The 46,461-nt window shown below is 71.9% G+C and carries 37 protein-coding genes, 4 tRNA genes and 1 pseudogene; 27 read left to right on the top strand and 15 right to left on the bottom strand.

The genetic code is table 11. From position 1 onward, the window contains the following. The first annotated feature begins 191 nt into the window (after positions 1 to 191). Together IXW69_RS06645 and IXW69_RS06640 are read left to right on the top strand one after the other, a co-directional pair. Entirely contained in the window at positions 192 to 3,110 is a 2,919-nt protein-coding gene (locus IXW69_RS06645) for an ExeM/NucH family extracellular endonuclease (protein ID WP_194785576.1), read from the top strand. Between the two features lie 209 nt (positions 3,111 to 3,319). Beyond that, positions 3,320 to 4,249 (top strand): type IV toxin-antitoxin system AbiEi family antitoxin domain-containing protein, encoded by a 930-nt coding sequence (locus IXW69_RS06640; RefSeq protein ID WP_194785575.1) that lies wholly within the window; start codon positions 3,320 to 3,322, stop codon positions 4,247 to 4,249. 166 nt (positions 4,250 to 4,415) lie between these two features. Here the strand turns inward: IXW69_RS06640 and IXW69_RS06635 are convergent, their stop codons facing one another. Both IXW69_RS06635 and IXW69_RS06630 read right to left on the bottom strand, forming a co-directional pair. Next, a complete protein-coding gene (locus IXW69_RS06635) occupies positions 4,416 to 6,152 on the bottom strand; it encodes an ABC transporter ATP-binding protein (RefSeq protein WP_194785574.1) in 1,737 nt (578 codons plus the stop codon). After that, positions 6,152 to 8,110 carry an ABC transporter ATP-binding protein gene (locus tag IXW69_RS06630; RefSeq protein WP_194785573.1) on the bottom strand — a complete coding sequence of 653 codons (1,959 nt, stop codon included), beginning with the start codon at positions 8,108 to 8,110 and terminating at the stop codon, positions 6,152 to 6,154. Before IXW69_RS06630 ends, IXW69_RS06635 begins: the two co-directional genes overlap by 1 nt. Before the next feature lie 266 nt (positions 8,111 to 8,376). Between IXW69_RS06630 and IXW69_RS06625 the strand changes: the two genes are divergently transcribed. Beyond that, positions 8,377 to 10,059, top strand: a complete 1,683-nt coding sequence (locus IXW69_RS06625; RefSeq protein ID WP_194785572.1) for a variant leucine-rich repeat-containing protein — start codon at positions 8,377 to 8,379, stop codon at positions 10,057 to 10,059. Between the two features lie 190 nt (positions 10,060 to 10,249). On the opposite strand, the gene IXW69_RS06620 is transcribed toward IXW69_RS06625, so the two are convergent. Both IXW69_RS06620 and IXW69_RS06615 read right to left on the bottom strand, forming a co-directional pair. Next, a complete protein-coding gene (locus tag IXW69_RS06620) occupies positions 10,250 to 11,527 on the bottom strand; it encodes a glycoside hydrolase family 3 protein (RefSeq protein WP_194785571.1) in 1,278 nt (425 codons plus the stop codon). Between the two features lie 107 nt (positions 11,528 to 11,634). Next, positions 11,635 to 12,024 (bottom strand): metallopeptidase family protein, encoded by a 390-nt coding sequence (locus tag IXW69_RS06615; protein ID WP_194785570.1) that lies wholly within the window; start codon positions 12,022 to 12,024, stop codon positions 11,635 to 11,637. 138 nt (positions 12,025 to 12,162) lie between these two features. Between IXW69_RS06615 and IXW69_RS06610 the strand changes: the two genes are divergently transcribed. The 3 genes from IXW69_RS06610 to IXW69_RS06600 all read left to right on the top strand — a co-directional run bounded on the left by IXW69_RS06610 (position 12,163) and on the right by IXW69_RS06600 (position 12,485). Next, positions 12,163 to 12,235 (top strand) — tRNA-Glu (locus tag IXW69_RS06610). Between the two features lie 54 nt (positions 12,236 to 12,289). Continuing rightward, positions 12,290 to 12,363 (top strand) — tRNA-Asp (locus IXW69_RS06605). Between the two features lie 49 nt (positions 12,364 to 12,412). Then, positions 12,413 to 12,485 (top strand) — tRNA-Phe (locus IXW69_RS06600). Positions 12,486 to 12,562: 77 nt separating this feature from the next. Here IXW69_RS06600 and IXW69_RS11610 read toward each other — a convergent pair. The 7 genes and pseudogenes from IXW69_RS11610 to IXW69_RS06570 all read right to left on the bottom strand — a co-directional run bounded on the left by IXW69_RS11610 (position 12,563) and on the right by IXW69_RS06570 (position 19,344). Continuing rightward, positions 12,563 to 12,790, bottom strand: a complete 228-nt coding sequence (locus tag IXW69_RS11610; RefSeq protein ID WP_228524968.1) for a hypothetical protein — start codon at positions 12,788 to 12,790, stop codon at positions 12,563 to 12,565. A gap of 30 nt (positions 12,791 to 12,820) precedes the next feature. Next, positions 12,821 to 13,315, bottom strand: a pseudogene (locus IXW69_RS12190) (4Fe-4S dicluster domain-containing protein); the annotation flags it as partial. A gap of 287 nt (positions 13,316 to 13,602) precedes the next feature. Next, entirely contained in the window at positions 13,603 to 14,265 is a 663-nt protein-coding gene (locus tag IXW69_RS06590; RefSeq protein WP_194785568.1) for a hypothetical protein, read from the bottom strand. Beyond that, positions 14,262 to 15,002 (bottom strand): TorD/DmsD family molecular chaperone, encoded by a 741-nt coding sequence (locus IXW69_RS06585; RefSeq protein WP_194785567.1) that lies wholly within the window; start codon positions 15,000 to 15,002, stop codon positions 14,262 to 14,264. The genes IXW69_RS06590 and IXW69_RS06585 overlap by 4 nt, the downstream gene beginning before the upstream one ends. Before the next feature lie 72 nt (positions 15,003 to 15,074). Further along, a complete protein-coding gene (locus IXW69_RS06580) occupies positions 15,075 to 16,088 on the bottom strand; it encodes a dimethyl sulfoxide reductase anchor subunit family protein (RefSeq protein ID WP_194785566.1) in 1,014 nt (337 codons plus the stop codon). Continuing rightward, entirely contained in the window at positions 16,088 to 16,747 is a 660-nt protein-coding gene (locus IXW69_RS06575; RefSeq protein ID WP_194785565.1) for a DMSO/selenate family reductase complex B subunit, read from the bottom strand. The genes IXW69_RS06580 and IXW69_RS06575 overlap by 1 nt, the downstream gene beginning before the upstream one ends. A gap of 14 nt (positions 16,748 to 16,761) precedes the next feature. Then, entirely contained in the window at positions 16,762 to 19,344 is a 2,583-nt protein-coding gene (locus tag IXW69_RS06570) for a DMSO/selenate family reductase complex A subunit (RefSeq protein WP_194785564.1), read from the bottom strand. A 289-nt stretch (positions 19,345 to 19,633) separates the two neighbouring features. On the opposite strand from IXW69_RS06570, the gene IXW69_RS06565 reads away from it, so the two are divergent. The 7 genes from IXW69_RS06565 to IXW69_RS06535 all read left to right on the top strand — a co-directional run bounded on the left by IXW69_RS06565 (position 19,634) and on the right by IXW69_RS06535 (position 26,234). Then, on the top strand, positions 19,634 to 20,344 hold the full coding sequence (locus tag IXW69_RS06565; RefSeq protein WP_194785563.1) for a TetR/AcrR family transcriptional regulator: 711 nt from the start codon (positions 19,634 to 19,636) through the stop codon (positions 20,342 to 20,344). A gap of 71 nt (positions 20,345 to 20,415) precedes the next feature. Next, positions 20,416 to 20,685 carry a DUF6457 domain-containing protein gene (locus tag IXW69_RS06560; RefSeq protein ID WP_323745213.1) on the top strand — a complete coding sequence of 90 codons (270 nt, stop codon included), beginning with the start codon at positions 20,416 to 20,418 and terminating at the stop codon, positions 20,683 to 20,685. Between the two features lie 81 nt (positions 20,686 to 20,766). Next, on the top strand, positions 20,767 to 22,632 hold the full coding sequence (locus tag IXW69_RS06555; protein ID WP_228524967.1) for a mechanosensitive ion channel family protein: 1,866 nt from the start codon (positions 20,767 to 20,769) through the stop codon (positions 22,630 to 22,632). 72 nt (positions 22,633 to 22,704) lie between these two features. Further along, positions 22,705 to 23,154 carry a peptide-methionine (R)-S-oxide reductase MsrB gene (gene msrB, locus IXW69_RS06550; RefSeq protein ID WP_407646539.1) on the top strand — a complete coding sequence of 150 codons (450 nt, stop codon included), beginning with the start codon at positions 22,705 to 22,707 and terminating at the stop codon, positions 23,152 to 23,154. A 1-nt stretch (position 23,155) separates the two neighbouring features. Next, positions 23,156 to 24,166 carry an endonuclease/exonuclease/phosphatase family protein gene (locus tag IXW69_RS06545; RefSeq protein WP_194785561.1) on the top strand — a complete coding sequence of 337 codons (1,011 nt, stop codon included), beginning with the start codon at positions 23,156 to 23,158 and terminating at the stop codon, positions 24,164 to 24,166. 33 nt (positions 24,167 to 24,199) lie between these two features. Continuing rightward, on the top strand, positions 24,200 to 25,306 hold the full coding sequence (locus IXW69_RS06540) for an AEC family transporter (protein WP_194785560.1): 1,107 nt from the start codon (positions 24,200 to 24,202) through the stop codon (positions 25,304 to 25,306). 61 nt (positions 25,307 to 25,367) lie between these two features. Then, entirely contained in the window at positions 25,368 to 26,234 is an 867-nt protein-coding gene (locus IXW69_RS06535) for an EamA family transporter (RefSeq protein WP_194785559.1), read from the top strand. 87 nt (positions 26,235 to 26,321) lie between these two features. Here IXW69_RS06535 and IXW69_RS06530 read toward each other — a convergent pair whose 3' ends face one another. Further along, complete coding sequence (locus IXW69_RS06530; RefSeq protein ID WP_194785558.1) at positions 26,322 to 27,719, bottom strand: GntP family permease; 1,398 nt, start codon at positions 27,717 to 27,719, stop codon at positions 26,322 to 26,324. 30 nt (positions 27,720 to 27,749) lie between these two features. Further along, entirely contained in the window at positions 27,750 to 28,283 is a 534-nt protein-coding gene (locus IXW69_RS06525) for a gluconokinase (protein WP_194785557.1), read from the bottom strand. A 143-nt stretch (positions 28,284 to 28,426) separates the two neighbouring features. Between IXW69_RS06525 and IXW69_RS06520 the strand changes: the two genes are divergently transcribed. From IXW69_RS06520 to IXW69_RS06505, 4 genes are all read left to right on the top strand, one after another. Next, entirely contained in the window at positions 28,427 to 29,140 is a 714-nt protein-coding gene (locus IXW69_RS06520; protein ID WP_194785556.1) for a FadR/GntR family transcriptional regulator, read from the top strand. Between the two features lie 127 nt (positions 29,141 to 29,267). Next, positions 29,268 to 30,053, top strand: coding sequence for a DUF4352 domain-containing protein (locus IXW69_RS06515; RefSeq protein WP_194785555.1), 786 nt, complete (start codon positions 29,268 to 29,270; stop codon positions 30,051 to 30,053). 309 nt (positions 30,054 to 30,362) lie between these two features. Beyond that, complete coding sequence (locus tag IXW69_RS12025) at positions 30,363 to 31,862, top strand: DEAD/DEAH box helicase (RefSeq protein ID WP_323745212.1); 1,500 nt, start codon at positions 30,363 to 30,365, stop codon at positions 31,860 to 31,862. Positions 31,863 to 32,139: 277 nt separating this feature from the next. Next, entirely contained in the window at positions 32,140 to 32,400 is a 261-nt protein-coding gene (locus IXW69_RS06505; protein WP_194785553.1) for a GlsB/YeaQ/YmgE family stress response membrane protein, read from the top strand. An 80-nt stretch (positions 32,401 to 32,480) separates the two neighbouring features. On the opposite strand, the gene IXW69_RS06500 is transcribed toward IXW69_RS06505, so the two are convergent. Continuing rightward, a tRNA-Lys gene (locus IXW69_RS06500) sits at positions 32,481 to 32,554 on the bottom strand. A 100-nt stretch (positions 32,555 to 32,654) separates the two neighbouring features. Beyond that, positions 32,655 to 33,710 carry a helix-turn-helix domain-containing protein gene (locus IXW69_RS06495; protein WP_194785552.1) on the bottom strand — a complete coding sequence of 352 codons (1,056 nt, stop codon included), beginning with the start codon at positions 33,708 to 33,710 and terminating at the stop codon, positions 32,655 to 32,657. Between the two features lie 90 nt (positions 33,711 to 33,800). On the opposite strand from IXW69_RS06495, the gene larE reads away from it, so the two are divergent. From larE to pstS, 10 genes are all read left to right on the top strand, one after another. Then, a complete protein-coding gene (gene larE / locus IXW69_RS06490; RefSeq protein WP_323745211.1) occupies positions 33,801 to 34,682 on the top strand; it encodes an ATP-dependent sacrificial sulfur transferase LarE in 882 nt (293 codons plus the stop codon). Next, positions 34,675 to 35,367, top strand: a complete 693-nt coding sequence (gene larB, locus IXW69_RS06485; RefSeq protein ID WP_194785551.1) for a nickel pincer cofactor biosynthesis protein LarB — start codon at positions 34,675 to 34,677, stop codon at positions 35,365 to 35,367. Before larE ends, larB begins: the two co-directional genes overlap by 8 nt. Before the next feature lie 82 nt (positions 35,368 to 35,449). After that, complete coding sequence (larA, locus tag IXW69_RS06480; protein ID WP_194785550.1) at positions 35,450 to 36,724, top strand: nickel-dependent lactate racemase; 1,275 nt, start codon at positions 35,450 to 35,452, stop codon at positions 36,722 to 36,724. A gap of 37 nt (positions 36,725 to 36,761) precedes the next feature. Further along, complete coding sequence (gene larD, locus IXW69_RS06475; protein WP_194785549.1) at positions 36,762 to 37,487, top strand: D/L-lactic acid transporter LarD; 726 nt, start codon at positions 36,762 to 36,764, stop codon at positions 37,485 to 37,487. A 120-nt stretch (positions 37,488 to 37,607) separates the two neighbouring features. Next, the gene (gene larC, locus IXW69_RS06470; protein WP_194785548.1) at positions 37,608 to 39,140 is read left to right on the top strand and encodes a nickel pincer cofactor biosynthesis protein LarC; all 1,533 of its coding nucleotides are present in this window, start codon (positions 37,608 to 37,610) and stop codon (positions 39,138 to 39,140) included. Beyond that, positions 39,137 to 40,108, top strand: a complete 972-nt coding sequence (locus IXW69_RS06465) for a HoxN/HupN/NixA family nickel/cobalt transporter (protein WP_194785547.1) — start codon at positions 39,137 to 39,139, stop codon at positions 40,106 to 40,108. The genes larC and IXW69_RS06465 overlap by 4 nt, the downstream gene beginning before the upstream one ends. Positions 40,109 to 40,376: 268 nt before the next feature. Continuing rightward, the gene (locus tag IXW69_RS06460; RefSeq protein ID WP_194785546.1) at positions 40,377 to 41,054 is read left to right on the top strand and encodes a hypothetical protein; all 678 of its coding nucleotides are present in this window, start codon (positions 40,377 to 40,379) and stop codon (positions 41,052 to 41,054) included. Between the two features lie 192 nt (positions 41,055 to 41,246). Next, positions 41,247 to 43,820 carry an RNA degradosome polyphosphate kinase gene (locus IXW69_RS06455; RefSeq protein WP_194785545.1) on the top strand — a complete coding sequence of 858 codons (2,574 nt, stop codon included), beginning with the start codon at positions 41,247 to 41,249 and terminating at the stop codon, positions 43,818 to 43,820. Between the two features lie 7 nt (positions 43,821 to 43,827). Beyond that, positions 43,828 to 44,877, top strand: a complete 1,050-nt coding sequence (locus tag IXW69_RS06450; RefSeq protein ID WP_194785544.1) for an NUDIX hydrolase — start codon at positions 43,828 to 43,830, stop codon at positions 44,875 to 44,877. A gap of 379 nt (positions 44,878 to 45,256) precedes the next feature. Further along, entirely contained in the window at positions 45,257 to 46,360 is a 1,104-nt protein-coding gene (gene pstS, locus IXW69_RS06445) for a phosphate ABC transporter substrate-binding protein PstS (RefSeq protein WP_194785543.1), read from the top strand. The last annotated feature ends 101 nt before the right edge of the window (positions 46,361 to 46,461 follow it).

The following is a 46,461-nucleotide window of genomic DNA, read 5'->3' as shown; positions in this document are numbered from 1 at the left end:
CATCGCCCTGGCCCACCGCCGCATCCTCACCCTGCACGCCATGATCCGAGACGGCGCCCTCTACGACCCCCAACCAACCCACCAGCTACCCGCTGCCGCTTGACCAACAACATAGGGGCACCCCCCCGCCCGCACAGCGGTCCACCCGACCGCCCCAGTGCACCGGTCGCGCTCGTCCCACCAGGAGAGACATGTCCCGTCACGTCCCAGGCGGCCGCGCGACCGCCGCCCTCTCGCTCACCGGAGCCCTCGCGCTGGCCCTCACCGGGCTCGCCGCCCCGGCGCCGGCCCACGCCGCCACCGACGGCTCCGGCCTCGTCATCTCCGAGGCCTACACGCGCGGAGGCTCCACCGGCGCCTCCTACCAGCAGAAGTTCGTCGAGATCCTCAACCCGACCGGCTCCGCCGTCAGCCTCGAGGGCCTGTCCCTCCAGTACGTGTCCGCCCCCGGCGGCGCGGCCTCGGCGACCTGCGCCCTCACCGGCACCGTCGAGGCCGGCGGGACCTTCCTCGTCATCGGCGGCTCCAACGGCTCGAACGGCGCGGCGCTCACGGGCGACGAGGCCTGCGCCGCCGTCAACCCGGCCGCCGCCTCCGGCACCCTCGCCATCGTCCGCGGCACCACCGCCCGCACCTTCCCGAGCGGCACCTCCACGGCGGACGCGGACGTCGTCGACCTCCTCGGCTGGGGGAGCGCCGCCTCCTACGAGGGCACCGCCGCCCAGGCCGCCGGCAGCACCGCGGAGTCCCTCCAGCGCGCCGCCTCCGGCACGGACACCGACGACAACGCCGCCGACTTCACGGCGGGCGCCCCGACGCCGACCGGCTCCGGGACCACTCCGAACCCCGAGCCCACGGCCGAGCCGAGCACGTCGCCGACGGCCGAGCCGACCGCTGAGCCGACTTCCGTTCCGACCGCGACCCCGACGGCGAGCACCGTCTCGATCGCCGACATCCAGGGCACCGGCGACTCCACAGCTCTGGCCGGGCAGACCGTCACCACCCGGGGCGTCGTCACCGCCGTCTACGCCACCGGCGGCTTCTCCGGCTACTACATCCAGACCCCCGGCAGCGGCACCGCCAAGAAGCCCGGCGACGCCTCCGACGGCCTCTTCGTCTACGACGGCGACGGCGCGGCCTCCCTCGCCGTCGGCGACTGCCTCGACGTCACCGGCACCGCCGGCGAGTACAACGGGCTCACCCAGCTGTCCAAGGTGAGCGCCCGCACCGCCGTCGCCGACTGCGCCCCCGCCACCCCCGTCGAGATCAGCGAGAGCTCCTGGATCCCGACCGACGCGGACAAGGAGCCCTACGAGGGCATGCTCCTGCGCCTCACCGGCAGCTGGACCGTCACCGACAACTACTCGACGAACCAGTACGGCCAGCTCGGCCTCGCCGTCGGCGACGAGCCCCTCTACAACGCGACCGACGTCGTCGCCCCCGGCGCCGAGGCCACCGCCTACGAGGCCTCCAACGCCGCCAAGGAGATCAACCTCGACGACGGCTCCTCCTGGAACTACACGTCCAGCAAGACCGCCCAGGCCCAGCCGCTGCCCTACCTCGTCGCCGACGACCCGGTCCGCGCCGGCGCCGCCGTCACCTTCACCAAGGACGTCGTCCTCGACTACCGCTTCGGCTGGAACCTCCAGCCCCAGGCCCAGGTCAACGGCACCACGAACTCGCCCGTCACCTGGGAGAACACGCGCACCGCGGCCCCGCAGGTCGGCGACACCGCGTCGGTCGCCTCCTTCAACGTCCTCAACTACTTCACCGACCTGGGCCAGGACGAGACCGGCTGCTCGGCGTACGAGGACAAGGACGGCAACCCCGTGACCGCCAAGTCCTGCGAGGTGCGCGGCGCCTACACGCCCATCGCCTTCGAGCACCAGCAGGCCAAGATCGTCGCGGCCATCAACGAGCTCGACGCCAGCGTCGTCGGCCTCGAGGAGATCGAGAACTCCGCCAAGTTCGGCCACGACCGCGACGCCTCCCTCGCCCAGCTCGTCGACGCGCTCAACGCCGCCGCCGGCGAGACCAAGTGGACCTACGTCCCCTCCCCTACCACGCGCCCCGCGCTCGCCGACGAGGACGTCATCCGCAACGCCTTCATCTACCAGCCGGCCCTCGTGACGACCGTCGGCGAGTCCTCGATCCTCGACGACGCCGCCTTCAACGGCACCGCGCGCCAGCCGCTCGCCCAGGCCTTCAAGGCCGTCGGGGCCGACGACTCGCAGCACTTCGTCGTCATCACGAACCACTTCAAGTCGAAGGGCTCCGTGCTCTCCGGTGAGGGCAACGCCGACTCCGGCGACGGCCAGGGCGCCAACAACGCCCAGCGCGTCCTCCAGGCCAAGGCCCTCACCGCCTTCGCCGCGCAGTGGTCCGACCTGCCGACCGTCATCCTCGGCGACTTCAACTCCTACTCGAAGGAGGACCCGATCACGACGATCGAGTCCGCCGGGTACCGCCTCATCGACGCCGTCGTCGCCGAGCAGGGCGGCAGCGTCGGCAAGTCCTACCAGTTCGACGGCCGCATCGGCTCCCTCGACCACGTCCTCCTCAATGACAAGGCCGCGGCCCTCGTGACCGGCGGCAAGGTCTGGGACGTCAACGCGGACGAGTCCATCGCCTTCGAGTACTCGCGCGAGAACGACAACGTGACGCAGCTCTGGGCGGGGAACCCGTACCGTGCCAGCGACCACGACCCGGTCAAGGTGGGGCTGAGGCTCGCGACCGAGCCCGTCATGCCCGCTGACGTCGCGGCCGCCGCGGCCTCCGGCAAGGGCGAGGTGCTCCAGGGCGACTGGGACGGCGACGGCGTCGTCACCTACGCGCTGCGCTCCGGGGACACGGTCACGTTCTACGCGGAGAACGCTGAGGACTCGGCCGTGTGGGCGCGGGTGACGCTCGGCAAGGTCAACCACGAGGTCTTCGTGGGCGACTGGGACGGCGACGGCGCCGACGAGCTGGCGCTGCGCAAGGGCGCCAACGTCTTCTACCAGCGATCGGCCGACTCCCCCGCGATGACGAGGGGCCGGGTCAACGCCTCGCTCGCCTACAAGGTGGAGCGCCAGTCCGACGGGCGCGACGCCCTCGCCCCGGTGGATTGAGGTCCTCCCGGGGTTTGGACCACCTTCCTGAGTGCGGACCACCTGAGCCAATGGCTTGGGTGGTCCGCACTCGGCTTGGTGGTCCAAACCTCGCTTGATGGTCCGCTCTGGAGACAGTCCGGGCTCCACAGGCGCCGCCGTGTGGGGCGTACGTCGGGCTGTCCAGAGGCACACCGCCGCCATGGCGTCCGTCCCATCAGCCTGTAGGTGTGCGAACCCCACCAGCTCCGATCCTGCTCACACGCGAGCTCGCCGCCGCGGGAGAGCGCCCCGACCTGCTCTCGCGCAGAGCCGCTAGGGGCGAGCTCGTCCGACTGTGCCGCGGCGCCTACGCGCGCACGGAAGACCTTCGTCTACTCACGTCAGGGCAGCGTCATCTCCTCTCGGTGCTCGCCGTCACGCTGACGGGCATGCTCGGCGACGGCGCCGTGCTCGCCAGGGAGTCCGCTGCCCTGCTCCACGGGATCCCGCTCATCGGGCCGATCCCCGAGCGTGTCCAGCTGGTTCGTCCAGGTCGTAGTGGCGGTCGGAGCACGCACGGAGTCCGGACCCTCCGTGCCCCGGAGGACTACGAGACGACCCGCCTCGACGGTGTCCTGGTGTCCACCCCTGCCCAGACCCTCATCGACCTCGGACGACGACGGTCCCTGTCCTCGACCCTCGCGGGGCTCGACGCCGTCCTGCGTGCCGGGACCGTGCATCGCGAGAAGCTGACCGAGCTGGCGCAGTCCCACCCGTCCGCGCACGGCAACGCCCGCCTGCGGTACGCGATCGATCTCGCGGACCCGTTGGCGGAGTCGCCTGGTGAGAGCCTGTCGCGGGCGGTCATGGTGCAGCGCCGCCTCCCGCTGCCGAGCCTGCAGGTCGAGGTGCATGACCGGACAGATCGACTCCTCGGCCGCGTCGACTTCATGTGGCCCGAGCTCGGTGTCATCGGTGAGTTCGACGGCGCCATCAAGTACACGCGTGCGCTGACTGGTCGCTCGGTGGACCAGATCGTGCTCGAGGAGCGCCGTCGGGAGCACGCGATCGAACGCGCTACCGGGATGAGAGTGACTCGGTGGACGTGGAAGGACGCCCTGGGGGAGGCGGGAATGCTGCGGGCCCTCGCCGACGTCGGCGTCCTCCCTCGCCGGTGAGCCGAGCGCCTTGCCAGCCCCAGTACTCGGGTGAGGCCGACGAAGCGGACCACCTGCGTGATTCCGGACCACCCCAGCCAATGGCTGACGAGGTCCGGAATCACGCAGGTGGTCCAAACCGCGTGCAGAGGCGTGAAGAGGGCTGGGAGGGAGGGACGGGCCGGGGCTACTCCTGGCTCCACGCCTCCCACAGGCTCGCGTACTCGCCGCCGAGGGCCACGAGCTCGTCGTGCGTCCCCAGCTCAACGATCCGGCCGTCCATGACGACGGCGACCCGGTCCGCGTCCTGCGCCGTGTACAGGCGGTGCGCCACCTCGATGACGGTGCGCCCCGCCAGCGCCGTCGACAGCGTCTGCTCGAGCGTGCGAGCCGCGTGCGGGTCCAGCAGCGAGGTCGCCTCGTCGAGGATGAGCGTGTGCGGGTCCAGCAGGACCAGCCGCGCGAGCGCCACCTCCTGTGCCTGCGCCGGGGAGAGCATGAGGTGCCCCGAGCCGACCATCGTGTCCATGCCCTCGGCCAGCTCGTCGACCCACGCGTTCGCGCCGATCGCCTCGATGGCGCCGCGGATCGTCACCTCATCTGCCTCAGGCCGCGCGAGGCGCACGTTGTCCGCGATCGTGCCGACGAAGACGTGGTGCTCCTGCGTCACGAGCGCCACGTGACGGCGCAGCTCCTCCTCGGTGAGGTCCGTGAGCGGCACGCCACCCACCGTCACCGAGCCCGACGTCGGAGGGTTGATGCCGGCGAGCATCCGCCCCAGCGTCGACTTCCCCGAGCCGGAGGGCCCGACGACGGCGAGCCGCTCGCCCGGGGTGAGCTCGAGGTCGATGCCGTGGAGCACCTCGACGCCCTCGCGGTACGCGAAGCGCACGTCGGACAGGACGACCTGCCGCCCGTCGGGGACGGCACCGGTCGGCGTGCGGTCGGAGGGGACCTCCTCGACGCCGAGGATGCGGGACAGGGAGGCCTGCGCCACCTGGACCTGGTCGATCCAGAACATGAGCTGGCCGATGGGCTTGCGCAGCTCCATCGCGTAGAGGGTGACGGTCGTGATCGCGCCGAGGCTCGCCCAGCCGTGCCCCGCGAGGAAGCCGCCCCACAGGAGGATGACGACGACGGGCGCGCGCCAGGCGACGTCCAGCACCATGAACAGGCGCACGCGCAGGCGGGCCGTGTACTGCTCGAGGCTCCACGCCTCCTTGACCGAGGCGTGGATGGAGTCCTCGCGGTGCCCGCCGATGCCGAGGGCGTCGACCGTCTCCGCGTGCTCGACCGTCTCGGAGACGACGCCGTTGAGGCGCGCGTAGGCGGCGGAGTTCGCGCGGTACGCGGGCACGGAGATCGGCAGGTACCAGCTCATCATCGCCCACACCGGCGGCAGCACGACGAGCAGCCCGAGGGCCAGGACCCAGTCTGAGAAGGCCGCCGCGACGATGGTGAAGACGATCGTCACCGTGCACACCATGATCTGCGGGATGCCGACGCGCACGAGGAACTCGATGCGGGAGACGTCGTTGGTCGTGCGCCCGACGAGGTCGCCCGTGCCAGCGGTCTCGACGGCGGAGAGCGGCAGGTGCACGACGCGGTTCATCATCCGCTCGCGCAGGTCCGCGAAGACGGACTCGCCGAGCGTGCGCGCGTACATCTGGGCGAAGCGGTTGATCGTCGCGCCGATGATCGTGACGACGACGATGACGAGGACGACGCGGTCCACGTAGCCGGCCGTCGCGCGACCCGTGGAGACGCGCGTGACGAGCTGACCGAGGAGCTGGGGCGCGACGAGCGGCGCGAGGACCGCGAGGATCTGGAGGACCAGGACCCACACGAAGCGCATCCGGTACGAGGCCATGATCCCGAAGGTCTTGCGCATCGCGACCTTGCCGGGGGCGAGAGGCAGTGCCATCAGCGGGCCACCTCCTCGGTGCCGTCGTCGACGACGTCGGCGGCGGAACCTGTGGGTGCAGGATCGCTGTCGTTCTGCGCGGTGCCCGCGCCCGTCGGCACCGGGGGTGCCTCCTCACTGGTGCTGTGCGCCGTGCCCGCACCCGGCTGCGCCTCCGGCGCAGCCTCGCCAAGAGCCCGGGCGACGACGGCCCGGTAGGCCAGCGCGTCGGGCTCCCCGGCGCGGGCGCGGTCCAGCAGGTCACGGTGCGTCGAGCGCACGCGCTCGCGGCCCTCGGCGTCGAGCAGCACGACCTCGTCGGCCACCTCGAGCACGAGCGGCGACTCCGTGACGAGCACCGTCGTCCGGCCGCGCCGTGCGTCGCGCACCCGGTGCGCCACCCTCGACTCCGTGTGGGAGTCGAGGGCGCTCGTGGGCTCGACGAGGACGAGCGTCGGCGCCTCGGTGAGCAGCGCACGGGCCAGCGACACGCGCTGCCGCTGACCGCCAGAGAGAGAACGCCCCTTCTCGGTGATCATCCCGGCGAGCCCGAGGTCGAGCGAGGAGAGCACGTCGTGGGCGTCGGCCACCTCGATGGCGGCGAGGAGGCGGTTGTCGCCGGGCAGGTGCTCGGCGGCCTCGCGCACGTTCTGGTCGACGGCGGCCACGCCGGAGCGCTCCTCCTCGGCCTCGACGAGGGCGTGGACCCCCACCGGTGTCGGCGCCGGGGCGCGCAGCGGGTCGAGGGCCTCGCGCAGCGTCCCGGTGAACAGCTGGGCCGTCGCCCCGGAGACGACGACGCTCGCGCGCACGTCCTCCAGCGGCATCCCGGTCAGTGGCCGGTTCGCGAGCGTGACGACGGGACCGGCGTCGTCGAAGCGGCCCAGGCGCGTGGCCAGGGCGGCGGAGACGTCCGGGTCCGCGGCGACGAGGGCGGTGAGGCGCCCCGGGGCGACGCGCAGCCCGGAGGCCTCGTCGACGAGCTCGCCCTCGAGGCGCTCGCCGTGCAGGGGGTTGAGGACGCGTCGCTCGTCGGGAGTGCCCGACTTCGGCGTCACCGTGAGCAGGCGGCGCAGGCGGCGCACGCCGACCGTGGCGCGCGTGTAGTCCTGCACCGAGTTGGAGAAGACCATGAGCGGCCAGGACAGGTAGGCGGTGTAGCCGTAGAAGGTGACGAGGTCGCCTGGCGTGATCGCCCCCGTGATCGCCATGCGCGCTGCGGCCCACACGACGACGGCGACGAACAGGCCGGGCAGCAGCACCTGGAGGCTCATGAGGACGGACTGGGTGCCGGCGACGACGACTCCACGACGCCGCAGCTCCTGCGAGGCGTCCCGGTAGCGCTGGGCGAAGACGTCCTCGCCGCCGATGCCGCGCAGGATGCGCAGGCCGGCGACGGTGTCCGTCGTGATGGTCGTGACCTCGGACTGGGCCGCGCGCTGGTGCGCCTGGCGCTTCTGCAGCGGCTTGATGACGAGGGTGATGATCCAGGAGACGATCGGCATGCCGACCAGCACGATGATGCCGAGCGTCACGGAGGTCCGCAGCATGAGGACGGCGACGATGATGAAGGAGATGACCGCGCCGGCCAGCGAGGAGAGGCGCTCGACGAAGTTGCCGACGTACTGGGCGTCGGAGGCGACGATCGAGGCGACCTCGCCGGTGGAGACCTGGCGGCCCAGGTCCGAGCCGGTCGAGGAGACCTGGCGGCCCACGAGGCGGTCGACGTCGAAGTTGACGCGCATCCAGGACATGACCCCGAAGTAGGAGTTCATGGTGTCGCCGACGGCGTAGACGACGAAGAGCGCCAGCAGACCCAGGCCGATAGCCCACACGCGCCCGTTGAGGCCGTTCTCGATGCCCGCGTCGAGGGCGGCGCCGAGAAAGGCGGGGACGATCGCCTGGATCGTCTGGGAGACGATCGCCGCCAGCGAGGCGATCGTGAGCGGCACGGCGGCGCGCCGCAGGATCCACCGCATGAGCGCCGCGCCCGAGCTCGTGGGCGGCTGCGGGACGGGGGAGTCCGCGGTGGGCAGGAAGGTCGCAGGGGGACCGGCGGGAGGACGAGGGCATGGTGCGTTGAGGCTACCGACGGGGCGACGGCGTCGGCAGGTGCCCGAACGGTGAGATGAGACGCTTCCGTGACAGCGTCCTGAGGCGTCCTGGCGCGCCGCTCGCTAGGGTCCAGGAAGGGCCCGTTCCCCGCGGTCCCGCACGACTCAACCCTCTCCCGGAAGGGCTCCGGATGGATCCCGTACAGCTCGAGGCGATGGCCCGCCAGGCGGACGCCGCCCTCGCCTCCCAGACGACCGACACTCAGCTCCAGGCGGCCATCGCCGCCAGCAGGCCGGACCTCCACGCCGCACTCGCCTCGAACCCGGCGACCTACCCGGACCTGCTCGCCTGGCTCGACAGCCTCCAGAACCCCGAGGTCGGGGCCGCGCTCGCCGCCCGTGACGCCCGGGCGGCGCAGGGCGCGCAGCCGGTCCAGCCCGCGCCGTCCCCGCAGCAGACGCAGCCCGGCCAGTACCAGCCCGCCCAGCCCCAGCAGCCCGTGCCGACGGCCGACTGGCAGACGCAGCAGCCCCAGCAGCCCTACGCCCCGTCCGGGCCGGCGGCGACCGGCCCCTCGGCGGCCACCGCCTGGGAGGCCGGTGCGGCCTCGCAGGCCTCCGCGGCCTCCGCCGCCTCGGCCCCGTACGCCGCCTCGGCGCCGGCCGCCTGGCAGCAGGACCCCTCCGCCTCCTCGGCCCCGTACGCCGCCTCGGCGCCGGCCGCGGGTGCCTGGGCCGGTGTCACCGGTGCTGCGGCCGGTGCCGGTGCCGGTGCCTCCGCACCCGTCGCAGCCTCCGCCGCGGGCGCCCCGCCCCTTCAGCCGCTCGAGCCGCGGTCCACGGGCAAGGGCGGTCACCACGGCCTCATCGCCGCCCTCCTCGTGCTCGTCCTCGTCCTCGTCGGCGGCGGCGCCTGGTGGATGGCCAAGGGTCGCGGCTCCGGCTCCGCCGACGCCGCCTCGACCGCCGCTGCCACGGACGCCGCGACCGCCGGCGCCTCCTCGGGTGCCTCCGCAGCGGCCTCCTCCGGCGCCTCGGCGAGCGCCGCCGCCTCCGGCCAGGTGACCGCCTGCGACAAGGACCCCGAGCTCAAGCCGACCTCCGTCTCCGGTGACGCCGTCAGCCTCTCCATCACCGTCAAGGTGACCGCCACCTGCTCCGGCGGGGACGTCCTCGCCGGCTCAGGCAGCTCCGTCGTCGTGTACGCCCCGTCCTCCACGGACGGCTCCGGGAAGAACGACGCCGTCGTCGCCCTCGGCAACCTCGACCTTTCCAAGGACCCGGTTATCGTCTCAGGGAACGGCACCGAGATGACCCTCAAGTTCAACCAGGGCCAGTACTTCCGCATGGCCGACGACCTCTCCGTCTCGCACCTCGACGTCAAGCCCAAGCTCGACCGCAAGAGCGGCCAGAAGGACGCCAAGGCGACCGACGCCCACGGCACCGTCACGGTGACCGCCACCGACGGCGACGCCAAGGCCGCCGAGGACGCCGCCGCCGCAGGCCTGACCTGGGAGGCCGCCAAGGACAAGTCGACGGCCATGAACGACCTCAACGGCAAGTGGGTCCCGCAGATCTCCTCGAAGAAGCCGGGGCTCGAGGCCGACGGCAAGACCTATGACAACCGCTCCACCCTCGAGGACTTCTTCAACTCGAAGTCCACGTACGGGGACGCCCTCCTCCTCAACTCCGACGAGTGGTCCGTCTTCGACGCGGGCGGCCACTGGTGGGTCACCGTCATCAACGACGGCAGCTCGGACGCGATCTTCGCGAACTCCTGGTGCGACTCCCGGGACATTCCGACGGACTCCTGCTTCGCGAAGTACCTCGACCCCAACGGCACCCCGAAGGGCTCCACGAAGCAGCGCGACTGACGGCGCTCTGGCACGCCGGCCCGTCGGCCGCAGCGGCCGGGTACGCGGAGGGCGCCGCACGGACTGCCGTGCGGCGCCCTCCGCGTCGTCCGGGTGGTGGGAGTGGCGGCGGCCCGTGGGCGGTGCCGGGAGCTGGCGCCCGCGCGCGAACGCGGGCTCGCAGCCGCGACGCACCGGGCGGCGCGACGACTCAGGCGAGCGTGGCCTTGAGGGCCAGGATCCGCTGGACGGAGGTGTCGACCTGGGCGGCGAAGGCCTCGTCCGCCCTCGCCTCCTCGAGGAGCGCCGCGACCATCTCGTCGGCGACGGACGCGTCGGCGGAGGCGAGGACGATGTCGCAGCCCGCCTTGACGGCGCTGACGGCGCGGTCACCGGGCGTCCACCCGCTCACCTGGACGGCGGCGGCGACGTCGTCGGTGATGACGACGCCCTGGAAGCCCAGGTCCCCGCGCAGGAGGTCGGTGATGACGACGGAGGAGAAGCAGGCCGGGGTGTCGGCGTCGATGAGGGAGTAGTCCGCGGAGGACGCCATGACGGCGCAGGTCCCTTGGGCGATGAGGTCCCGGAAGATCCCGACGGCGGCGTCGTCGCGGGCGGTGACCGTGTCCGTGACGCCCGAGGACGTGTCGGTGTTCTGCGTGACGCGACCGAGCCCGGGGAAGTGCTTGAAGGTCGGGATGACGCCGGAGGCCCCCATCCCTGCGGCGAAGGCGCCTGCGCAGGCCGTGACGGTGGCGGCGTCGTGCCCGTACTCCCGCTTCCACTGCCCGATGGGGGCGTTCGACGTCGGGACAGCGACGTCGACAAGGTCCGCGTCGGGGGCGAGGTTCATCGTGACGCCGGCGGAGGCGAGCTCGGCGCCCCAGGTCGTCGCGGAGGCCTTGAGCGCCTCGGCCCCCGAGGAGGCCTGGGACAGTGCGGTCGGCATCGTGGAGAAGCCGGCGCCGGAGAGGACCTGGACGTTGCCGCCCTCCTGGTCGGTGCTCACGAGCAGCCTGGAGCCGTGCGTCGACTCCTCGCTCACGAGGGCCTGGAGGGAGTCGACGAGCGTCCTGACCCCGGAGGCGCCGCGGCTGGAACGCCCCGAGAGGAAGACCCCGCCGACGTGGAGCTCGGTGACGTAGCGCGACGGAGCCGTCGTCGAGCCGGCGTCGACGCCGACCATCAGGAGCTGTCCGACCTTCTGCTCGAGAGTCCAGCCGTCCAGGGACACGCCGGCCGCGGTCCCGGCTGCCGACGCGGACGCCGCGGCGCTCGCCGAGGGCGAGGCGGACGGCGTCGCGCTCGCGCTGGGGGAGGGGCTCGCCGACGGCGTCGCGCTGCCGGTCGGCGACGGCGTGCCGGCGGCGGCGGCGCTGGCGGAGGACGCCGCGTCCGTGGAGCCGCAGCCGGCCAGGGCGGCGGCGGTGACGGCGCCCAGGAGGACGGAGCGACGGCGCAGGGGGCGACCGGGAAGGGGAGGGGTCATGCTCGCGACCCTACCGACGGGCCGCAGGGCGGCCAGGAGCCGGGCGCGTCTTGTCGCCCGTTCGTGACCCGGCTGGACGGACGGGGGCGGCGACGGCGGCTGCGTCCTCACTCCCAGCCGAGCTCGTGGAGCCGCTCGTCCGGGATGCCGAAGTGGTGGCCGACCTCGTGCAGGACCGTCACGGTGATCTCGTCGACGAGCTCCCCCCGGGTGCGGCACCAGCGCTCGAGCGGTCCCTTGAAGATGAGGATCCGGTCCGGCAGGACGAGGTTCCAGCCCTCGTCGCGCTCGGTGAGGGGGACGCCGTCGTAGAGCCCCAGGAGAGTGGGCAGCCCGTCCTCGTCGTGGTCGTCCGGCGTGAGCAGCTCGGCCTCGGGCTCCTCCTCGACGAGGACGACGACGTTGTCCATGCGCGAGGCGAGGTCCTCCGGGATGGCGTCGAGGGCGTCGTCGACGGCGGCCTCGAAGTCCTCGGGGCTCAGGTGCACGGGGCTCATGGGGGCAGCCTGCCACAGCGGCGTGATTCCAGGGCAAGGTCGCGGTGAGGAGGGTCACGCCCGGACGATTTGCGTCCGGCGAGAATCGCCCCTTAGTGTTCTACCCGGTTCGAGGCGCGACGACGCCAAGGGCAACAGGCCCCCATCGTCTAGCGGCCTAGGACCCCGCCCTTTCACGGCGGTAGCACGGGTTCGAATCCCGTTGGGGGTACGGACTCGTGCGAGTGGAAACGGCTCGTGTAGAGTCAGGCTTCGTGCCGAACGAGGCCTCGTGGCGCAGTTGGTTAGCGCGCCGCCCTGTCACGGCGGAGGTCGCGGGTTCAAGTCCCGTCGAGGTCGCGGAAGTGGTTCGGCCCGGTCAGCAATGACCGGGCCGAACCCATCCAAAGGCTCTGTAGCTCAGTTGGTAGAGCGTTCGACTGAAAATCGAAAGGTCACCGGATCGACGCCGGTCGGAGCCACCGCGAAAGCCCCTGGAACCCACAAGGTTCCAGGGGCTTCGTCCGTTGAGTCAGAGGCATGAGCCCGGTGCCTGAGGTCAGTCGAGGCCACGCGAGCGGCGTATCGCGGCGAGGACGTCGGGCGGGAGTCGTGACGCGGCCTCAGGAGGCACCTCCGTCGGGAAGGGGGATCGGGCTTGCGCTCGGCACAGGGGGCACAGTGCCTCGCCGTCGTCCGGGTAGGCGTCGAGGCAGCGCTCGCAGCGGCGCGTGGCGGCGGCTGCGAGGAGGACGGAGTCGGCTCGCCAGGCCTCGGCCAGCGTCATTCCTCCCGAGACCCGGAGCGCGTCAACCGGACAGGCGCTCAGGCACGACCGGCACGCCCGGCAGTCGGCGACTGCGTGGACCAGCCCTGCGCTGTGTGCCTCGCCCGTGACCATGGTGAGAGCGTGAGATGGACAGGCCCACGTGCACGCTCCGCACAGCGTGCACCCGGTGGCGACCAGGTGGGCTCCCGCGCCATCCAGAGAGGTCAGAGCGCCCCTCGGGGAGAGGTCCGGTTCAGGGGCGCGCCCTACTGAGACGAGGTGCCGCAACGCCTGGACGGTCCGTGTCTGCGCGTCCGCCCCGAGGTCCAGCGGGCCGGGGCGCACGGCGCCCACAAGGGCTCGACGTGCCAGCGGCGGATGGTCAGCTCGCAGCGTCTTGCCGTGACGCAGCCTCCTTCTCGGGGTCTCGGCGGTCCCGAGCAGCCCAGGCAGGAGGGCCCTCCACGCCTCCTCGGTTGAGCCCGCGTCGCCATGACGCGCGCACCGTGCCAGGAGGACCCGCTCAGCGCCTTCAGCAAGCATCTGAGGGGCGGCTGCGATGGCGTCGTCGTCGAGGCAGCCAGGCCATCGCACCAGCACGTCGGCCCGGGCAGGAGTCGCGGCCTCGGCGTCCCGGCACGCGAGTGTCACTGTGCCCGGGTGGTCCTGGGCTCGTATCCAGTGCAGCAGGCCAGCGACGTCGGCCAGCCCTGAGGCCGGCTTCGCAGAAGGCGGTGCCGGCACGGTCTTCTCGGCAGCAGGTCGGGGTAGGGGTGCCAGGGCATCGGGAGCCACGGCCCCAGCGGGTGCCCCGTCGGCCTCGCGCACGGTCAGGCTCCCGCTGACGGGCTGACGTCGGACGCGAGGCGCTCCGCCTGATCCCGGATCCCGAGGGTCAGTCCCGCGACCGCGCGGTAGGCCCTCGACCTAGCGCCCTCTCGCAGCGTGCTGGCGACAGCAGGGGCCAGGGGCAGAAGCATCGTCCGTACGACGGCGATGAAGGCTGCCGTGTCCGCCGGTGTGGCGGACGGGGCCGTTGCCCGGGTCGCCATCGAACCCGTACGGGCCATGACGACGGCGGCGTGGTCCCGGGGCAGGAGCGCCAGGTGCCCCGGCGTGCCAGGGGCGCCGAGCGCCTTCGGGGGCGGCGTCGGCGCGCCGGGCGCGAGCCGTGAGAGCAGTGGCCGTGTGTCTGAGCCTGGACCGATGAGGCGGTCCCAGTCATCCTGCTGGAGCCTCAGCGGTTCGTGGGCGGCCTCGGCGAGCTCGTTCGCGGCGGCCAGCGAGACCTCGTCGCGCAGGGGCCACCTGTCCGTCATGGCGCCGTCGTGGAGGTTCTCGGCGAGAAGCGGGCTCGGCGGGTTCGCGAGGAGCTGGGAGACGACGGCGCAGGCGGTGGCCAGTCGAACGGCCCGTCCCGCGAGGTCATCAGCAGGCGGAGCGGTGTAGGGGTCGAAAGAGTGTCCAGGAGTACCGGCGGGGGGCTGCCTCATGGCCGCACCTCCCCGTCGGTTCTGCCGGAGTCCTTGGACATGGCCCTGACGACGGTGTACGAGCCTTGGTCGTCGCGAGGCGCCTCTCCTGCGTCGAGCGCCGCGGCGAGGGTGAGGACGGCGGAGAGCGTGAGGTCCTCGAGCCCGCGTAGCCAGCGGGTGTCGGCCGCCGCCCTCGCCCGCTCGAGGATCGCCGGCGCCCACGCCAGCAGGTGAAGCTGGACGAACTCCTGTGCGACCGCGAGATAGGCGTCGGCGACCCCCTCATCGCCGCGGTCGAGAGCGTCGAGTGCGGCCGTACAGCATCGGGCCAGGAAGTCGAGCTCGAGGCCGAGATGGTCGTCGGGCTCTCGGTTGAGCTCAGGGGCGCGCAGTCCTGCGCGCGCGTAGTAGCCGCGGACCTCGAGCGTGGCGGCGTCGAAGACGAGCCCCTCCTCATTGCGGTGGACGGACTCGAAGGGAGGGACGACGGCTCGTGCCGTGATCCCGTAGACACGGTCCTGGTCGCGGCGGACCTCCTCGTCGGTCTCCCTGGCTCCTTGGGAGCCGATGAGCAGGTCCCAGCCCGCCACCCGGGCGAGTCGGGCCTCCGCGGTCTCCGGCTCGGCGTCGCTGAGAGGCCACTGGCCGGCGAGGCTCACCACCTGGGCGCGGGTGGTCTCGTCGGCGGGACGGAGCTGCAGCCGGGCGAGGACTGTGAGCGCGGCGGCGAGTCGGTCGAGCGTGTCGGGGTCCATGGGTCTCCTCGGGACGTGGAGCGCGGCTCCGGTGTGATCGCGCACCGGAGTCCCGTGGTCGGGTACGGGCCGTCAGCCACCCAGTCCGGTCTGCAGGGTGTTGAGCCCGACGTGGTAGAGGCCTTCGTAGTGGATGGCTCGTCCGAGCAGCTCGGTGGCGACAGCGAGGACGTAGGTGATGGCGATCGTCCACACCAGGCCGCGGCTGGGACGCACGGAGTCCTTGGCGCGCTGGTAGGCGACGAAGCGTACGAGCACGACGACGACGGCCAGGATGACGAGGCGCCACGTGAGCGCTGGACCGTCGGTGAGGGACGCCAGCACGTGGTCGCTCGCGGCGTCAGCGCCTCGGGCGAGGTGCAGGAGCTGGACCGGGTAGGTGACGAGCAGGACGACGCCGGCGACGGAGCTGATGACCGCGATGAGCTGGATGGAGCGAGCCATGAGGGTGCTCGTGGCCACGTCCATCGGTTCCTTGACCGTCAGGCGCAGGGCGTCGAGGAGCCTCGCCCAGGCGGAGTCCGCGCCCTCGGTGTCACGTACGGTCTGCCGCGTCCAGGTGAACAGGAGCGCGACGCCGACGGCCAAGGGGCCTGTCAGGAGCGTGGAGCCGAGGAAGAGCAGCCACGTGGCCGGGGTGTGCCAGGCGGGAATGGTCCGCACCGAGTAGTAGACGTTCGTCATGGCGATCAGGAGCCCGATGCCGGCGAGCGCGGTGAGCGTCGCGACGACCTGGCGGACCAGGCGGGTGGTCCACCTGAACCACTCCAGCGCCGTGTAGAGGAATCCGAGGGCGCCGTAGAGGACGCCGAAGAGGATCTCCCGGCTCAGCCAGCTCGACCCGACGTGCCGGAAGGTGTTGAGCGCGTGGAGGGGGTCGTTGAGGTGGAAGAAGGCCGCGAAGAAGCCGAGGACCAGGAGGGGGCCGACGGCGAAGAGGGCGGCGCGGGTGGTCCGGTCGACGGTCTCGGACGTGTCCTTGCGGAGCGCGCCGTAGACCTGGATGAGGCCGAGCGTGAGGAAGGCGCCCACGGACATCTGCGCGAGGACCGTGAACAGGATCATGGGGAGCTCTGCGGCGTTCATCAGATCTCCTGGGGGTTCGCGATGGCACCGGTTCCCTCGTCCCACTTCTGGGCGTCGCGGTGCGGGTGGATGACGAGGTGGGGCTTGGTGATCGAGGGGTCGGGCAGGGGGGCGATGCCGGCCGTCGTGCCGTCCGTGTCGCCGTGGGCCTTGCGCAGCTCGTCGATCGGTCCCCAGTCGAGGGCTCGCGATGGGCAGGCGGAGACGCAGGCGGGGTCCTGCCCCGTCTCGCGGTAGTCGTAGCAGAGGTCGCACTTGGACATGTGGCCGGTGCGGGTGTCGAGCTGCGGGGCGCCGTAGGGGCAGGCCCACTGGCAGTAGCGGCACCCGACGCACTTGGACTCGTCGACGTAGACCGTGCCGTCCTCGCGCTTGGACATGGCGGTGGTCGGGCAGACCTCCATGCACACCGGGTTCTCGCAGTGGTTGCAGGACACCGAGGTGTAGTAGGTGAAGACGTTGGGGCTGAAGGTGTTGCCGCTCGTCTGCCAAGATCCGCCCGAGTACTCGACGACGCGGCGCCAGGTGATGCCGACCGGAAGGCCGTGCTTGTCCTTACAGGCCACCTGGCATGCCTTACAACCAGTGCACAGGGACTGGTCGAAGAAGAAGCCGTAGTCGGCGCCGGCCCGTGTGAGGTTCTTGGTGCTGTCGCTCATGATCGCGGTCCTCCTCAGGCCTTGACGACCTGGACGGTGGTGGTGTGGACGGCATTGCCCTTGGCCAAGGGCGAGGGGTGCAGCGACGTGAGGGTGTTGACACTCCCGTTGATGTCGACAGGAAGGTCCTGGTTGGCTCCCTCGGGCGGTGCCACCTCGGAGGCAGGAACGGGCTTGTACCACGCACCCTGGGGTAGGTCGACGACACCGGGGACGATGCGCTCGGTGACGCGGGCCTCCATCCGGATCGTCCCGCGGTCGTTGTAGGCGAAGACGAGGTCGCCGTCCTTGATGCCACGCGGCTCCGCGTCGAGCGGATTGATGGCGATGTACTGGTGGTGCGCCTCCTTCATCCAGTCGACGTTGCCGTAGGTGGAGTGGGTACGCTGCCGGTAGTGGTGCCCGATGATTTGGAGCGGGTACTTGTCCGACCTCCGTGCCTCGAGGGCGCCCTCCCAGGTCTCGGTGTACTCGGGGAGCGGAGTGAGGACGTCACCGGCGAGAGCGGGACGGAACTCATCCCAGGTCCACTTCTCCGCCATGGCGGCCAGGCGCTCGGAGTAGATCTCGATCTTGCCTGAAGGCGTTGGAATCGGGTTGGCGTCAGGATCCTTGCGGAAGTCCTGGAGCGGGATAACGCTTCCGGCGTTGCGGCGGTACATCCCGATCTTCTTCCACTCGTCGTAGGTGGGGAGCTCCGGGTCCTCCTCGCGCGAGGCGTCGACCGCCGCCCGCAGCCAGCCCTCGCGGTCCTTGCCGTCGTAGTAGGCGTCGTCGACGCCGAGCTTCTTGGCCAGCTCGCCGCAGATGTCGAAGATCGACTTGCACTCGTAGAGCGGGTCGATGGCCTGGGAGGACATGATCCCGTAGGCCATGGGGCCGGCGTTCTCGCCGGGGTGGAGGTCGAACTCCTCGGCCGCCGACGTACCCGGCAGCACGTAGTCCGCATAGCGTGCGGAGACCGTCATCTGTATGTCGCAGACGACGATGAGCTCGCACTTCGTGTCGTCCTGGAGGATCTCGACCGACTTGTTGTTCTGGCCGGTCTGGTTGACGATCGAGTTGCCCGAGTACTGCCACACCATCTTGATGGGGGCGGTCAGCTGGGTGTTGGTCGGTTTGCCGTCGTCGTCAACGGGCACCTTGGCAGCGCGCACACCGACGTCGGGCTTCTCGCAGACGCCGGCGTTGAAGGTGGTCATCTTCTCGCCGTGGTCGATGGCGTCGAGCCATGAGAACACCGAGATGATGTGCGGCTGCTCGTTCTTCGTTCCGGTGTTGAAGGGGGACGCGATGCCGAGTGCGGGTGCGCCCTCGCGGCCGCCCGTGCCACCTCCGGAGACGCCGACGTTGCCCGTGACGCAGGCGAGCAGGAAGATCGCCCGCGCCTCGTTCTCGCCGTTGGCGTGGCGCTGGGGCCCCCATCCCTGGTTGATGGCGCAGGGCTTGGCGCCGGCGATCTCGCGGGCGAGGCGGCGGATCTGGTCGGCGGGGACGCCCGTGATGTCGGCCGCCCACTCGGGCGTCTTCTCGACGCCGTCGGTCCCCTTGCCCTCGACGTAGGAGCGGTAGGAGGCGTTGGCGGGGGCGCCGTCGGGCATGTGCTGCTCATCGAAGCCGACGCAGTACTTGTCGAGGAAGTCCTGGTCGTGGAGGTCCTCCTCCAGCATGACGTGGATCATCGCCGCGATGAGAGCGGCGTCAGTGCCAGGGCGCACGGCGACCCACTCGTCGGCGAGGAGCGCAGCGGTCTCCGAGTAGCGGGGATCGACGACGATTGTGCGGACGCCCGACTTCTTCCTGGTCTGCTGGCTGATGAAGGTCTGACCGCCACCCGACATGCGTGTCTCGAGCGGGTTGTTGCCGAAGAAGACCTGGAGCTTGGCGTTCTTGGCGTCGTCGAGAGAGTTGGAGGCGGTCCACTCGCCGTAGAAGTACGGATAGGCGGCCGTGATCTCCGTCGACGAGTAGTCCGAGTAGTGGTCGAGGTAGCCGCCCCAGCAGTTCATCATCCGGGCGAAGGCCGACTCGTCCGGGGGCCACGAGCAGGCCATGGTCGAGCCGAGCGTGCCGGTCCCGTAGTTGATGTAGAAGGCCTCGTTGCCGTAGCGCTTCTTGATGTCCTTCATCTTGGTGGCGATGTCGCTGAGGGCCACGTCCCAGGAGATCTCCTCCCACTCTCCGTCACCGCGCTTGGTGCCCTTCTTGCGGCGCAGAGGGTGCTTGAGACGGTCAGGGTTGTAGATGCGGTGGCGGATCGACCGCCCGCGCACGCAGGCGCGAACGCGCTGTGAGCCGAGCTCGTCGTCCCCGGTGTTGTCAGGAAGGACGCGGACGACCGTGCCGTCCTTGACCTGGAGGCGGAGAGGGCAGCGTGAACCGCAGTTGACCGTGCACGCGGACCACGCGACGGAGTCGGCGTCCTTCATGCCCTCGACCTGGGCGGCGCTGGCGGGCGCCCCGGTCCCGGGCATGCCGAGGTCGGTCGTGGCGACGAGGCCGGCGGCGCCGGCGGCCACGCCGGACCAGGTCAGGAAGGAGCGGCGGCTCGGCCTCGGGCGAGTCGTCTGGGTGTTCGAGGCTGCCGACGTTGGCATGCTGGACTCCTCACGAAACGGGGAACCTTGGGTGCCTCAGTTCTATCGAACGAGTGTCGTTCAGTGTGTGGGACGGTCGTCCCAGGCAGCGTCATGGTGCGGAAAGGTCGGGTGGGAGGGAGGCTGGAGCGCCGCTCCTCGAGGCTTCGGTCCGTGGTCATCGACCGGACTTGGCGCACGGCCGCGTCACGGAAATCTTCCAGTGCGGGCGGCTGGCACTCGGTACGACAAGAGGTCGCGGTGACAGCAGGTGCCCGGGCATGATGGGACCCGAGCGAGAGGAGCCGGCGTGCGCAGCACCGAGACCGACCCCCGATACCTCCGGACCAGGCAGGCGCTGCTCGACGCCCTCCTTCGACTGACCGCTCAACGGCCTGCGCAGAGCGTCACTGTCTCCGAGCTCACCGCGCTGGCGGGCGTCTCGCGCTCGAGCTTCTACGCTCATGCCGCCTCGCCGGCGGACCTCCTCGCCGACCACCTGAGCGCACGACTCGGCCCGCATCTTGACCTGCTCGGGAGCGTCCTGACCGACTCTCCCGAGCACTTCCAGGAACGGACCCGTGAGGTCTACGTCGACCTGCTGCGTGAGGTGTCCGAGAGCAAGGAGGTCTTCGTCCACGTCTTCGCGGAAACCGGTTCCGGAACCGTCCTGGCACGTCTGCGCACGCGTTTTCGGGTCGCCTCGGAGGCGTTCGTCAGCGATCTGCTCACCCACCTGGACGAGCCTCCGGGAGAGCTCTGGACACGCATGGCTGTCGCTCAGCACTCAGAGAGTCTCATCATCATGATCGACTCGTGGCTCTCCAGCGGCGCCGAGAAGCAGCCCGAGGACGTCGTCGACACCTATCTCTCCCTCGCGCCTCCGTGGCAGCTCGTCCGGCTTGACCCCGCGGGTCGGGCCACGATCGGGCGGCACCGTTCTCTCGTGAGAGGACGGCGACGCCCCTGCGCCGGTGAGGTCAGCTCATTCCCCGCGCCAGGTGAGGAGCCGCGGGGATGATCGCGTGCCCACGCCGATGAGGCGGTATCGTGACCGCCCTCACCGCGAGTCCCCAGACAGGAGAAGAGAACGTGCCTCACGCCGCTGCTGATGAGACGGACAAGATGGAGCGGATGGATCTCTGGCTCGACGCCGTCTGTGACCAGTTCGGCGTCGACCCCAGCGTCGTGACCAGCGACCGCGACGCCCTCCTCGACCTCATCTCGACCGTCGCCCACGGTCCGAGCCGGCCCGGAGCGCCCATGACCGCCTTTGTCGTCGGCTACGTCGCCGCGAGCACCGGCCGTCCCGTGGCCGACCTCACCGCCGAGGTTTCTCACCTCGCCGAGACCTGGGCCTGAGTCGCATCCCGCGGCCTTCTCGACCCGCGGACACAGGGGGCGCCCAGCCCTCGTCCAGGAGCCTGCCCTAGCCTGGGACCCATGTCCTTCGCCTCGTTGCCTCTCACCGCCCTCGCCCAGGCCCTGACGACGAGAGTGACGACGAGCAGGACGGCAGCAGGACTGCTCGCCGCCGACGGCGCGACCCCCACCCCGAGCGACTCCTCCACGAGCGACGTGCAGCAGACCGTCGACCAGGTCGCCGCGACCACGGTCGACGTCCTCTCCGTCGCCTGGAAGACAGGCACGGGCGTTCTCATCGGCGTCGTCCTCGCCTTCGTCATCGTGGTCGTTCTGCGCGGCATGGGGCGCCGTCGCGCCCTCTACACGGAGATCACCCGCTACTGCAGGACCGCCCTCTACGTCCTGTCCGGGCTCACCGGCGGCTACCTCGCCGCGCAGATCGCGGTCGCCGACATCGAGACCCCCACGTGGGCGACTGTCGGCCTCCACGCGGCGCTCGTCGCGATCATCCTGGCGCTCACCTGGCTCGCCGTCGGCCTCCTCAAGGCCGTCGAGGCCTCCGTCGTCGGCGCCGTCCGTGCGGCAGGGGACCAGGGGCGCGCCAACCGCGTCACCACGCAGATGCAGATCCTGCGCCGCGTGGCCTCGGCGATCGTCGTCATCTGCGGCGTCGTCGGCGTCATCGCGACCTTCCCCGCGGCCCGCTTCGCCATGGGATCGCTCTTCGCCTCCGCCGGCGTCGTCTCCGTCATCGCCGGTCTCGCCGCCCAGTCGACCCTCGGTAACGTCTTCGCCGGGATCCAGCTCGCCACGACCGACGCGATCCGCGTCGACGACGTCGTCGAGGCGAACGACCTCTACGGCAACATCGAGGAGATCACCCTCACCTACGTCGTCGTCAAGGTGTGGGACGAGCGCCGGCTCATCCTCCCGTCCACCTACTTCACGCAGAACCCCTTCACGAACTGGTCGCGCCGCACGCACCAGATGATCGGCGTCGTCAAGCTCCAGTGCGACTGGCGCGTGCCGATCGCCATGATGCGCGCCGAGCTCGCCCGCGTCGTCGCCGCCTCCTCCGTGTGGGACGGTCGCGTCGCCGGACTCGTCATCACCGAGACGAGCTCGCAGGACGTCACCGTGCGCATCACGGTCTCCGCCTCCAACGCCGACGACCTGTGGGCCCTCCAGTGCCACGTGCGCGAGTCCCTCATCACCTGGCTGCAGAAGTCGGCCCCCTACGCGCTCCCGCGCACGCGCGTCGAGGTCGAGCACGTCGACGTCTCCCACGACCCGACGGACGAGGAGGTCGCCCGCCTCGCCGAGGAGCTCGTCGCCCTCCAGCACCCGACGAACGACCCGGCGACCACCGCCCTCACCGTCTCGGCGTCCTCGACGGCGGACGACCCGATCGGGGCCGCCCGCCTGCGCGCCGCCACCAAGGGGCGTTCCGGCCTGCGCCGCTCGCACCGCGAGAAGGTCCGGCGTCGCGCCATCCTTCCGCCCGACGTCGAGGGCGCCCGCTCCAGGGAGGCGACTGACGACGAGGTCGCCAACGGCTCCGCGGGCCGGCGGCACGGCCGAGGTGAGTCCGGCGGGCCCGAGAAGGGACGCGCCCGTCGGCGGCCGCGCCGTGGCTCCGGACGTCGTGAGCACGTGGCGCCGCAGCGTGGGAGCCAGGCGGAGACCCAGGTCATCAGCGCCGCCGAGCGCAGCGCCTACCTCGGTGAGGAGGACGCCGTCGCCGATCCGGGCTCCCGGGGCGTGCAGGGCTCCCGCCGGCCCCAGGGCCCTGCGGGCGGGAGCCCCCAGGCTCATGACGCCGACACCGCGGAGCAGCAGGCGATCCGACCCGCCGAGCGGTCGACCACCGACGCCGCCGCGCCCGAGGACCCGCACGCGGACTCCACCGAGCGCCGCAACGCCGGGCCGGCCGACCTCGGCTGACCGCCGACGCGCCAGTTCCCGCTGCGTGAACTCCCCTCGCCAGGGGGGGCCACGCACGCCACGATGGGTGACGTGACCGACCAGAGCCCCAGCACCCCCAGCCTCGACCCCGCCGCCATCGCCCGCAAGGACAGCGAGTGGCGCCAGGTCCTCAGCCCCCTCGAGTACCACGTGCTGCGCGAGGCCGGCACCGAGCGCCCCGGCACCGGCGCCCTCCTCGACGAGCACCGCGAGGGCGTCTACCGCTGCCGCGGCTGCGGCGCCGAGCTCTTCCGCTCGACCACCAAGTTCGAGTCCCACTGCGGCTGGCCGTCCTTCTACGACCCCAAGGACTCCGACGCCGTCACCCTCTCCACGGACACCTCGCACGGGATGGTCCGCACCGAGGTCCGCTGCGCCACCTGCGGCGGGCACCTCGGCCACGTCTTCGAGGACGCCCCGCAGACCCCCACTGGTCAGCGCTACTGCATGAACTCGGTCAGCCTCACCTTCGACCCCGAGGCCGACGAGGAGGAGGCCTGACGTGATCCGCCTCCTCAGCCTCAACCTTCAGCACGGCGCCCCCGGCGCCGGCGCCGAGGGCACTCCCCTCGCATCCGCCGACATCACCGACCCCGTCACCGCCCGGGAGGTCCTTGAGGCCCTCGCCGAGCAGATCCGTGAGATCGGCCCGGATGTCATCACGCTCCAGGAGGTCGACCTCGGGCAGCGCCGCTCCGGCCGCCTCGACCAGGCCGCCGAGCTCGCCCGCCTCCTCGGCTGGAACGAGCACCGCTTCGCTGCCACCTACGCCGGCTCCGTCACCGGCCTGCGCCGACGCCCCCTGAGGTCCCGGCTCACCGCACCCGCCGACGACGTCCTCGGCCCGGTCCGTGCTCTCCTCGGGCAGCCGCCCGCCGGCTTCGGCAACGCGCTCCTCACGCGCCTGCCCGTCACCGCCTGGCGGGTTCAGCGCCTCGGCCGGGGCCCCGCACTGGTCACCCGGCGCGGCGAGAACGCCTGGGACCCGCGCAGCTACCGGGTCGCCACCTCCACCATGCGCAACCTGATCAGCGCTGAGGTCATGGTCCCCGGCGACCCCACCGTCTCCGCCGGCCGCCACGCGGCCGGACCCGCCGTCACCCCGATCGACGGCTTCACCGTCGCGGCCACTCACCTCGCCACCCGCGTCGACACCGCGGGGGAGCAGCTCGCCGCCGCCTGGGGTACGCTCGCCTCCCTGCCCGGCCCGCACGTCCTGGCCGGCGACCTCAACCTGCGCACCCACCAGGTCGCCGCCCGCGGCGTCGCCCGCGAGGTCGGCACCGGGGACACCTATCCCGCGCGCAAGCCCGACCACCGCATCGACCACGTCCTCACCGACCCGTGGCCGGTCGACGCCGACGGACGCCCCCTGGCCGAGGCCGACGCCGCAGCCTCCCCGCGCTGGGCGGGGGAGGGACGCCCGCTCCTGCGCGCCGTCGACTCGGGCACCCGCACCCTCGTCGTCTCCGACCACGCAGGGACCTGGGTCGACCTCGACGCCGTAGTCTGAGCCGGCAGGAGCACGCTCGAGGAGGAGGACCGAGTGGGCGGAGTCATCAGCGGGCTCGTCGTCTTCGCGGTCGTCATCGCCGTCGGCTGGCTCCTCGTGCGCACCGGAGGCGTCCCCGCAGGCTCTGACACCGTGCTCACCCGCGTCTGCTTCTACGCCGCGACGCCGGCTCTCCTCGTCACCACCGTCGGGAAGGCGGACCTTGCGACCGTCGCCTCACCGGAGACGGTGGCCGGTCTCGCCGCCGAGACCCTCGGCGTCCTCACCGCCTGGTGCGTCCACCGCTACGTGCTGCGCCGCGACGTCGCCGAGTCCGTCATCGGGGCGCTCGCGGGCGGCTACGTCAACGCCGCCAACCTCGGCATCCCCGTCCTCATCCTCCTGCTCGGCGACGCGACGGCGATCGCACCGATCGTGCTGCTCCAGATGCTCGTGCTCGCCCCCGTGGCCTTCGCGATCCTCGACAGGGTCACCTACCAGGGGCCCTCCTCGCGCCTCGCGACCCTCACCGCTCCGCTGCGCAACCCGCTGCTCATCGGCGTCGCCGTCGGCCTCGTCGTCAACGCGCTCGGCATCGACCTCACCACGCCCCTGGGCGGGCTCATCGCGCGGAGCCTCGACGAGCTCGGCGCCCTGGCCGTGACGGTCATGATGCTGTCGCTCGGGATGAGCCTCGCGGCCTCGTCGCCCAAGGTGACGCGGCGGCTGACGATCACTGAGCCGTGCCGACTCCCCTCGGCGCCCCGTGAGCGGCCACGTGGGGCTGGCGCAGCGGGCGCCGGGCGCGCCGCCGCCTCCGATGACCTCGAGGCCGACGGCGCCCCATCGGCGCTGCCCGTCGACGTCACCGCCGAGGGAGCCCTTGAGGACCGCTCCGAGCGCGGGGCGGTCCTGTGGGTGTCGGTCGCCTGGAAGCTCGTCGTCGTGCCGCTCATGGCCCTCGGGATCGGCGCGGCCCTCGACCTGCGCGGCGGTGACCTCCTCGTCCCCGTGACGACGGCCTCCCTGCCCTGCGCCCAGAACGTCTTCATGTACGCGACCCGCTACGGCGCCGCCAAGCCGCTGGCCCGCGACTGCGTCCTCATCACGACCGCCGGCTTCGTGCCCGTCGTCCTCCTCGCGAGCGCGCTCCTGCACTGACACGGCGCAGCGCGCCACGGCGGTCTACACGCGGGACACCGACGTCTGAGAGGGTGCGGGCATGCCCCCGGTCCGCCCCGCTGCCCGTTCCGGTGCCGTCCCCGCGCCGCTCATCTTCATGAGCTCGGCCCTGTCCCAGTACGTCGGCGCCGGGCTGGCCGTCTCCCTCTTCGCCCTCATGCCGTCGATGACGGTGGCGTGGTGGCGCGTCCTGGTCGGCGGGCTCGTCCTCCTGACCTGGCGGCGGCCCTGGCGCCACCCGTGGAGCCGTTCGGTCCTCGTCTCCGCGGCCGTCTTCGGTGTCGCGACGGCGACGATGAACGTCATCTTCTACGGGGCGATCGCCCGGCTCCCGCTGGGAACCTCGGTGTCGCTCGAGTTCCTCGGTCCGGTCGTCGTGGCCCTCGTGACCGGGCGCGGCTGGCGGCCCCGCGTCGCGGCGGGGCTGGCGCTCGCCGGCGTCATCTCCATCTCGGGCCTGGGCGTCGACGTCGGGGACCCGGTCCAGCGGGCCGGCCTGCTCCTGGCGCTGGGCGCAGGTGCGGCGTGGGCCTGCTACATCCTACTGGGGCGCCGGGTCGCCTCGGCCGGCTCCGGGTTGGACTCGCTCGCGGTGGGTATGGCCTGCGGAGCCCTCGCGTACGCGCCGCTCGGGATCCCGACGGCGGCTGCTGCGCTGACGTCGGGGGCGGCCCTCGCGATGGTGGCCGGCGTCGGCATCCTCTCGACCGCGGTGCCCTACGGCCTGGAGCAGGTCGCCCTCGAGCGCCTCAGCGCGGACGCCTTCGCGCTCCTGTCCTCCCTGCTGCCGGCGACGTCCCTGCTCATCGGCGTCGTCATGCTCCACCAGCTGCCCAACGCCGGCGAGCTCGCCGGACTCGTCCTCATCTCCGCGGCCGTCGCTCTCGCGAGCCTGCGCGGCCGCTGAGAGAGCGCCGGGAGCACGACCCCGGACACGCGACGGCGCCCGGCCGGGAAGAACCCGGCCGGGGGCCCGGGTGCTGCGCCGTCGGAGTCAGAGCACCCCGAGGACGAGGGCGATGAGGCAGATGACGACCATGGCGGTCACCGACAGGATGGTCTCCATGAGGGACCAGGTCTTGAAGGTCTCGCCGACCGTCATGCCGAAGTACTCCTTGACGAGCCAGAAGCCGGCGTCGTTGACGTGCGAGAGGAAGACCGAGCCGGCGCCGATCGCGAGGACGAGGAGCGCGGCCTCCGTCGTCGGCATGTGAGCGGCGAGCGGGGCCATGATCCCCGCGGCCGTGATGGTCGCGACCGTGGCGGAGCCGGTGGCCAGGCGGACGGCGACGGCGACGAGCCACCCGGCGATGAGGGCGGGCACGGCGGCGTGCTGGATCCAGGTGGCGATGATGGTCGCGATGCCGGAGTCGACGAGCGTCTGCTTGAAGCCGCCGCCGGCCCCCACGATGAGCAGGATCCCGGCGATCGGCCCGAGGGCGGCGCCGACGCGCGACGAGACCTCGGACCGGGACAGGCCCAGGTTGGAGCCGAAGACGACCATCGAGACGAGGACGGTCAGCAGGAGCGCGACGATCGGCTGGCCGAGGAAGAGCGCGACGTGGGCGACCGGGCTGCTCGAGCTCTCACCGACCGAGGTCTCCACGACCGTGCGCAGCAGCATGAGGACGACCGGCAGGACCACGACGGACAGGGCCGCGCCGAAGGACGGCCGCGGGCCGTCGTGAGTCTCGTCGGAGCCCCCGAGGGGCTCGGGGGCCTCGATGGGGACCCAGCGGGCCATGTACCGGGCGGCGACGGGGCCCGCGACGACGACGGTCGGGACGGCGACGAGCAGGCCGAGACCGAGCGTGACACCGAGGTCGGCGCCGAGGGCGTCGATCGCGATGAGCGGTCCGGGGTGCGGCGGCACGAGCCCGTGGAGGGCGGACAGGCCGGCGAGCGCGGGGATGCCGAGGCGGATGAGGGGCTGACGGGCGCGGCGGGCCACGATCATGACGACCGGGATGAGCAGCACGATGCCGACCTCGAAGAACAGCGGGATGCCGACGACGAAGGCGATGAGGGCCATCGCCCACGGCAGGCGCCGCTCGGTGGTGTGCGCGAGGACGGTGTCGACGATCTGGTCGGCGCCGCCGGAGTCGATGAGGAGGCGTCCGATGATCGCGCCGAGCGCGATGAGGGTGCCGACGCTTCCGATCGTGGAGCCGAGGCCGTTCGTGAACGACGTGAAGGTGTCGGTCAGCGGTATGCCGGCGACGAGGGCGAGCACGGCGGAGCCGAGGGTGAGCGCGAGGAAGGGGTGGGTCTTCCTCCACACGATGAGCATGATGATCGTCGCGATGCCGAGCACGGCGGCGGCGAGGAGCTGCGCGTGGTTGGAGGAGTGGGTGACCGCGTCGGAGGACGCGAGGGGCAGGAGCAACGTCATTGTCTTCTCCGGGTGGGGCAGGGGCTGTGCTCAGGATCGGGACGGCTCGAGGCCGATGGCCTCGAGGATCGCGGCGAGCGTCTCCTCGGGGGTGGGGCGCGACGTGATGGTGACGCCGTCCTCGTCGGGCTCGAGGGGCTCGAGGGTGGAGAGCTGGGAGGGCAGGAGCGTCGTCGGCATGAAGTGCCCGGCGCGGTGGGCCATGCGGTCCTCAAGGGCGGCCTGCTCGGCGACGAGGTGGACGAAGACGACGCGACCCGTCGCCTCCGCGAGCAGGTCGCGGTAGGAGCGCTTGAGCGCGGAGCAGGTGACGATGGTGCGCTCGCCCGCGTCGGCGCGCTCGGACATCCAGTCGCGCAGGGAGCGCAGCCAGGGCCAGCGGTCCTCGTCCGTGAGCGGGGTGCCGGCGCTCATCTTCTCGATGTTGGCCTGGGGGTGGAAGTCGTCCGCCTCGGCGACGGGCCAGCCGAGGACGTCGTGGAGGCGCTCGGCCGCGGTGGTCTTGCCGCAGCCGGCCACGCCCATGAGGACGAGGTGCTCGGCGGGGGGAAGGGATGCGCTCATGGTCGGCGGCTCCTCGAGTGACGACGTTGTCGAATTGGTATGACCATAACACCGGAGACGTGCGATGTAACGGGGCCGCTCTAACGGCGGCCGCGGCTACGATCGAACTGATCCCGTCCCCATACCCGTCCCGGAGCACAGCGATGCCAGCCACCGACCGCAGCGCCGAGGTCCTGGACGCCCTCGGTCGCGCCGTCGTCGGCGGGACGCTCCCCGAGGGCGCCGCCGTCACGCTCGAGGCCATCCAGACCGAGCACGGCGTCTCACGGTCCGTCGCCCGCGACTGCGTCAAGACCCTCGAGTCCCTCGGACTCGTCGTCTCCCGCCGACGCGTCGGCGTCGTCGTCCGCCCCCGCGGCCAGTGGCAGGCCCTCGCCCCGCAGGTCATCCGCTGGCAGCTCGAGGTCGACCCTCGTGGCCCCAAGCTCGGCGCCCTGACCGAGCTGCGCGCCGCCGTCGAGCCAGTCGCCGCCGCCTCCGCGGCCCGGCGCGCCACCGAGGAGCAGCGCTCGCGGCTCCTCGCCCTCGCGGACGCGATCCGCGAGCAGGGCTCGCGCGGCGGCGTCTCGACCTACCTCGAGGCGGACGTCGAGTTCCACCACCTCATCCTGAGCGCCTCGCAGAACGACGCCTTCGCCGCCCTCGCCGGCGTCATGACCGAGGTCCTGGCCGGACGCGCCCGCCTCGGCGGCGACATCGACATCCCCAAGGCCGAGGCCCTCGAGCTCCACGAGCGCGTCGCCCACGCCATCGCGGAGGGCGACGCCGACGGTGCCGAGGGGGCCATGCGCGCGCTCGTCGCCGAGGTGCGCCGCCTGCTCCTCGACCGGGGCCTGCGCGGCTACGCCCGGTGCTGAACTCCTTACGATTTAGTAACAGCGGAGCCTCGCACTGCCAGGTCCATATTTAGGGGCTACATTTCCTAGGCATTCTCGGTGCAACCCACACCGATCCCGACTCTTGTCACGCTTGGAGAACCCAGCAATGTCGCAGACTCCGCCGAACGCCAACCCGAATTGGCAGGCCGGTCCAACTGGAGCCCAGGGAAACGTCCCGCCCCAGCAGCAGTACCAGCAGTACCCGTACCCGCAGCAGGGTGTGCCATACGGTGCGCCTCAGCCGAAGCCCAAGAAGCCCATCTGGAAGCGGTGGTGGTTCATCCTCATCGCCGTGATCATCGTGCTCGGCGTGATCGGCTCAATCGGTGGTGGCGGCTCGAGCTCAAGCGACTCGTCCTCGAACAACGACTCGTCGGGAACGGTGGAGTCGAAGGCTGCCGACTCGGCCGGCGCATCCAGCGAGTCGACGGAGGCTGCGGCCGCTGCCACGACCGAGTCCGGCACGACCTCTAAGGATGAGCCGCAGTCGACCGCGTCGTTCGACGGGCAGGAGGATGGCGATATCGCGATGAAGGCGGGTGAGTCCGTCACGGTCAAGGGAGTCACGATCTCGGCGACTCCGCTCGTCGCCGGTGATGCGACTCTCGGTGCCACCGCATGCTCGACTGTGACGCTCAAGAACGACTCTGGGGACTCGATTAGCTTCAACCTCTTCGACTGGTCCCTTCAGCAGCCGTCCGGCACGATCACGGATACGGGCCTCACTGGTAGCGAGAACATGCTTTCCTCGGGAGACATCATTAACGGTGGCTCCACGACTGGTGATGTCTGCTTCGACGCCGACCTCAGCAACCCGGGGCAGTACGTGCTCCTCTACAAGAACGTCGGTGCTTGGTCCAACGACCGAGTCGCATGGGTCAACGACCTGTGATCGAATCGCTTGAGCGATGAGGAGGGGCGGCTGCGAGCCGCCCCTCCTCGCGTTCTTGCTGGTTTAGACGCTCCTCACACAACCGCGCGCGGCGCGCGAGGACTTCCTCATGGCGGGGGAGCGGCCCTCCTGGCAGACTCAGCCACCGGCCCGGCGACCCGCCGCGGCCCGGCTGGTGCCTCGGCTCCGGCGCGCGCCCCTGACGGCGGCAGCGCCGTCGAGCCCTGAACGCCGGCACCCCGTCGCACCGTCGCGCGCCACCCGGCCACGGCCGTCGTGCGCGCGGTGCCCTCGCAGAACAGGACCCCCGTGCCCAACCGCACCCACACGGCGCCCCGCGCCCCCTTCGCCTCCTCCAGCGTCCCGGCCGACGGCGAGGCCTCCTTCGCCTCCCTCGGCGTCGACGCCGACCTCGTCGCCGACCTCGACTCACGCGGCTTCACGCGTCCCTTCCCGATCCAGACGGCGACGCTCCCGGACACACTGGCCGGCCGTGACGTCCTCGGTCGCGGTCGCACCGGCTCCGGTAAGACCCTCGCCTTCGCGCTGCCGCTCGTCCAGCGCCTCGCCGCTGAGGACATGGCCGACCCGGGCCGCCCCATCGGCCTCGTCCTCGCCCCGACCCGCGAGCTCGCCATCCAGATCGCCGACACCATCAAGCCGCTCGCCGACGCCGTCGAGGTGACGGTCACGACCATCTTCGGCGGGGTCTCCCAGAAGCCGCAGGAGAAGGCGCTCGCCAAGGGCGTCGACATCGTCGTCGCCTGCCCCGGTCGCCTCCTGGACCTCATGGGGCAGGGGATCGTCCACCTCGACGACGTCTCCATCACCGTCCTCGACGAGGCCGACCACATGGCCGACCTCGGCTTCCTGCCGAACGTCCGGCGCATCATGCGCTCCACCCCCGCCACGGGACAGCGCATGCTCTTCTCCGCCACCTTGGACAACGGCGTCGACAAGATCGTCGACGAGTTCCTCCACGACCCGCTCCACCACTCAGTGGACCCGGCCACCTCACCCGTGCGCGACATGGACCACCGTGTCTGGCTCCTCGCCGACAAGACGGCGAAGGACGGCGTCGTCGTCCGGCTCGCCTCCGGCACCGGCCAGCGCATCCTCTTCACGCGCACGAAGCACCTCGCCCGTCGCCTGGCGCGCAAGCTGACGCAGCACGGCATCCCGGCCGTCGAGCTTCAGGGCAACATGAGCCAGAACGCGCGCGAGCGCGCCATGCACGCCTTCTCCTCCGGCGAGGCGCACGTCATGGTCGCCACCGACATCGCTGCCCGCGGCATCGACGTCTCCGGCGTCGAGCTCGTCGTCCACGTCGACCCGCCGGCCGAGCACAAGGCCTACCTGCACCGCTCCGGCCGCACCGCGCGCGCCGGGGCCGCGGGCACCGTCGTCACCCTGGTCCTGCCCGAGCAGAAGCACGACGTCCAGGTCCTCCTCAAGAAGGCCAGGATCAAGGCGGACATCGAGCGGGTCCGCCCGGACGACGCCGTCGTCGCCGAGCTCGTGGGGGAGGTGGCGCCCGCGGTGGCCGCCGAGGACATGCCCGAGGGCGTCGCCGTCAAGGGCGGCACCGCGGCCAACCGCAGCGGTTCAGGCGGCTCGGGCCGCAGCGCCAGGGGCAGGAGCGGCCGGTCGGGGCGCGGTCGCTCGCGAGCCAAGGGCGGTGCGGGCGCCTCCGGCAGGAGGAGTGCCGAGCCGTCGAGGAGCCGCAGGAAGGGGGCGGGGTCCGCGAAGGGGGCGGGCACCGGCCGCGGCGGGCGCGCCGGCTCGGGCCGTTCGGGCGGCGCTCGCTGAGATGGGCCGTCCTGACCCGGGCCAGGGGGCGGCGGAACGGGCGTCGTCCAGGGAGCGGAACCTGTTCGACGCGCCCGGGGCTCCTGGACTCCCCGTCCCCGCTGCTCGGCGTCGTTACGGCGTTCTCGCAGGCCAGAGCTCATATCGACGTGACCTACGAATCGCACTCGATCCATGGCTCTTGTAAAATCAGGTCCGGCGACCGGCCACGTACCGCTCGCCGGCGCGATCGTCGGCACCTCCCGTCGGCGGCGCTCCCTAGACCCAAGGAGTTCCCATGATCGGTCAGATCATCGGCATGATCATCGTCGGCGCCATCATCGGCGCCCTCGCCCGCCTCATCCTCAAGGGCGACCAGAACCTCTCGATCCTGTGGACCATCATCCTCGGTGCCCTCGGTGCCGCCGCCGGTGCCTGGATCGCCGGCCTCTTCGGCGTCGACTCCACCAGCGGCGTCGACTGGATCCGCTGGATCCTGTCGGTCATCTGCGCGATGGTCTTCATCTCGATCTTCATCGGTGTCACTCGCCGCAAGTGAGTGCGTCACGCCCCGGTCGTGCCGGGGCTGTGTCGACAGAGCGGGCCCCGTCCACCAGGACGGGGCCCGCTCTGCGTCCGTACCCCCTGTGGGGCTCGAACCCACGACCATCGGATTAAAAGTCCGCTGCTCTGACCATCTGAGCTAAGGAGGCCCGCCGTCGGCGCGGCGACGACGGGCGACAGCATAGCGACGTCCCCGCCCGTACTTGGCCCGCCGCCCGCCCTCGGACGGCTGAGGGCCCGCTGGAGGCGTCAGAACAGCCGCGTGCGCTCGATGAGCTCCGCCCGTGACCTGCGCGCTCCCGTCTCAGCCAGCTCGCGCCTGGCGACCCAGGCGAACGACCCGGCCTCCGGCGACCTCCCCGAGCCCGTGGCGGTGGGCGCGCTTACCGCCTCGTCCAGCGAGGTGAGGAGCTCGGGCAGGGCGGCGAGGTCCCCCCGCCCGTCCGAGGCTCGCAGCACCCTAGCGATCATGGTGAGCCGGCCGTGGCGCCAGGAGGCCGTCGGCGTGCGCCGGACGTGGAGCAGACCGCTGCCAGCCACCCGTCCGGCGGGCCCCAGAACCGTGAGCAGCCGCGACGGGCCGGTCGCGACGACGTGCAGGCGCGCCCCGGCCGGCCACTGCGCCGGGACCTCGGTCATGAAGAGGTTCCAGTCCTCGGCCGCGCGCTCGTCCGGTCGCACGGGGATCCGGCCCCGCAGGACGTCCGCGGCGCTCATGGCCGCGACGAGGGCGCCGGCGCACGATCCCCTGAGGTGGGGACCCCGACGCGACCTCATGAAGGTGCGGTGGGTCGTGGCGTCAAGGGCGACGACGACGGCGGCCACCGGGGGCGACACGAGGACCCCCGTGACCTCGACCATGTGGTGGTGCGGAGGAGGGGAGGATCCGGCGCCGATGCGGAGGTCCGCGCGCAGCCTGCGCAAGGTGGCCGTCGAGACTCCCAGCTCGACGGCGAGCTGACGGTCCGGCGTCCGGACGGTGGCGTGCTCGTTGTGGCTGAGGGCGCCCGCGGCCGTCGCGAGACGCAGCCCAGGGATCGTGCCCCGGCGCCCACGGTCCCCCGGCGCCGACGCCAGTGACGCCAGCCCCGTCCGCTCGAAGGCCCGACGCCACGCGCGCGTCGTCGTCGGTGAGACCCCGAGGCGGCGCGCGACCGTCTCGTTCGTCACACCGTCCGTGGCGAGCAGGAGCGCCTGAGCGCGCACGACGTCCTTCGTGCGGGTGGCCTCCGCGGAGGCCACCCGACGCAGAACCTCGCGCTGACCGTTGGAAACCTTGAGGACGGCGGGGCGCGCGGGGCTCACCGGGACGCCTCGCTCGCGACCGCGGACAGGGCACGCCCGCACTGAAGGCGACAGTCTCTTGCCACGCGATCGACTCTACGCTGATATCTCGTGCTCGCTACCAGCCCCACCACAGCCTCCGTCCGCGACCGGCTCGACGTCGCCGAGCGCGAGGCCTTCGACGCGATCGCCGCCGCTCTCGACGGCGCCGGCCGCCTCGGCGTCGCCTACTCCGGCGGGGTCGACTCAGCCCTTCTCGTCGCCGTCGCCGCCGAGGTCCTCGGACGTGACAACGTCGTCGCCCTCCTCGGCGTGTCCCCGTCCTTGGCCTCCTCGGAGCACGCGATCGCCCGCGACGTGGCCCAGCGCATCGGGGTCAGGCTCGTCGAGTTCGACCCGGGTGAGGGCGAGCTGCCCGGCTACCGGGCCAACGGGCTCGACCGCTGCTACCACTGCAAGACGGCGCTGTTCACCGCCATCGACGAGCGCGTGGTCGCCGAGCAGGGGCTCGACTCCGTCGCCTACGGCGAGAACGCTGACGACCGTCTGCGCCCCGACCGCCCCGGCGCCAGGGCCGCCACGGAGCACCGCGTCCTGCGCCCGCTCGCGGACGCCGGCGTCACCAAGCCCCGCGTTCGGGCTCTCGCGCGAGCCCTCGACCTCCCCGTCGCCGACAAGCCCGCCGCCCCCTGCCTCGCCTCCCGCGTTCCGCACGGCCAGGAGGTCACCCCCGAGAAGCTCAGGCAGATCGAGGACGCCGAGGCGGCCGTGCGCGCCCAGGGCTTCACCGACTGCCGGGTGCGTCACCACGGCACCGTCGCCCGCATCGAGCTCCCCGTCACCCAGATTGGCCGCATCGCGGACGACGACGTGCGCACCGCCCTCATCCAGGGGGTCAAGGACGCCGGCTTCCTCCACGTCACCGTCGACCTCGGTGGTCTCCAGTCGGGGCTGTTCAGCCTCACGCTGCTGGGGCAGGCCCCCCGTGGCTGAGCCCAACCGGACAGGGGAGGGCGGAGCCGTCGACGGCCTCGTGCAGCTCGACCTCGAGCGCGCCTCCCGTCGCGGCTACCCAGAGGCCGTCTACTGCGAGGGAAAGTCCGTGGGGGACGTGCGCACCATCGCGGCGCTCGTGCGTGAGCACCCGGAGACGCACCACCTGTTCACCCGCGCCGACGCCGAGCGCGCCGACGCCGTCCTCGCCGAGCTGCCCGACGCCGTCCACGACGACGTGGCCCGCCTCGTCGCTTGGCCGCCGGAGCCGCCCGAGCCGAGCGGGGAGAAGGTCGTCGTCGCCTGCGCCGGCACCTCCGACCTCCCCGTGGCCCGCGAGGCCCTCCTCACCGCCCGCTACCTCGGTCGTGGGACCGAGCTCGTCCCCGACGTCGGCATCGCCGGGCTCCACCGCACCCTGGCGCGCCTGGACACCTTCCGCTCCGCCGGCTGCGTCATCGTCGCCGCCGGGATGGACGGGGCCCTGCCGGGCCTTATCGCCGGACTCGTCGCCTGCCCCGTCGTCGCCCTGCCTACTTCCGTGGGCTACGGCGCCGCCCTCGACGGCCTCGCCCCCCTGCTCACGATGCTCAACGCCTGCGCCCCCGGCGTCGGCGTGGTCAACATCGACAACGGGTACGGCGCGGGCCACCTCGCCGCCCAGATCACCGCCCCGCGCACCTGAGCGCCCGCCACCCCACCAGACCACCGGCGCACCGCGCCGAACCAGGCAACCGCCACCACGCACAAGGATCCGAGAGGGAACCATGCCCACCTTCAAGCTGCCCTACGACCACGGCACCATCGACGCCACCGTCCCGGAGAGGAACTTCGCCGGCCTCATCCAGTCCGGTGCCGAGGACTTCCGCAACCCCCTCACCGAGGCGGAGACCGTCGAGAAGTCGATGGACAACCCCATCGGCTCCGCCAGGCTCGAGGAGCTCGCCAAGGGCAAGAAGGACATCGTCCTCATCTCCTCGGACCACACCCGCCCGGTCCCGAGCCACGTCATCACGCCCATCATCCTGCGCCGCATCCGCTCCGTCGCCCCTGACGCCCGCGTCCGCATCCTCGTGGCCACCGGCTTCCACCGCCCCTCGACCCGCGAGGAGCTCATCAACAAGTACGGCCAGGAGATCGTTGACAACGAGGAGATCGTCATGCACGTCTCCACCGACGACGACGCCATGGTCAAGATCGGCCAGCTCTCCAGCGGCGGCGACGCCATCATCAACCGCATCGCCGCGGAGGCGGACCTCCTGCTCGCCGAGGGGTTCATCGAGTCCCACTTCTTCGCCGGCTTCTCCGGCGGTCGCAAGGCCGTCCTGCCGGGCATCGCCTCCTACAAGACGATCATGGCGAACCACTCCGGCGAGTTCATCAGCTCTGACAAGGCGCGCACCGGCAACCTCTCCGGCAACCCCATCCACAAGGACATGGAGTGGGCCGCCCGCAAGGCAGGGCTCGCCTTCATCGTCAACGTCGTCCTCGACGGTGAGAAGCACATCATCGGCTCCTTCGCGGGAGACATGGTCGAGGCCCACAAGGTCGGCTGCGACTTCGTCGAGGAGCTCGCCACCGTCCCCGCCTTGCCCTGCGACGTCGCCGTGTCCACCAACGGCGGCTTCCCCCTCGACCAGAACATCTACCAGGCGGTCAAGGGCATGACGGCGGCCGAGGCCACCAACAAAGAGGGCGGCGTCATCATCATGGTCGCCGGCTGCGCCGACGGTCACGGCGGTGAGGGCTTCTACCACAACATCGCCGACGTCCAAGCCCCCGCCGAGTTCCTCGAGGCCGCGATCAACACGCCCCGCCTCGAGACCGTCCCCGACCAGTGGACCAGCCAGATCCTCGCCCGGATCCTCGTCCACCACCGCGTCATCGTCGTCTCCGACCTCGTGCAGCCCAACCTCGTCACGGACATGCACATGGAGCTCGTCCCGACCTTCGACGCCGCCCTCGAGCGCGCGCTGGAGATCGAGGGCCCCGACGCCCAGGTCGCCGTCATCCGCGACGGCCTGTCCGTCATCGTCAAGTGACCCGCACCCCACTCACGAAGGAACACAGGTAACAACCATGGACTGGCAGCGGCTCCTCTTCGAGCTCCTCGGAACCGGCCTCATGATCGTCTTCGGTGTCGGCGTCCACTGCGACGACGTCCTGCGTCGCACCAAGTACGCGGGAACCGGCCACCTCTTCGCCATCACCACCTGGGCCTTCGGCATCACGGTGACCCTGTGGATCTTCGGTGGCGTCTGCATCAACCCGGCCATGGCCCTGTGCCAGGCGATCCTGGGACTGCTCCCGTGGAGCATGCTCGTGCCCGTGACGATCGCCGAGCTCCTCGGCGCCTTCATCGGAGCCGTCATCGTGTGGTTCATGTACGCCGACCACTTCGCCATCTCGGAGAACGACGTCGACCCGGTCATGATCCGCAACATCTTCTCCACGAACCCCAACTGCCGGAACCTGCCGCGCAACTACTTCGTCGAGGCCTTCGCGACGACGATCTTCCTCACCGCGATCCTCGCCGTCGACAAGAACCCCGTCTACAACGCGCAGCTGCCGATCGCCGTCGGACTCATCGTGTGGGCCATCGGCATGGGGCTGGGCGGCACCACCGGCTTCGCCATGAACCAGGCGCGTGACCTCGGGCCCCGCCTCGCCTACCAGGTCCTTCCCATCGGCAACAAGACGAGCAACGACTGGACCTACGGGCTCATCGTGCCCGGCACCGCCCCCTTCGTCGGCGCCGTCCTCGCCGCCCTGTTCCTCAGGTACGGCCTCCAGATCGCCTTCTGACGGGCCCGACGGCGGCGGGCACTCCCACCAGGAGGCCCCCGCCGTCGACGCACCCGGGCCCAGGGCAGAAGCGCCGCGCGCCCCGACCCAGACAACCCACCCAGACCAGGAGCCGCAGCCATGAACGACGGGACCGACCACCAGACCCACAGCGCCGCAGCGACCACCCTGTGGATCGACGCCACCGCCGGAGTCGCCGGCGACATGCTGCTCGGCGCCCTCATCGACGCCGGAGCCCCGGTGGCGGGGATCCAGGCCGCGCTCGACGCCGTCGCCCCCGGCGCGATCGAGCTGCGCACCGAGGAGGTCGCCCGCGGAGCCATGCGCGCCACCCACGCCCGCGTCCTCCAGGTCGGAGCCCAAGGGGTGGACCGGACCTGGGCGGCGATACGGGCGCTGCTCGAGCAGGCGGACCTCGCCGAGCCGACCCGTCGGCTCGCGCTCGACGCGTTCAGGCGCATCGCCGTGGCCGAGGCGCACGTGCACGGCATGAGCGTCGAGGACGTCCACTTCCACGAGGTCGGCGGGCTTGACGCCATCGGCGACGTCGTCGGTACCTGCGAGGCGCTGCGCCTGCTCGGCGTGGAGCGCGTCCTGGCCAGCTGGGTGGCCCTGGGCAACGGGCGCGTGCGCGCCGCCCACGGCTGGATGCCGGTTCCGGCGCCCGCCGTCCTGGAGCTCACGCGCGGCTGGCAGGTGCGCGACCTGCCCGCGTCCTACGAGCCCGCGGCCCGGCCCGCCAGCACTGACGAGCGCTCGCACTCGCACGACCACGACCACCCGCACGTCCACCACCAGCACGATCACGAGCACCACCACGTCGAGGAGGGACCAGCCCCCGTCGCCGACCGCCGCGACGTCGGCGAGCTCGCCACCCCCACGGGTCTCGCCCTCGTGCGCGCCCTCGCCGAGGAGTGCACGGGCGTGCCTGCCTGCGCACCGCAGCGCGTCGGCGTCGGCGCCGGAGCCAAGGACCTCTTCGGCTGGGCCAACGTCGTGCGCGCCGTGCTCCTCGTCCCTCAGGGAGCCTCGGCCCCGACGCCCGGAGCGACGAGCCCGGCCGCGCCCCGGGTCGCCGTCGCGCGTGACGGCGTCCCGGGAGCCGTCGACGTCCCCGCCACCGCCCTCACCCAGGTCGAGGCCAACATCGACGACCTCGACGGCCGGCTCGTCCCTGGTGTCATCGACGACCTCCTCAGCGCCGGCGCCGCCGACGCCTGGGCCACGCCCATCCACATGAAGAAGGGCCGTCCCGCCCTGACCCTGGCCGCCCTCGTCGACGCCGCCCACCACGACGCCGTCGTTGACGCCCTCCTGCGGCGCACCACCACCCTCGGCGTGCGCGAGACCCTGGTGACCCGAACGGTTCTCGAGCGCGCCTGGCGCACGCTCGATCTCGACCTACCCGCGGGCCCGCAGGGCCTCGTCGTCAAGATCGGCCACCGCGACGGCGTCGTCGTCCACGCGCAGGCGGAGTTCTCCTCCCTGGCCGCGCTCGCCGCCACCAGCGGGCTGAGCGAGCTCGACCTCGCCCAGCGGGCCGCCGCCGCCATCGCCACCGCGGGCCTCCTGCCCGGTGCGCCCCTGCCGTCCCCCACCGGCCCCACGACCGGAGCCACCACCACGAACCACGAGGAGGCGGACCTCGCATGAGGCGCCCGGCCCACCTGCCCACCGTCATCGTCGTCACGACCATCCACGTCCTGGCCGTGACCTTCCTCGCCGTCGGGCACGCCGCCGGCGCCATCCCCGTGGCCCTGGCCGGTTTCGCCTACACCCGGGGCCTCCTCCACGCCCTGGACGCCGACCACCTCTGCATGATCGACGGCTCCACCCGCAAGCTCCTCGGTGAGCACCGCGACGCCAACGGCGTCGGCCTCGCCTTCAGCCTCGGGCACTCCACCGTCGTCCTCGTCGCCGGCCTCGCCGTCGCCCTGGGCGCCTCGTGGATCCGCACCGCCCTCGACCCGGACTCGACCGCCGCGGCAGTCCTCGGCCTGACCGGCGCCGTCGTCTCCTCCCTGTACCTGCTGGCCGTCGCCGCCGCCAACGTCCCCAACCTCACGCACCGCCACCACGAGCTGGACGGTCCCAGGGGCCCCTGGGCCAGGCTGCTCACCCGACCGCTGCGCCACGTCCGCCACGCGGGGCACATCTACCTCTTCGGGGTCCTGTTCGGCCTCGGCTTCGACACCGCCTCGACCATCAGCCTGCTCATGGTCACGGCGCTGGCCACGATGTCGGGCGCGAGCCCGCTGGTCCTCATGGCCCTGCCCCTGTCCTTCACCGCCGCGATGACCCTGGGCGACTCGGTCAACGCCAACCTCATGCTCCACGTCTACACGACCGCCACCCGAGCCGCCCGTGCCCGCTTCAACACGGTCGTCACGGCCGTCTCCATCTCGTGCGCGGTGCTCGTCGCCACCGGCACGGCGCTGGAGGTGTACGGCGAGGCGACCGGCCGGGCCGTCGCGGAGCTGGACACGGCCCCCGTGGGCTGGGGCCTGGTCGTCATGGCCGTGGCGTGCACGGCAGGGATCGCCGTGTGGCGCCGTCGTCACCCTGAGGGGCACGACGACGTCCCCACGGCCCCGGCGGGCCCGGTCACCCGGGCCGCCTGAGCCCCGTCCCGCCGCCTCGCGCAGACCCTGGGCGGGGCGTGCGCACCAGGCGCACCATGGCGCTGGCCGGCGAGACCGCGCGGGACCGTGCGCCCCCGTCCTCCGCCGCACCGGCCCGCGTCGTCCCGGACCGCCCCCGGGTGGCGGTTCGGGACGACCACCGGGCCTCGGACGTGCCGCGCTCGGCCACGAGTGAAGCCGCGCCGGAGTCCGCGCCGCCCCGGGGGAGAATGGCGCCAGCAAGCGCCCCGACGTCCCAGGAGGCTCCATGACCCGCCAGTTCCACCGCCCCGCCCGGCTCGACCCCGAGGTCGCCGAGAACCTCGAGGGCGCCGCGGACACCGCCGTCTCCTCCGAGGTCGCCCACCGCGCCGCCCAGGCCCTCATCGGAGGCTTCCCCGGCGTCGACGCCGACGTCGCCCCCGACGGCACCCCGGACCCCATCACCCGCGAGGGCGTCGTCCGCGCAGTCGCCGCCCAGGGCGTCGACGACGTCGCCGAGCTCTGGGCCGACTCGCCCGCCACCACCCTGCCCGGCACCCTGTGGCGCCTCTTCCTCGTGCGCGAGTGGATCCGCCGCGACCCCGCCCTCATCGAGCGCCGCTACGCGACCGTCGTCGAGGTCGGGGATGACGACGGCGCCCGGCACCGTCTCGAGGCCGCCCTCGCCGCCGCGTCCCCGGCCCCCTCGCCCGAGCAGGTCCGCGCCGAGCTCGACGCCGTCCTCGCCGGACGCCTCGCCGGGTCCGTCACCGCGCTCGCGCCCGTCCTCCGACTTGCCGCCGGGTTCCTGCGCGCCCTCGCCGCGGGCTCCTCCGCTGTCTGGATCGAGGACGACACCGACGAGCTCGCCGACCGCGTCACCCGCCGCGAGCTCGCTCTCACGGCCACCGCCGAGGAGCTCGACGAGGCCGCGCGACGCGCCGGCGCCGGGCTCCTCGACTGAGCCGAGCCCCCGCGCACCGCTGCCGGGCCACTCGGCACCGATCGCGACGGTTCGCACCGTCGGCTCACCGTCGTGACGTACCGAGGCCGAGCACGCGGTGCAAGGCGGAGCGGAGGGTGCGAGGCGCGGTGGGACGGGCCGCCCGACGCCGTGAGGCACTCACCGTCCGCCAACTCGTGGGACGATGAGGCCATGACGACTCCCGACGATGACAACGCCCCCGGCCGAGCCCCTCAACCAGATCACCACCAGGCCGCGCCGCTGTCCTCCTTCCTCGGCGGGTGGGCCCGCGCCCGCGCCGCCCAGGACGGAGCCCCCGCCGCCTCTGAGGAGCCCACCCAGGCGCCCGAGGCCGACGACGACGCCGTCGCCACCGGGGCCGACCCGCTCGAGGACGAGGAGCACGTCATCGAGTCCGCGGACCCCCGCGACTTCACGGATGACGCCGGCCCGCAGTACGAGGACGAGGACTTCGACGAGGACACCACTGGCGCCGTCGGGAGCGAGGCCTCCGAGGTCCGCGCCCTCGAGTCCGACACGGCCACCGGTGCGGCAGAGCGAGTCTCCACCGACCCGGAGGCGGAGGCCGCTGAGCGCGCGCACCGCGCCGAGGTCGAGGCCCGCATCGAGGCCGAGCGCGAGCGCGAGGCCGGGCTGCCCGCCCTCGAGAGCTTCGAGGACCGCTTCACGGACCGCGAGCTCACCTGGATGGACTTCAACGAGCGCGTCCTCGAGCAGGCCGAGGACCCGGACCTGCCTCTCCTCGAGCGCGCCTGGTTCCTCGCGATCTTCTCCTCCAACCTCGACGAGTTCTACATGGTCCGCGTCGCCGGGCTCATGCGCCGCATCAAGGCCGGGATCACGCCGGTACGAGCCTCCGGCCTCGACGCCCACCAGGTCGTCGCCGAGGTGACCCGCCGCGCCAAGGAGCTCACCGCCCGCCAGGCCGCCCTCTTCCAGGACGACATCCGGCCCAAGCTCGCTGAGCACAACATCGTCGTCGCCTCCTGGGACGAGCTCGGCAGCGAGGAGCAGGAGCGGCTCTCGCGCTACTTCCGGCACCAGATCTACCCCGTCCTCACGCCCCTCGCGGTGGACCCCTCCCACCCGTTCCCCTACATCTCCGGCCTGTCCCTCAACCTGGCCGTCCTCCTGCGCAACCCGCGCTCCGGCAAGGAGCACTTCGCGCGCATCAAGCTCCCGCAGTCCCTCCCGCGCCTCGTCACCGTCCCGGGCCACGAGCTCGACTCCTCGAGCAAGGAGCGCGGCACCGTCCTCATCCCCATCGAGGACGTCATCGCCCAGCACCTCGACCACCTCTTCCCGGGGATGGACATCCTCGAGCACCACGTCTTCCGCGTGACCCGCAACGAGAACCTCGAGGTCGAGGAGGACGACGCCGAGAACCTCCTCAAGGCCATGGAGAAGGAGCTCGAGAAGCGCCGCTTCGGGGACTGCGTCCGGCTCGAGGTCGAGGACACCATCAGCCCCTTCGTGCGCCGCTACCTCGTGCGCGCGCTCGGGCTCACCGACGAGGACGTCTTCGCGCTCCCCGCGCCGGTCGACCTCAAGTGCCTCAACATCCTCCACGACCTCGACGTCCCGGCCCTCAAGTACCCGCGCTTCGTGCCCGTCACCGCCGTCGGCCTCGGCGAGCAGGAGTCCTCGTCCGCGCGTGACATCTTCGCCGCGATGCGCGAGCACGACGTCCTCCTCCACCACCCCTACGACTCGTTCTCGACGTCGGTGCAGGAGTTCGTCGCCCAGGCCGCCGCGGACCCCAAGGTCCTCGCCATCAAGATGACGCTGTACCGCACGAGCGGCGACTCCCCGCTCATCGACTCCCTCATCGAGGCGGCCGAGGCCGGCAAGCAGGTGGTCGCGATCGTCGAGATCAAGGCCCGCTTCGACGAGGAGAACAACATCGGCTGGGCCCGCAAGCTCGAGCGTGCCGGCGTCCACGTCGTCTACGGCATGGTCGGCCTCAAGACCCACTGCAAGCTCCTGCTCGTGGTCCGCCAGGGCTCCGACGGCCTGCGCCGCTACTGCCACGTCGGCACCGGCAACTACAACCCGAAGACCGCACGCGGCTACGAGGACCTCGGCCTGCTCACGACCGACCGCGACGTCGCCCAGGACCTCACCACCCTGTTCAACATGCTCTCGGGCTACGCGCCGCGCGCCCGCTTCCGTCGGCTCCTCGTCGCCCCGCGCACCGTGCGCGACGGCCTCCTCGAGCGCGTCGAGCGGGAGATCGAGAACAAGCGCGCCGACAAGGACGCGTGGATCCGCATCAAGGTCAACTCCATCATCGACGAGCGGACCATCGACGCCCTCTACCGCGCCAGCCGCGCCGGCGTGCCCGTCGACCTCGTCGTCCGTGGCATCTGCGGGCTGCGCGCCGGCGTCCCGGGCCTGTCGGAGAACATCCGGGCCCGCTCCATCCTGGGCCGCTACCTCGAGCACTCGCGCATCTACGCCTTCTGCAACGACGGCGACACCGACGTCCTCATCGGCTCCGCGGACCTCATGCACCGCAACCTCGACCGCCGCGTCGAGGCGCTCGTCTCCATCAAGGACCCGTCGATGGTCGAGGAGCTCACCTGGCTCGTCACGCACGCGGCCAGCGAGGAGGTCACCTCCTGGTGGATGGAGCCCGACGGTACCTGGACCCGCCACGTCCACGACGCCGAGGGCAACCGCCTCGAGGACATCCAGGAGACCCTCATGAGCAGGGCGCGCTCGCGCGTCAAGGACCATCACTGAGGCTCCCATGGCGAAGTCATCGAAGTCCTCCGCTCCGGGTGCCGAGAAGTCCGGCGGGAAGAAGATCGTCCGCGCCGCCGGCGCCCTCGTGTGGCGCGAGGCCGGCAAGAACCTCGAGGTCCTCCTCGTCCACCGACCCAAGTACGACGACTGGTCCTTCCCCAAGGGCAAGGTCGAGAAGGGCGAGTCCCTGCGCACCTGCGCCGTCCGCGAGGTCGGCGAGGAGACCGGCGCGCAGGTCCGCCTCGAGCAGCCGCTCACGCCGGTGCGCTACAAGCTCAACGACGGCGCCCGCAAGGAGGTCCACTACTGGGCGGCCCGCGTGCTGCCCGACGGCGACCCCTCCCTCGCCGCCCGCGCTGCCGTCGAGCCCGCTCCCGCGACCGAGATCGACGGCGTCGAGTGGGTCGCCACCAAGGTGGCGCGCAAGCGCCTCACCCACGGCGTCGACCGCGACCTGCTCGGGGAGCTCGTCGACCTCTGGGAGGACGGCAAGCTCGACACGTGGACCTTCGTGCTCGTCCGCCACGCCCGCGCCGTCAAGCGCTCCGTGTGGAACCGCCCGAAGGAGCGCACCCCCGAGGAGGACGAGGCGACGCGACCCCTCACCCAGGACCAGGGGGAGGTGCGCGCCACCGCGATCGTCCCCGTGCTCGCCGCGTACGGCGTCGGCCGGGTCGTGACGAGCCCGTGGAAGCGCTGCGTCGACACCGTCGCCCCCTACGCGGCCGCCGCGGGGCTCGAGGTCGAGCCCGTCCCGGCACTCACCGAGCACGCGCACGCCGCGAAGCCGAAGGGCGTTCGCAAGGCCGTCTCGAGCGTCATCCGCGACCGGGAGCGCCCCGTCGCCCTGTGCACGCACCGCCCGGTGCTTCCCTCGGTCATGGACGAGATCGCCGAGTACGCCCCGGGCAAGCTGCTGCGCAGCGTCCCCGACCAGGACCCCTGGCTCAAGACCGGCGAGATCATGGTGGTGCACATGGCGCGCCGCCCGCGCGGGAAGGTCCGCGCCGTCGCCATCGAGAAGCAGCGCCCCGTCCTGTCCGAGGGCCGCTGAGCGACTGTCACGCCGTCGCGCGGTCGCCGCCTCTTCCCGCCCGGTTCCTCCACCCGCAGCCTCGTCCGTCGAGCTCGTACTCCCGGCCACGAGACCCGCACCCTTGCTGGTGATCTCGGGGCGCAAGGTACGAGCTCAGCGCAGGTTACGGCGTGCGCATGGTCAGGCGCGGCCATACGCGGGTGCAGGTGCGGGTTCGGAGCGCCGTCGGAGGGTCGCAGAAGCGCGCCAGGCGTTCATCACGCGTTCACGCCCGACACCGCTCGTGGACACTCCCGCTTCACCGGGGCTCCCTACCGTGAGGTCAGCCGGTCGACTCGACCGGGTTCCACGCGGGCCGCGCGCACCGGCCCATGAGACTTCACAAGGACGGTTTCCCGTGCTCCTCTCCCGTCGCAGCGCCGTTTCCGCGCTCTCCGTCGCCGCACTGGCCAGTCTCGCCGCCTGCGGCTCTGACGCCGGAGGCTCCTCCTCCGACTCCTCGAGCTCCGGCTCCTCCGCCGCGGCCGGCGGCGGCGACCTCAAGGGCTCCATCAAGGGTGCGGGCTCCACCGCCCAGGCCGACGCGCAGACCGTGTGGATGAACGCCTTGATGGACGCCAACGCCGACGCCTCCGTCGAGTACGGCGGCGGCGGCTCCGGTGCCGGCGTCAAGAAGTTCATCCAGAAGGCCGTCGACTACGCCGGCTCCGACTCCTACCTCAAGGACGACGACCTCAAGAACGCGGGCGACGTCGTCGAGGTCCCCCTCTACATCTCCCCGATCGCCGTGGCCTACAACGTCCCCGGCTTCACCGGCGACAAGCACATCAACATGACCGGTGAGGTCATCGCCAAGATCTTCCACGGCGACATCACCACCTGGGACGACGACGCCATCAAGTCGCTCAACCCCGACGCCTCGCTGCCGAGCACCGAGATCGTCACGGTCCACCGCTCCGACGAGTCCGGCACCACTGAGAACTTCACCAAGTACCTCGCCGACGTCGCCAAGGACGTCTGGACCGACGACCCCTCGAAGACCTGGCCGATCTCCGGCGGCCAGTCCGGTGACGGCACCTCCGGGGTCATCACCACCATCGAGGCCGCTGAGGGCACGATCGGCTACGCCGACGCCTCCAAGGTCACCGACAAGCTCGGCACCGCCGCCGTCGGCAAGGAGGGCGCCTTCGTCGCCTACTCCGCCGACGCCGCCGCCAAGACCCTGGACGCCTCGAAGGAGTCGGACAGCGCGACGGACACGCTCATCACCTTCGACATCAACCACGAGGCCGAGGACTCCTACCCGATCCTCCTCGTCTCCTACATGATCGCGCGTCAGAAGTACGACGACGCCGACGTCACCGCCACGGTCAAGGGCTACTTCGAGTACGCCGCCAGCAAGGAGGGCCAGGAGGCCGCCGCCAAGGCCGCCGGCTCCGCCCCCATCTCCGACGACCTCCGCACCAAGATCGAGGCCGCCATCGCCAAGATCGGCGCCTGACACCGATCCGGACGCGGGCCCGCCCTCGCACCTGCGCAGGGCGGGCCCGCGCCCCCCCGCCGGAGGGGACCGCCGCCCACAACAAGGCGCACCCCCCCCCA

It is taken from the genome of Actinomyces haliotis (genome assembly GCF_015355765.1).
Lineage (GTDB): Bacteria > Actinomycetota > Actinomycetes > Actinomycetales > Actinomycetaceae > Actinomyces > Actinomyces haliotis.
Note: the sequence above shows the minus strand (reverse complement) of the source record. Positions and strands in the feature narration are given on the sequence as shown.

Bases quoted from the DNA above. Each gene is read 5' to 3' on its own strand.
- IXW69_RS06590 (WP_194785568.1), bottom strand. From the start codon at position 14,265: ATGAGGCAGCCCCCCGCCGGTACTCCTGGACACTCTTTCGACCCCTAC.
- IXW69_RS06615 (WP_194785570.1), bottom strand. From the start codon at position 12,024: ATGAGCCCCGTGCACCTGAGCCCCGAGGACTTCGAGGCCGCCGTCGAC.
- IXW69_RS06530 (WP_194785558.1), bottom strand. From the start codon at position 27,719: ATGACGTTGCTCCTGCCCCTCGCGTCCTCCGACGCGGTCACCCACTCC.
- IXW69_RS06520 (WP_194785556.1), top strand. From the start codon at position 28,427: ATGCCAGCCACCGACCGCAGCGCCGAGGTCCTGGACGCCCTCGGTCGC.
- IXW69_RS06460 (WP_194785546.1), top strand. From the start codon at position 40,377: ATGACCCGCCAGTTCCACCGCCCCGCCCGGCTCGACCCCGAGGTCGCC.
- larA (WP_194785550.1), top strand. From the start codon at position 35,450: ATGCCCACCTTCAAGCTGCCCTACGACCACGGCACCATCGACGCCACC.
- IXW69_RS06535 (WP_194785559.1), top strand. From the start codon at position 25,368: ATGCCCCCGGTCCGCCCCGCTGCCCGTTCCGGTGCCGTCCCCGCGCCG.
- IXW69_RS06620 (WP_194785571.1), bottom strand. From the start codon at position 11,527: ATGACCCCTCCCCTTCCCGGTCGCCCCCTGCGCCGTCGCTCCGTCCTC.
- IXW69_RS11610 (WP_228524968.1), bottom strand. From the start codon at position 12,790: ATGACGCTGGCCGAGGCCTGGCGAGCCGACTCCGTCCTCCTCGCAGCC.
- IXW69_RS06635 (WP_194785574.1), bottom strand. From the start codon at position 6,152: ATGGCACTGCCTCTCGCCCCCGGCAAGGTCGCGATGCGCAAGACCTTC.
- IXW69_RS06555 (WP_228524967.1), top strand. From the start codon at position 20,767: ATGTCCTTCGCCTCGTTGCCTCTCACCGCCCTCGCCCAGGCCCTGACG.
- IXW69_RS06515 (WP_194785555.1), top strand. From the start codon at position 29,268: ATGTCGCAGACTCCGCCGAACGCCAACCCGAATTGGCAGGCCGGTCCA.
- IXW69_RS06580 (WP_194785566.1), bottom strand. From the start codon at position 16,088: ATGAACGCCGCAGAGCTCCCCATGATCCTGTTCACGGTCCTCGCGCAG.
- larD (WP_194785549.1), top strand. From the start codon at position 36,762: ATGGACTGGCAGCGGCTCCTCTTCGAGCTCCTCGGAACCGGCCTCATG.
- IXW69_RS06630 (WP_194785573.1), bottom strand. From the start codon at position 8,110: ATGCGGTGGATCCTGCGGCGCGCCGCCGTGCCGCTCACGATCGCCTCG.
- IXW69_RS06455 (WP_194785545.1), top strand. From the start codon at position 41,247: ATGACGACTCCCGACGATGACAACGCCCCCGGCCGAGCCCCTCAACCA.
- IXW69_RS06525 (WP_194785557.1), bottom strand. From the start codon at position 28,283: ATGAGCGCATCCCTTCCCCCCGCCGAGCACCTCGTCCTCATGGGCGTG.
- IXW69_RS06645 (WP_194785576.1), top strand. From the start codon at position 192: ATGTCCCGTCACGTCCCAGGCGGCCGCGCGACCGCCGCCCTCTCGCTC.
- IXW69_RS06570 (WP_194785564.1), bottom strand. From the start codon at position 19,344: ATGCCAACGTCGGCAGCCTCGAACACCCAGACGACTCGCCCGAGGCCG.
- IXW69_RS06450 (WP_194785544.1), top strand. From the start codon at position 43,828: ATGGCGAAGTCATCGAAGTCCTCCGCTCCGGGTGCCGAGAAGTCCGGC.
- IXW69_RS06585 (WP_194785567.1), bottom strand. From the start codon at position 15,002: ATGGACCCCGACACGCTCGACCGACTCGCCGCCGCGCTCACAGTCCTC.
- IXW69_RS06625 (WP_194785572.1), top strand. From the start codon at position 8,377: ATGGATCCCGTACAGCTCGAGGCGATGGCCCGCCAGGCGGACGCCGCC.
- IXW69_RS06465 (WP_194785547.1), top strand. From the start codon at position 39,137: ATGAGGCGCCCGGCCCACCTGCCCACCGTCATCGTCGTCACGACCATC.
- IXW69_RS06575 (WP_194785565.1), bottom strand. From the start codon at position 16,747: ATGAGCGACAGCACCAAGAACCTCACACGGGCCGGCGCCGACTACGGC.
- larC (WP_194785548.1), top strand. From the start codon at position 37,608: ATGAACGACGGGACCGACCACCAGACCCACAGCGCCGCAGCGACCACC.
- IXW69_RS06505 (WP_194785553.1), top strand. From the start codon at position 32,140: ATGATCGGTCAGATCATCGGCATGATCATCGTCGGCGCCATCATCGGC.